Source organism: Paraburkholderia podalyriae, from assembly GCF_014397785.1.
Classification (GTDB): domain Bacteria; phylum Pseudomonadota; class Gammaproteobacteria; order Burkholderiales; family Burkholderiaceae; genus Paraburkholderia; species Paraburkholderia podalyriae.
In genome coordinates this window covers 1-48,692 of the sequence record NZ_VZQQ01000047.1, presented here as the reverse complement: position 1 = coordinate 48,692, position 48,692 = coordinate 1, and the positions used below count along the sequence as shown (strand labels likewise).

Sequence of the window (48,692 nt, the reverse complement as noted above, 5' to 3'; positions counted from 1 at the left end):
CGTTGTCGATCACGATGATCGTGTCGCCCGGCTCACCCTTGCCCACCAGCGTCGGCTGCGTGTCGTCCGTGCTCTCCCCATTGCCCACCGGACCCTGGATCGGACCCACGTGGTCAATGACTTCGCCCAGCGACGGCGTGTCCGGCACATCGGGCATCGTACCGAGCCTCACATGGGTAGTCGGGCTCGGCAGCGAGACGTGACCCTCCGCGTCGCTCACCGTATAGGAAATGTCGAACTCCGTCTCCAGGTTGACCAAGTCATTCGCCGGGATAAGCACCTTAATAACCCCCTGGAAACCGTCGATCAACGACACCTCGTGCTCGTAAGTCCTGCCGTTCCAGTCCAACGTGATCGTGTCGCCCACGGCCATGCCCGCATAGACCGGGATAAGCACCCACGTGCCGTTGCTGGCCTCCGCCGCGTCGATTACACCGTCTGCCATCTCCGGCACCTCAGGCGCCTTCAGGTCCGTCCACGGTTCCGGTACTTCCGGTACGTCGGCATCAGCATCAGCGTCCGCATCCGCGTCCGCATCCGCATCCGCATCCGCATCCGCATCGGCATCGGCGTCAGCGTCAGCGTCAGCGTCAGCGTCACCGTCGGCATCACCGTCGGCATCAGCGTCGGCATCCGCATCCGCATCCGCATCGGCATCGGCGTCAGCGTCAGCGTCGGCATCAGCGTCGGCATCAGCGTCGGCATCCGCATCGGCGTCCGCATCCGCATCGGCATCCGCATCCGCATCCGCATCCGCATCAGCGTCCGCATCCGCATCCGCGTCCGCATCCGCATCGGCATCCGCATCCGCGTCGGCATCCGCATCAGCATCAGCATCAGCATCCGCATCCGCATCCGCATCCGCATCCGCGTCAGCATCCGCATCCGCATCCGCATCAGCGTCAGCATCGGCATCGGCATCGGCATCGGCATCGGCATCAGCGTCAGCGTCAGCGTCAGCGTCAGCGTCAGCATCCGCATCCGCGTCGGCATCGGCATCCGCATCCGCATCCGCATCAGCATCGGCGTCCGCATCGGCATCAGCATCGGCGTCAGCATCGGCATCCGCATCGGCATCCGCATCGGCGTCCGCGTCCGCATCAGCGTCCGCATCGGCATCCGCATCCGCATCCGCATCCGCATCCGCATCGGCATCCGCATCCGCATCCGCATCCGCATCCGCATCCGCATCCGCATCGGCATCGCCGTCCGCATCCGCATCCGCATCCGCGTCGGCATCGGCATCGGCATCAGCGTCCGCGTCAGCATCGGCGTCCGCATCCGCATCCGCATCGGCATCCGCATCCGCATCCGCATCCGCATCCGCGTCAGCATCGGCATCGGCGTCGGCGTCGGCATCCGCATCCGCATCCGCATCCGCATCGGCATCGGCATCGCCGTCCGCATCCGCATCGGCATCCGCATCCGCATCGGCATCCGCATCAGCGTCAGCGTCAGCATCCGCATCAGCGTCAGCGTCAGCATCGGCGTCCGCATCGGCATCGGCATCCGCATCGGCATCCGCATCCGCATCCGCATCCGCATCCGCATCCGCATCCGCATCCGCATCCGCATCCGCATCCGCATCCGCATCCGCATCAGCATCAGCATCCGCATCCGCATCCGCATCGGCGTCAGCATCGGCATCCGCATCAGCGTCCGCATCCGCATCGGCGTCGGCGTCCGCATCCGCATCCGCATCGGCATCGGCATCGCCGTCCGCATCCGCATCGGCATCCGCATCCGCATCGGCATCCGCATCGGCATCCGCATCAGCGTCAGCGTCAGCATCCGCATCAGCGTCAGCGTCAGCGTCAGCATCGGCGTCCGCATCGGCATCGGCATCCGCATCGGCATCCGCATCCGCATCCGCATCCGCATCCGCATCCGCATCAGCGTCAGCATCGGCGTCGGCGTCGGCATCCGCATCCGCATCCGCATCCGCATCGGCATCGGCATCGGCATCGGCATCGGCATCGGCATCGGCATCGGCATCCGCGTCGGCGTCCGCATCCGCATCCGCATCGGCATCGGCATCGGCATCCGCATCCGCATCCGCATCCGCATCCGCATCCGCATCAGCGTCGGCATCGGCGTCCGCATCCGCGTCAGCGTCAGCGTCAGCGTCAGCATCGGCATCCGCATCCGCATCCGCATCCGCATCAGCGTCGGCATCGGCGTCCGCATCCGCATCCGCGTCAGCGTCAGCGTCAGCGTCAGCATCGGCGTCCGCGTCGGCATCGGCATCGGCATCGGCATCGGCATCAGCGTCAGCGTCAGCGTCAGCATCCGCATCGGCATCGGCATCCGCATCCGCATCCGCATCCGCATCGGCGTCCGCGTCCGCATCAGCGTCCGCATCGGCATCGGCATCCGCATCCGCATCCGCGTCGGCATCGGCATCGGCATCAGCGTCCGCGTCAGCATCGGCGTCCGCATCGGCATCGGCATCGGCGTCGGCGTCCGCATCAGCGTCCGCATCGGCATCGGCATCGGCGTCGGCGTCGGCGTCGGCGTCGGCGTCCGCATCAGCATCAGCATCCGCGTCGGCGTCCGCATCCGCATCCGCATCCGCATCCGCATCCGCATCGGCATCAGCATCCGCATCCGCATCCGCATCCGCATCCGCGTCCGCGTCGGCGTCGGCGTCGGCGTCCGCATCCGCATCCGCATCAGCGTCCGCGTCAGCATCGGCGTCCGCATCAGCATCAGCATCCGCATCCGCATCCGCATCCGCGTCAGCGTCAGCGTCAGCGTCAGCATCAGCATCCGCGTCGGCATCCGCATCGGCGTCCGCATCGGCATCGGCATCGGCGTCCGCATCCGCGTCAGCGTCAGCGTCCGCATCGGCATCCGCATCGGCATCCGCATCGGCATCCGCATCGGCGTCCGCGTCCGCATCGGCATCGGCATCGGCATCCGCGTCAGCATCCGCATCCGCATCCGCATCCGCATCCGCATCAGCATCGGCGTCCGCATCGGCATCGGCATCGGCATCCGCATCCGCGTCAGCATCGGCATCGGCATCGGCGTCCGCATCGGCGTCCGCATCGGCATCGGCATCGGCATCGGCATCCGCATCCGCATCGGCGTCCGCATCGGCGTCCGCATCGGCATCGGCATCGGCGTCCGCATCAGCATCAGCGTCCGCATCGGCGTCCGCATCGGCATCGGCATCGGCATCGGCATCAGCATCAGCATCAGCATCAGCATCCGCGTCCGCGTCCGCGTCCGCATCCGCGTCCGCATCCGCATCCGCATCCGCATCCGCATCTTCTTGCTCACCCGGGGGCGTCTGCGCATCCTCAACTGGATTTACGCCCCCTGAGCCGCCACTCTTACCGCCGCTGGCGGCAGCAATCCCTGCACCCAGCGCTGCAAGCGCACCCAGACCCAAAAAGCCGAGACCGGCAACGCCCATACCAGGCGCGGCTACGACATTTGGGCTAAACCCGTTCAGTTGCTGCGCGCCCAGCACCAGAGGCGAGTCGGTGCCGTCCACAAGGAAAGCGGCCTCATGGTCATTCTCGCCGTCTGCAGCGATATATTCGTGATACGCCCCGTCTTCGCCCAAGCCGATCAGTTCGCCTTCATTGCCGTAAAAGTCTTCGATGATCAGTTGCGGTTGGTCGAGTTCCGTCCCTTCCAGGCTGATTAGAAGTTTCTTGCCGGAACGGCGTACGGTAATGTTTTGAGGAGCATGGCCAGTATCGTTGTGGGCCAGAATGAACTTGCCACCCTTGATGGCGTGGATATGAATGGGTGCGCCTTGCGCGGAATCGCGCAATTCGACCGTCTGCTTGATCGTGCCGCCGTCAATGACGGCCAGCTTCACTGAACTCGTACTCACAGTAATATTCCTTTATTTCAGAGTGGGCGCGCTGGCCCAACTGGCCAGCAAATGGATGGGAAATCGTGACCCGGTTGCCGCCGGATTCATCTACGTTCATTTTTGATAAGTGCGCCGGAAAACAAAACTGGACCGATCCGTTTTCCATTAGGACTGGAACGAAAACGATGTTTGGTTGGGAAATCAGGCAGGGCAATCACCCGAGGTGGCTGTTAAGGAATGTCCGGGAAAACTCCGGCGCTGAGATCCCGGTGAACTATCCCGGGAGTACAAGAGTCAGTCGCGGGGAAACTTGACTTCCCCCCCCCCCCGAAATCTCGCCTAGGACCTCCTGAGAAGTACGCCCGGCTTGATCCGCATTGCCGATACTTTCCGCGGTCGGCGCTGTGCGAGGTCCTGTCAGCGAGGGCGAATTCAACCGGTCGATGCAATAGTTCGCTCGAACCGTTCGGCTGGCGTTTCGTAGTTCAGTGTCTTCTTCGGACGTTCATTGATCTTGTCGTCGAAGCCCGTGAAGCGTCGGTCCTATTTGGGAATCAGCAGCGGTTCGAAGCTGCCATCCCGTTCGCGCAGCACCTCGATGCAGATCGGGCTTATAGCAGGCCGCCCTATTGTCGAATGCCAGATGAGACCGTCGAAGACATCAGCTTTCTCGCGCACGGCCTGGTCCATGGAGAGACTGATCTACACCGCAGGTTTCAAGATTCCTGCCTTGATGAGTTCGAAGACGCACCTCGCCCGGCGCAGTTCCGCCAATCCGTCCGCAATGGCGGCCACCTCCCGCGGGCACGCGTCGGGTAACCGTTGTGACGACGACACACCGCGCGCCATTTCTCGGCCGATCGGCTAGCGCGGCGCGCCGCCGGTGCGCCAGAGCCGCGAGCAATCGCTTACACTGAGACCGCTCTGCGCAGCGTTGCGCTTTCGCGATCGGGGGCCCGCCACCTCGCGCCGCTCATCGGAAAGCGCGCTGCCCCTCGCGCCGTCGCGCGGCTCACGCGACGCCTCGGAACCAGCAACAGAACGGACTGGACACGCCATCGATGAAAACGCCAGTGGACCGATTTCTCGCACCTGACGCATTGGACGTAGCCCGCCTCACCGCCGACGCCTACGGCAACCACGCCCTCGACGAGTTGCTCGCCGGCCGCATCACGCGCCGCGAACTGCTGCGATACGCAAGCGTGATCGGTCTTTCGCTCGCGGGCGGCAGCTTGCTCGGTGCGCCGCGTGCGAGGGCGCAAGGTGCGCCCGCCACGTCGAACCAGACGATCCGTGTCGCGCATCTGACGCCGGCGGGCGCCGTCGATCCGCTGACGGTCACCGACGCCGCGAGTCTCGCGCTGCTGAACCAGACCGGCGAGTTCCTGATCGACGACGACGGCGAGAAGCTGATGCTGAAGCCCGCGCTCGCGCTGTCGTGGAAGCCGAACGACAAGGGCGACGTGTGGACCTTCAAGTTGCGCCCCAACGTGAAATTCCACGACGGCCAGAGCTTCGGCGCGAAAGACGTCGTCGCCACCTTCAACCGTCTTGCCGATCCCGCGAGCGGCTCCGCCGCGCTGTCGGTGTTAAAGGGCGTACTGTCGAAAGGCGGCGCGAAGGTCGTCGACGAACATACGGTGGAGTTTCATCTCGACGCGCCGACCGGCAATTTCCCGTACTACGTTTCCTCGGACAATTACAACGCGGTGATCCTCCCCGCCAACTTCGCGGGCAACTACGAAAAGAGTTTCATCGGCACCGGCCCGTTCAAATTCGAAAAGTACCAGCCGAAGGCCGGCGCATCGTTCGTGCGCAATCCCGACTACTGGGGCGAGAAAGCGTTACCGCAACGCGTACAGTTTTCGTTCTATGCCGACGAACAGGCGCAACTGCTCGCGTTGCAAGGCCACCAGGCCGACGTGATGGGCACATTCACCGTGCAGGGCGGCGCGGCCATCCTGAACAATCCGGACTACAAGGCGGTCGGCGTCAAGTCGAGCGCGCATCGGCAGATTCATATGCGCAATGACAGTCCGCTCTTCAAGGACAAGCGCGTGCGTCAGGCGCTCGCGTTGTCGCTCGATCGCGACGTGATCGTGCGCGGCCTCTTCAAGGGCCGAGCGCAACTCGGCAACGACAGCCCGTTCGCGCCGGTGTTTCCATCGTCGGATGCGGGCGTGCCGCAACGCCGGATCGACGTCGCGAAGGCGAAGCAGCTGCTTGCGCAGGCCGGCGTGCCGAACGGTTTCGACGTCACGCTGACCACCGAAAAATACATGGAGATCCCCGACCTCGCAGTCGTCGTGCAGAACGCCGCGAAGGCGATCGGCGTGCGCATCAACCTGAAGGTCGAGACTCAATCGCTGTACTACGGCGCGGGCACGCCGGGCAAATCCGACTGGCTCGACTCGCCGCTCGGCATTACCGACTACGGCCATCGCGGCGTGCCTAACGTGTTCCTCAACGCGACGCTGACGAGCAACGGCACATGGAACGCCGCGCACTTCAAGAATCCGCAGTACGATCAACTGGTCGCGCAGTTCGTCGCGGCGATCGATCTCGCCACGCAGAAGAAAATCTCCGGACAGATTCAGACGCTGCTGCTCGACGAAACGCCGTTCATCATCCCGTTCTTCTACGATCAACTGATCGCGATGCGCAAGGGCGTAAACGGCGTGCGCTTCACCGCGCTCGCGCAACTGTATTTCGATCGCGCGACGCTGAGCGCGTAAGCAGCGCGCCGTCCGCCTCACTTCCGCAGGAGAACTCACGATGTCGGCTCCGGCGCCCTCTCCCGCCTCGAAGGCATCGCGTTTGCCGCGCGCGACGAACAGCAACGCGGGCCGCGTCGCGCGCTTTCTCGCGACGCGCGTCGGCCTCTCGCTGATCACGCTATGGCTGCTGTCGCTGATCGTGTTCGCGGGCGGTCAGCTGCTGCCCGGCGATATCGGCCGCGCGGTGCTCGGGCCGCTCGCCGATGCGCGCGCGGTCGCCGCGCTCGATCATCAGCTTGGCGCCGACCGGCCGCTGCTCACGCAGTACATCGACTGGATCACGCATTTCGTGCGCGGCAATATGGGGTTGTCGTACGCATACCGTGAACCGGTCGGGCCGTTCATCACCGATGCGCTCGCGCATTCGGCGAAGCTCGGCCTGCTCGCGTTCATCGTCGTCGTGCCGCTCGGCATCGCGGGCGGCGTGTGGTCGGCGATGCATGCGGGACGCTGGCTCGATCGCACGATCAGCATTGCCGGCTTGTCGGCGACCGTGGTGCCGGAGTTCGTATCGTCGATCGTGCTGATCCTCGTGTTCGGCGTGTGGCTGCGCTGGCTGCCGATCGAGGCCTCATATCCGGCCGATGCGGGCGTGCTCGAACAGCTGCGGCACCTGGTACTGCCGGTGCTGCCGCTCGTCTTCGTATTCTTCGGCTACATCGCGCGGATGGCGCGCGCGGGCACCGTCGACGCGCTCGACGCCGACTACACGCGCACCGCGATCCTCAAAGGCCTGCCGCGCCACGTCGTGATCTGGCGGCACGTGCTGCGCAATGCGCTGCTGCCGACGATCACCGTCGCCGCCACCCAACTCGGCTACATGATCGGCGGACTCGTGGTGGTCGAGACGCTGTTCCACTACCAGGGCATCGGCTCGCTGATCTACAACGCCGCCAAGGCGAAAGACTTTCCGATGCTCGAAGCGGGCGTGCTGACGATCGGCGTCGTCTACACGCTCGCGAATCTGGTCGCCGATGCGCTGCACGTGCTGCTCAATCCGCGGCTGCGCGTGAGGACCGCCGAATGAATACGACCATGCCGCCGGCTTCATCGACGCCACCAGGCTCGCCCGCGCCAGGCGCACCAGGCCCCGCGCCGCGCGCGGCCGCCGAACCGCGCTTCCCGCGTCTGCTGCTACTGCTACGTTCGCCGACCTTCATCGTGGGCGCGCTGATCGTCGCGTGGTGGATCGTCTGCGCGATCGCAGGGCCGTGGTTCGTGCATCTCGATCCGTACGCGTCCGATCCGCTCAATTCGCTGACGCCACCCGATCTCACGCACTGGTTCGGCACCGATCAGCTCGGCCGTGACGTGTTCTCACGCGTGATCGTCGGCGCGCGCGACATTCTGACGATCGCGCCGCTCGCGACGCTGCTCGGCACCGCGGCGGGCACCGCGCTCGGCCTGCTGGTCGGCTATTTCGACGGTTGGGTCGACGACGTGATCGGCCGCGTGATCGACGCGGTGCTCGCGCTGCCGCTCGTGATCATCGCGCTGCTCGCGCTCGCGGCGGTCGGTGCGTCGAACTTCACGGTGATTCTCGTGATCGGCATTACGTTCACGCCGATCACCGCGCGCACCGTGCGCGCCGCCGTGTTCGCCGAGCGCCATCTCGACTACGTGGCCGCCGCCCAACTGCGCGGCGAGCGCGCGCCGTACATCATGTTCGCGGAGATCCTGCCGAACGTGCTGCCGCCGATCGTCGTCGAGGCGACCGTGCGGCTCGGCTACGCGATTTTCGCGGTCGCGACGCTGTCGTTTCTCGGCTTCGGCATCCAGCCGCCGTCGGCCGACTGGGGGCTCGCGCTGTCCGAGTCGTACACGCTGATGGCTGGCGGCGCGTGGTGGACCGTCGTGTTCGCGGCGGGCGCGATCGCGTCGCTGGTAGTCGGCGTCAATCTGATCGCCGACGGCGTGCAGGGGGTACTCGACCGATGAACGGACCGCCGCCCTCCTCGTTCGCCGCGTTCGACGTGTCGAAGAGCGATCGCACCGATGCGCTGACCGTGGTCGGCCTGACGGTCACCTACCGGATCCGCGGACGCGATCGCGAAGTGCTGCAGGACGTGTCGTTTCGCGTGCGGCGCGGCGAGGCTTATGGACTCGTCGGCGAATCGGGTTGCGGCAAGTCGACCGTGGCGATGGCGACGCTGCGCTATCTGCCGCGCAATGGCAAGGTGAAAGCCGGCAAGATCGTGATCGCCGGTGAGGACGTGCAGAAGCTCGGCGCCGATGCGCTACGCGGCATGCGTGCGACGACCGTGTCGATGGTCTATCAGGACCCAGGGCGCGCGCTCAATCCATCGTTGACGATAGCGCGTCAGGTTTCCGAAGCCTTCGAGGCGGCCGGCGTCGCACGCGGCGAAGCGCTGCGGCGCACGCTCGACATGTTGAAGCGCGTGCGCATCGCGGCGCCCGAGCGCGTGATGGACAGCTATCCTCATCAATTGTCGGGCGGCATGCAGCAGCGCGTCGTGATCGCGATGGCACTCGCGTCGAACCCCGCGCTACTGATACTCGACGAACCGACCACCGGGCTCGACGCGACCGTCGAAGCCGAAGTGCTCGACCTCGTCGCGCAGTTGCGCGAGGAGCTCGGCACCGCCGTACTGTTCATCAGCCACAATCTCGCGGTGATCGGGCGCATGTGCGAACGCGTCGGCGTGCTGTACGCGGGCAAGCTGGTCGAGGAAGGCGCGACGCAGGATGTGTTCGCACGGCCGCGTCATCCGTACACGGTCGGACTGCTGCGCTGCCTGCCAACGGCCGGGCGCAGCAAGGACCGCGAGCGGCTCGATACGATCGCGGGCGGCCTGCCGCTGCCGGGCTCGGTCACGCAAGGCTGCATCTACGCAGAGCGCTGCCGTCTCGCCGACGAGCGCTGCCGCCGCGACGCGCCGCCGCCCTATCGGCTCGGCGCCGCGCACGGCGATCAGATGGCGCGCTGCCATTATCACGAGCGCGCGATCGAACTGCCGCGCGCAGCATCGAGCGCGGCGCCGGTGCTGGTCGCATCCTCCGATGCACCGCCGCGCGCGCCCTCGTCGCCAGTCCTGCGGGCGCGCAACCTGTCGAAAACATTCCACGTATCCGGCGCCCCGCTGCGCGCGGTCGACGACGTGTCGCTCGAACTCGCGAGCGGCGAAACGCTCGGCCTCGTCGGCGAATCGGGCAGCGGCAAGACGACGCTCGCGCGGCTGATGCTCGGCCTGCTCGCACCCGATGCCGGCAGCGCGCTCGAACTCGACGGCGCGCCGCTCGCCGCACGCGTCACACGACGCAGCGACGAGCAGCTGAAGTCGCTGCAGATCGTGTTCCAGAATCCGGACTCGGCGCTCAATCGCGCGCATTCGGTCAAGCGGCTGATCGGCCGTGCGCTCGCGCGCTTCACCGCGCTGCGCGGGCCGGAGATCGACGCACGGCTTGCGACGCTGACGGACGCCGTGCGGCTGCCCGCGCGCTATCTCGACGCGCACTCGCGCCAGCTTTCGGGTGGACTCAAGCAGCGCGTCGCGATTGCGCGCGCGTTCGCCGGCGAACCGCGCGTCGTCGTGTGCGACGAGCCGACTTCATCGCTCGACGTGTCGGTGCAGGCCGCGATCCTGAACCTGCTCGCCGACTTGCAGCGCGAGCGCGGCGTCAGCTACGTGTTCATCTCGCACGATCTGCACGTGGTGCGCTATGTGTCGGATCGCATCGCGGTGCTCTATCTCGGCCGGCTGCTCGAAATCGGCCCGGCGGCGGCCGTGTTCGATGGGCCGCAGCATCCCTATACCGAGGCGCTGCTGTCCGCGCTGCCGACGCTGCCGGGTGACGGCGCGTCCGGCGAGCCGCGGCAACGTACGCGTATCCGTCTCACGGGCGAGCTGCCGGGGCCGGGCGCGATGCCAGTTGGCTGCGTGTTTCACACGCGATGTCCGCGCAAGCTCGGCGCGATCTGTGAGCAGCAGGACCCGCCTTTCGCCGATGCGGGCGGCGCCGCGAACTCGCCTTCCGCGCACCGGATTCGCTGCCATATTCCGGTCGCCACACTGCGCGAGCTGCAGAGCGAGCCGCGCGACGACAACGCCGGCAGCCCGACGAACGGCGGCCACGCCGACGACGCGTCGCGAAACGCCAGCTAGCGTCGCCTCGAGCCTCGTCTACTTCGCAGGATGCGGCGTCACGCGTCACACCGCCCCACTTAACGAATCCCGCGCCGAAACCCGCTTTCGCGTCCGCGCGTTTCATCGCCGCAACGTTTTCAGGCGGTTTTGCGGCGTGGCCGCCGCGCATCCCGATACCGCCCGCGTCGCTTCAAGGCTTTGCGGCGCGTGGCATGGATATCGCTATTGAGTGGCCAGAGATTCGAAGCCAAACCGGGCGCGCAACACCGCGCACATCCGCACGACGAGCGCCCTCACGCGATGGCGCGACATCGGCGATCAGCGCGGCAGCGACGCACGGACAACTTCGACAGAACGGACTCGGGGCGCGACGAACCCGCGGGCAGACAGGTCGGCCGCTGCCGGAGCAGTTATCAAGGCGGCAGCGAGTGCCGTCCTTCGCTCGGGGAGAAGCGCGATGAAGACCGGAAAATTCAATCAGTTCTACTGTGCAATGATGCGCGGCACGGTGATCCTTGCGGGAGTGTCGGCGCTGACGGGCGAGATCGCGCACGCGGCATCGACGGACAAAATCCCGCGCTGGATGGTGCTCGCCGACGCGTTGCGAGCGCAACCTGGCGACTCCTCGCCGTTGCTGCTCCCGCAGAACGACGGCGCGGCGACCGGCGCCGGGGCCGGCACCGCGACGGCCGCCGACGATGCGGCCGCGGTGTTCGCACCGGCCGGCTGCGGCGGGCTCGACGCTCCGGGCTGTGGCCGGCTAGGTGGTGGCAATGGCGGTGGCGGTGGCGGCGCGGCGGGGTCGAGCGATAGCGGTGCTGGCGCAAGCGGCAACCGCCGGGGCGGCGGGTTCAGGGAGCGGGAACGGTAGTGGTACTGGTACTGGTAGTGGTTCGGGTGGGGGCGGTAAGGGAAATAGCGGTGGAGGCAGCAGTGGCGGTGGAAGCAGCGGCGGCCGCGGGAGCGGCGGCTGCGGTTGCGGAGGCTCCAGCGGCGGCCCGAGCGGTGGATTTGGCGGTGGTTTCGGAAGCGCGAATGGCAGTTCGAACGGCGGTGGCTTCGGTGGTGGCTTCGGTGGCGGCTTCGGCGGAGGCTTCGGCGGCGGTCACGGAGGCAAGGGTGGCGGCAGCGGCGGCAGTGGCAACGGCGGCGGGAATGGGCACTAGGCGTCGCCCGTTTTCCTCGGTAGGGGGTCCCCGCGCCCTACCCGCCGGCGACATGTCCCGGCATACTGTCCGCTATCCGCTGGCAACGGCGGTGACGTCCCGATCCCCCGGTCGGGCGTCACCGCCCGAGGCCGGTCGGAGCGGCCCGCCTGCCATCGGCGCGCGCTGACGGAATGGCCCGGAGAGCGCGCGAACCGCGCCGTGAGCGGCGGGAACACAACCTCCATTGCGTGCGAGTGTTATGGAACCAATCCGAGACGACCGCCTCATATCAAATTCATCGTTCGATATGAGGGCCCACAACATGCATCGAAGCGTCCCCCCCTTCGCGACCCGTACGGCAGCCGCCGTGCTGATGGTTGCCGCCTTGGGCCTCGCATCGCTCGCCCATGCGCAAACACCCGCGCAGCCGATGGCGCAAACCCTGTCCCAAGCGGCGCCACCAGTCGACCCGAGCTTCTCCGCCTACTCGCTCGTGCAGAGCTGCAAACAGCGCCACGACAACGTCGCGCAAGGGCAATGCGTCGGCGCGATCCGCGGCATCATCCACGGCTATCAGTACGGCGTGCTGTTCCTCGCCCAACGCTCAACCCTGCCCGCCAACGAAACGCAGCGCGTGTCGCTGTGTCTGCGCGACGTGCCGGTGTCGTCGATCGTCGACGACTTCCTCGCCGATGCCGCCCAGGTACCGGACGACGCACTCCAGCACACCCCCGCCGAAGTCGCCGTGCTCGGCTCCGTGCATCAGCACCACTCCTGCACCTGAGCGCCGCGTCAGCGCGAGCGGCGTCATCGACGCCCGCCGCGCTCCCGGCTTCGCTCGCCGCCGCTGCGCAACGGGCGGCGCTCGCGCCAACGCTTACAACATCTCCAGCACACGCTTGCCGCGCGGCGGCTTGAAGTACGCGTCGAGCGCGGCGAGTTCGCCGGCCTCCAGCACCAGTTGCGACGCATGATGGTTGTCCCGCACATGCTCGACGCGCGCCGCCTTCGGAATCACGCACACATTGGGCTTGCCCAGCGCCCACGCGAGCGCCACCTGAAACACCGAGACGCCGCGCGCGTCGGCGATGTCGTCGAGCGGCGAGCGTTTCGGCAGGCGCGCATGATCGACCGGGCTGTACGCCATCGCCGGCATGCCGCGCGCGGCGAGCCACGGCAGCAGATCGAACTCCGGCCCGCGCCGCGCCACGTTGTACAGAATCTGATTGGTCGCGCACGCGTCGCCATCCGGCGTCGCGACGAGTTCTTCCATGTCGTCCGTATCGAAGTTGCTCACGCCCCAGTGGCGGATCTTGCCCGCGCGCCGCAGCGCCTCGAAGCCGTCGACGGTCTCCGCGAGCGGCACCGAGCCGCGCCAGTGCAGCAGGTACAGATCGAGCCGGTCCGTCTTCAGACGCTTCAGGCTCTGCTCGCACGCGGCGATCACGCCGCGCCGGCTGGCGTTGTGCGGATACACCTTGCTGACCAGAAATACCTTGTCGCGCAAACCGGCGAGCGCTTCGCCGAGCAGCGACTCGGTCGCGCCGTCGCCGTACATTTCGGCGGTATCGATCAGCGTCATGCCGAGTTCGATGCCGCAGCGCAGCGCATCGATTTCCGCCGCGCGTTGCGCCCGCTTCTCGCCCATCTCCCACGTGCCCTGCCCCAGCGCCGGAATGCGTTCGCCGTCAGGCAGGCTCACGCTCGCGATATTGCTCGTCATGCTGACTCCTCGAAAGTGGGTCGATGCAGATGCGGTGCGATCGCACGCCGCCTCACCACGCAACGCCTGCTACGAAAAACACAGTGACGAGTTTAGCGGCTTGGCGGCCTCACAGCGGCGCGCCAGGCAAAAGCCCGCTATAACGGGACGCGCCGATGTTCTAAAATTGCCGCTTGCCCATCTTGCGTGAGCCCCATGACCTCTGCCTCGGAAGACCGCTGGCGCGACCTGCGCCCGGACCCGGAAAACGACACGCCGCTCTATCTTCAACTTGCCCGCAAGCTCGGCAGCGCGATCCACGAAAACCGCTGGAACGCCGGCGAGGCGCTACCCTCTGAACGCGTGCTGTCGGAGGCGCTCGGCGTGTCGCGCATCACGTCGCGCAAGGCGATCGCGCTGCTCGTCGAGCAGGGCTTGATTCGCCGCACTCAGGGCGCGGGCAGCTTCATCACGCCGCGCTATGAAGATCCGTTGTCGCGTCTGTCGAGCTTCAGCGAAATGCTGCGGCGGCGCGGCTTCACGCCGAGTTCGAAGTGGCTGTCGCGCGAAATCTCGCCGGCCAATCGCGACGAGGTGATCCAGTTGGGGCTGTCGCCGGCCGCCGCGGTCACCCGGCTGCGGCGGCTGCGGCTCGCCGACGGCATCGTGATGGCGGTCGAGAACTCGACGTTTCCGGCCGCGGTGATTCCCGATCCGCAGGCGATCGGCGATTCGCTGTACACGTATCTGGAGAATCGCGGACTGACCATCGTGCGCGCGTTGCAGCACTTCCGCGCGGTGAATGCGAGCGACGAGATCGCGCAGCAGATGAGCATCTCGCCGAACGAGGCGTTGCTGTTGATCACGCGCGTGGGTTACACCGCGGATCAGCGGGCGATCGAGTTGACCGATACGTACTGCCGCAACGATTACTACGACTTCGTGGCGGAGTTGAGGAAATAGGCTGCCGCTCGACGGGCAACTAGTCGGGGCGCGCTGCAATCATCAGATCCATCGGGCATCGTGCGCACCGATGCGCGCCGGCGGCAGCGCATAAAACGCGGGCGTCTGTTCCAGTTCCTCCGCGGGCTGCACGCCGAGCACCCGCCCGAATTCCGATTGCACGCTCGCGACGCAATCACGCACATCGTCGAGCGACACTTCGCGCGCCTGCTGCCCGTCGGCCAGCAACCCGAACGACTGCAGCCAGCGCCCGGTCTGCGCAAGCGACACCTTCACATGCCAACTGCCGCCCTCGCGAGAGCGACGCGCAAGCGCGACCATCGCCCCGAACGCGGCCAGATAGCCGGTCGCATGATCGAGTGCCTGACACGGCAGATGCCGCGGCTCGGCCGAACCCGCCGCCGCGCGCTCGGCCCACGCGATGCCGCTCGCCGACTGCACCAGACTATCGAAGCCGCGTCGCCGCGCCCACGGTCCCGTGTGCCCGTACGCGCACACCGACACATACACGATGCCAGGCCGCAGCCGCGCAAGTTCGTCCGGTCCGAAGCCGCGCGCCGCTAGCGCGCCTGGACGATACGCCTGCAGGAACACGTCGGCATCACGCGCGAGTCCGCGCAACGTGTCGCAGCCGGCCGCGTCGCGCAGATCGACGAGTGCCGAACGCTTGCCGCGGCCATTGTCGATCACGAGCGGCGCGATGTTCGGTAGATGGGGCCCGTTGATCGTCAACACGTCCGCGCCGTGATGCGCGAGCGCGCGGCCGGCCACCGGTCCCGCGATGATCCGCGTCAGATCCAGCACCCGCACGCCTGCGAGCGGGCGGTCGTTGCCGGTGTCAGCGTCAGCGTGGCGCGGTGGCTCGGCGGGCGTGTCACCGATGCGCTCGATCTCGAACAGCGGCAAGCGCGCGACCGCTTGGGCCTGCTCGAGCGCGGCCCATTCATCGGGCGCGCGAATCAATGCGGCGCACAGGCCCGCGTCCGCCAGCGCGCGGTCGAGCGTCGCGCCGTCCCAGCCGCGAATCGCGGCCGCCACCGACTCCCGCCCATTGTCACAGCCAAGCACCTCGAGCACGCCCTTCAGGTGATGCGCGAAATTCGTATGCAACTGGATCCAGCGGCCGTCGCCCGTTTCGTAGAAGCCGGTGACCGGATCGCGTAGCGCGGGCGGCGCCCCATCGTCGATCCGCAGATAGCGTTCGCTGCGAAACGCGGCCAGCGCGCGGCGCATCTGCACCGACACCTGTTGCCCGCGTCCGTTGCGCAAGCGCCAGTATTCGGCGGCGGCGAGGCCCGTCGCGGCGATGGTCGACGACGCGAGGGTGCCGACGCGGTAGACCGACGGCAAGCCCGGGTCCGCGCCGGCGAGCGACACGCCGTGCAGCGCGACCGGATCGCAGCCGGCCAGAGTCCAGATGTGCTTGAGGGCGAGTTCGGGCGTCATGGCATCGGGCGCGTTGGCCGCGCTGAGTGGAAGCAGGTGTATCGAGTCTAAAATTGCGGATTGCCGCAATCAATCTTGATTATGATCATCAACATATATTGATTTCTTCGGTTATCGCACGCTTTCATGCCAGCCCCGATTTATTTGAGCGCCGCCGAAGCGGCCGCAACCCTCGGCGTCAGCTTGCCGACGCTGTATGCGTACGTGAGCCGCGGCATGCTCGGCTCGTCGCCAGATGCGCAAGGCAGGCATCGGCTCTACGATGCCGCCGAGGTGCGCCGCCTCGCGCGGCGCAAGGCGGACGGCAAGCGCGCGGGCAAGGTCGCGCAGAAGGTGCTCGACTGGGGCGTGCCGGTGCTCGAATCGTCGATCACGCTGGTCGCAGACGGCCGCCTGATGTATCGCGGGCACGATGCGATCGAACTCGCGCGCAGTGCGTCGATCGAAGACGTCGCGGCGCTGCTGTGGGAATGCAGCGCGCGGCGCATCGCCGCTGCGCCCGCCGTCCCGCTCGCTCCCGCGCAATGGGCCGCATGGCTGAAGCTATGGCGTGACAGCACCCCGCTCGATCGCGCGCTCGTGCTGTTGCCGGCCGCCGCCGCGCAGATGCCGCGTGTGTGGGCGCTCGGCCGCGATGCGCAGCTCGACACCGCGTGCGCCGTGATGCGGCTGCTTGCCGCCGCCATGCTGCCGGCGGCGCCGTCGAACGAACCGTTGCATCGGCAGATCGCGACGGCCTGGCGGGTGCGCAGCCGGCCGCAAAGCGGGCTGCTGCGCGCGGCGCTGGTCGCGTGCGCCGATCACGAGCTGAACGCGTCGACGTTCACGGTCCGCTGCATCACATCGACGGGCACGCATCTGTTCGGCGCGGTCGCGGGCGGGCTTGCGGCGCTCTGCGGGCCGCGTCACGGCGGCGAAACCATCCGGATCGCCGCGCTGCTCGATGATGCATCGCGCTCGCCGGAGCTGGACCGCTATCTGGCGAACCGCCTCGCGCGCCACGAGCACGGCGCGCAAGGTCCGGCGCTGTCAGGCTTCGGTCATCCGCTTTATCCCGACGGCGATCCGCGCGCGCGGCTGTTGCTGACGATGCTCGCCGACTGCGCGCCGGCCCGCTCACCGCTCGACGAGGTGCTGCAGCTCGCGCGAGCGGTGCGCGACACGACGGGCGCGGAGCCGACCGTGGATTTCGCGCTTGCGGCAATCGAGCGCGTGCTCGGCTTGCCGACCGGCGCCGCGTTCACGCTGTTCGCGCTCGGGCGGGTGGTCGGCTGGATCGCGCATGCGATGGAGCAGACGCGCGATGGCCGGTTGATCCGGCCGCGCGCGCGGTATATCGGGGAGTACGAGGCGGGAGGGGCTGCGTAGGGGCTCGACGGAGCCGCGTCAGCGCTGCAGAGCGGCGGCTCGCCGTTCGCCGTGCGTCAGACCGCGCCTGGCCGACGCGCCAGCCACCCCGGCATCGGCCAGCCGAATAGCAGCGTCGGCAAGTTGCGTTCCGAGCCGCTCGCCAGCGCGAAACGCGCGCCAGCCTGCCCCGCGCTGACCCATGCAACAGACCCACGCGCCAACTCGATTGACTCTCCCGCCGCCAGCCAGTGATCCTCATGGTGGCCCTCGACGGTCAGCCAGACATTGCCGCTGACCACCTTGAAAATCGCCGGACGCGCGATCCGCCAGGCTGTAACGGGCTCGCCATGTTCCAGTTCGAAAACTCGCATTTCTCGCATCGCCGTTCTCCTCGAAGAGCTTCTGTTGTACCGATTATTGACGTGCGATGATCGGATACCCATGCACAGTTCCGAACAGTTTCGTCGGAACTGTTCAGTCAAAAAACCGAACAGTTGGCATGGCCAGCGCGACGCAAGTTCAAACATTCGCGTTAGGCGGCCGGCGCAGGAAGGCAAGCGTATGAAACTCGAAATCGAGCTCGATAGGGACAACGGCGTGCCGCTGACCGAGCAGATCGTCGCGGGCGTCTCGGCGTGGATCCGCTCGCGCAATGCGCATCCTGGCTCGAAGCTGCCGTCGATCCGCCAGTTCGCCACAGACTTCGGCGTAAGCCGCTTTCCGGTGATCGAGGCGTACGACCGGCTGGTGTCGCTCGGCTATGTCGACTCGCGCCACGGCTCGGGCTTCTACGTCGCCGATCGTCAGCCGACAGACGTGCGCTGCCAAGGCACATCGGACCCGCGCCGCGCCGATGTCGAGTCGGACCACTTGATGCAGCAATTCAGCTATCCGGGGGAGACGCTGAACCTCAGCTCAGGCTTCATTCCCGAAAGCTGGCGCGACATCGATGGCATCGCACAGGCGATCCGCCACGTGTCGCGAACCGATCCGGCGAGCATGGTCGAGTACGCGACGCCGCTTGGCAACCCAGTCTTGCGGGAGCAGTTGCGCGGCCGCATCGGCCAGTTGGGCATCCAGGCAGACGCGTCGCAGATTCTGATCACCAACGGCGCGAGCCAGGCGTTCGATCTGCTGCTGCGCTACATGCTCAAGCCAGGCGACACGATCTTTGTCGAGGACCCGGGTTACTACAACCTGTACGGGCTGCTGCGACTGCACGGCATGAAGCTGATCGGCATTCCACGCACCGGCAATGGTCCTGACCTCGACGCGATGCAGACGCAACTGAAGCTGCACCGGCCCAGATTGCTGCTCATCAACACCGTATTTCACAATCCGACCGGCACCACGGTCGCACCGCAGGTCGCGTTCCGTTTGTTGCAAATGGCGCGTGAGCATGGCTTCCAGATTATCGAGGACGATATCTACGCGGATTTTCAGACCGAGATCACCGATCGCCTCGCCACCCTCGACCAACTCGAACAAGTGATCTACATCGGCGGATTGTCGAAGACGCTGTCGTCGTCGTTACGGATCGGCTGCGTGGTAGCGAATCACGCGATCATCAAGGATCTGGTCGACATCAAGATGCTGACGAGCATCGGCTGCTCGCGTTTTGCCGAAGCGGTGGCGGTGTCGATGCTGGAGCGCGGCGCATATCGCAAATATCTGGAACGACTGCGCCGGCAGATGCGCGGCGCGCTCGGCTCGACCGTCCAAACCCTCGAAGATGCCGGCTGGGAGATTTTCGAAGAGCCAGCAGGCGGCAAGTTCGTGTGGGCGCGCGTGCCTCATGTCGCTGACGCTGAGCGGTTGGTTGAATGCGCCGTGCCGCTCGGTGTGACGGTGCTGCCTGGGCAACACTTCAGGCCGAATCGGGAGGCGAGCCCGTGGATCAGGATTCACGTAGCCTTTGCTAACGAGCCGCGGGCGCAGGCGTTTTTTCATGCGGCGGCGCAGTTGCCGCCTGATGCGTGAACACGGCGCGGAGCTTGGCCGTGACGCAGCACTTGCAGGTACGCAACACGCCGCCGCGCGCTGCGCCGGGCTGCGCTTTTCCCTAGAATAGCGAGTCCCCGCCCGACCGGGCGCGCCCAGCCGCTTTTCATGTCCACGCCGCCGACTCCGCCCGCCCTCGCTCCCGACATTCCCTCGAGCCCTTCGCCCCGCTCGCTGACCGTGATGCTGTGGCTGGTCGCCACCGGCTTCTTCATGCAGACGCTCGATTCGACGATCGTCAACACCGCGCTCCCGGCGATGGCAACAAGCCTCGGCGAGCTGCCGCTGCGCATGCAATCGGTGGTGATCGCCTATTCGCTGACGATGGCGGTGATGATCCCCGTGTCCGGCTGGCTCGCCGACAAACTCGGCACGCGGCGGGTGTTCTTCAGTGCGATCCTCGTGTTCGCGGTGGGCTCGTTGCTGTGTGCGAACGCGCATACGTTGAATCAACTGGTGCTGTTCCGCATTCTGCAAGGCGTGGGCGGTGCGATGTTGCTGCCGGTCGGGCGGCTCGCGGTGCTGCGTACCTTTCCGGCGGAGCGCTATCTGCCGGCGTTGTCGTTCGTGGCGATTCCGGGTCTGATCGGACCGTTGATTGGACCGACGCTCGGCGGCTGGCTCGTCAAGATCGCGTCGTGGCACTGGATCTTTCTGATCAACGTGCCGGTAGGCATCGTGGGCTGCATTGCGACGTTTATCTTCATGCCGGACAGCCGCAACGAACACACGGGCAAATTCGACCTTGGCGGCTACCTGCTGCTGGTGGTCGGCATGGTGGCGATTTCGTTCGCGCTCGACGGCCGCACCGAGTTCGGCATTCAACATGCGACGGTGCTGGTGCTGCTGATTCTGAGCCTGGCGTGCTTCGTTGCCTATGGTCTGCACGCGGTGCGCGAGCCCGCGCCGATCTTCCCGCTCGATCTGTTCAAGATCCACACGTTTAGCGTCGGTCTGCTCGGCAATCTGTTTGCGCGGATCGGCAGCGGCTCGATGCCCTACCTGATACCCCTGCTGTTGCAGGTGAGCCTCGGCTACAGCGCATTCGAAGCCGGCCTGATGATGCTGCCGGTAGCGGCCGCGGGAATGGCGACGAAGCGTCTCGTGACGACGCTGATTCTGAAGTACAGCTACCGACGCGTGCTGATGGCGAACACGATTCTCGTCGGCCTGATGATGGCGAGTTTTGCGCTCACGAGCACGAATCAGCCGCTGTGGCTGCGACTCGTGCAACTGGCGATCTTCGGCGGCGTGAACTCGATGCAGTTCACCGCGATGAACACGTTGACGTTGAAGGACCTCGGCACTGGCGGCGCGAGCAGCGGCAACAGCCTGTTTTCGCTCGTGCAGATGCTCTCGATGAGTCTTGGCGTGACCGTGGCCGGCGCGTTGCTGACGACCTTTACCGGCATCATGCAACGCGTGACCGGAGCCAATTCGCTGCCCGCGTTTCATGCGACGTTCCTGTGTGTCGGCGTCATTACCGCCTGCTCGTCATGGATCTTTGCGCAGTTGTCGCCGGACATCCGCACGCCCGCGAAAAAGACCGATCCTTCGGAGCGAACCTGAAGGCCGCACGAACCAGGGCGACGCATCCTCGCGCACTCGCGAACAGACATCTGGATATGGCTTTGAGCGCGCCGCGCGCAGTGCACTTGAACAGCGCCGCCGACCGGCAACAGGGCGCGCCCCGCACCAGCGAAGTGCGTGTCGCCGTCTTCGTCCCGCGGCGCGCGCGCAATGGTTTCCTCGAGGCATTGCCAGTGGAGGCTCAAGCTGTGTTCGTACATGCGCATAATTCTTGCTCACCTATCCTGTAAACTCTTGGTCTGCGCGTGCGAACTCCTGCAGAGCCCGACAAGCGCCGCCATTTCCACACGACTGACATGATGAGCATGATCGAACTCGATCCTCCCGGCTTCCAGCCCCCACGCCCGATGACCGGCGATGAAGGCTCCCGGCGTACCGTTCTGTACGGCGGCTACACCATTTTCAGCGTGTTTCAGCCGGTCTTCTCGGTATCGCACCGACGAGCAATCGGGTATCACGCGTCGCTGCGGGTCCATGACGAGCATGAGACGCAAGTGCCCTCGCATGAAGTCTTTACGCAGGCCGCGCGACGCGGCGACCTGCTGGAACTCGGACGGCTGGCCGAATCGCTGCACCTCGGCAATTTCAACGCGTTCGACAGCCACGACGAATGGCTCTTCCTCAGCCTGCATCCGGCCGCACTGATGGACACCAGCTACGGTGACGCGCTGCTTGCCAGCCTGAAGACGCTTGGCCTGCCGCCGCAACGCGTGGTGCTCGAAGTATCCGAACAGGCCGGCGGCGAGACCACGCGCTTCGCCGAAATCGTCGATTCGCTGCGCAAGTCAGGTTTCCTGATCGCGCTCGACGGCTTTGGCGCCAAGCATTCGAACATCGACCGCGTGTGGAATCTGCGGCCGGACATCGTCACTCTGGACCGCTGCATCCTCGCGCAAGCGAGTGAACACTCGCACATCGAGCGCGTTCTGCCGGGCCTCGTCTCTCTGCTGCACGAGTCCGGGCAACTGGTGCTGATGGGCGGGCTGAGCACGGAACGCGATGCGCTGATCGCGCTCGAATGCAATGTCGACTTTGTCCAGGGCGCCTTTTTCGCGGGCCCGAGCGTCGACCCCGTCAAGCCGCAAGTCGCAGCGCGCCTGATGGATTCGCTCTCCGCCTCGCTGCGCGAACGCGTTGCCGCTCGAGAGAAAGCACAGTCCGCGCGGCTCGCACCCTATGTTGCCGCGCTCGAGGCAGCCGCCGCGCATTTGATTGCCGGGGAATCAATCACACAGGCGAGCGCAGCCCTGCTCGCGCTGGGAGAAACGGCGCGCTGCTTTGTCCTGGACGGTTCGGGCCGGCAGATCGGCGACAACGTGCTGCCGCCGGGCCGCACCTCGCAACGCGCAAAGCGCTTCAGCCCCCTGCTGCATTCCGAAGGCGCGAGTTGGGAGCGCCGCCCGTACTTCATTCAGGCGATGCGTCAACCGGGGCGCGTAAATTTGACGCCGCCGTATCTGTCGATCAACGAAGCCCATCTGTGCGTCACTGCGTCGATTGCCGCGCACACGCCGCATGGTACGCAGGTGCTATGCGTCGACATCAACTGGGAAGTCGCGGCTCACCGTAACTGATGCCCTCGGATGGTCCTTGATCCGGACAAGCAGTTCCTTGACCGCATCACGGCCCAACATCTGGTTAGCCGCCTGCAAATGCGTGGCGCTGGTGAGGATGCGCAGGGAGACGATTCTCGCCGAAAGTTCTGTTGTGCCATCCGTCACCACGTCGATTAACCCGACGATGTCGCCGTCGCAGAACAACGCGATACACACAGCACCCGCCATCGACACCACCTCGGCATGGCTCGCCTGTTGTGCGAGCGATGTGATCGCGGCCATCCACTTCGGAACTGAAACCGATTCGCAGGCGCGCTGTGCTTCGGTGTTGGGTGTTGGACCGTGTGCATGCAGCGCCGGCTTGACCGCGGGGAACTGCGTGGGCGGAACGTACAAAGGTAGGTCGCTGATCAGTTGCGGCGCGTCGGTGAAAAGCTGCAGCAGGCCCACCCGGTCTTGGGCTTCGAGCGCCGCGCGCAAACGCTCGACGATTCGCCCATGCACCGCTGGATCTGGCCGCTCCAACGGCGCGCCGGCACGTTTCAGACGCTCCTTGGCGCGGTGAACCATTTGCCGGCAAGCGGCCGGTTTGCGCTCGAGAATCGACGCAATTTCCGCATAATCGCACTCGAACGCTTCATGCAGGACGAACGCCGCACGTTCGTCTGGCTTCAAATGTTCGAGCAGCAGCATCACGCCATATGACATATCCGCCGCGCGCAATGCCAACTCCTCCGCAGATGGCGCGACCTCGTCGAGCCACGGCTCCGGCAGCCAGCCGCTAGCCTGCGACGCTCGCTCGCGCTGCGCGTGCCGCAGACGGTCGATCGCCGTGCGCGTGGTTAGCGTGGTCAGCCACGCGACCGGTGTTTGCACCGCCTGCGTATCGGCCAGATGCCATTTGAGCCAGACGTCCTGCACCACGTCTTCGGCTTCCGCGCGACTGCCGAGCATCCGGTATGCGAGCGCCAGCAGACGGGCGCGCGCGGCCTCGAAACTGGATGCCTTGTCGATTCCCTGCTCCGTCATGCGTAGACCTCCCGATGGTGCATAGTGAAAAAGCAGTTGCGTACCGGCAGCATGATTCAGGTACTCGCCATGTCCGGTATTCCTGAGCTTGACGCATGGGCAGCTGGTGATGTGACAGCGCGGCGCAAAAAATTTGCTGTCACAACGACGGCCGCTGCTTCGTCAAATGAGCAATAACCGGCGCACGTCCATTCTGAACGAGGAATCCATGCCTTCCAGTTACCCCTCTGTCTCAAGCCTGGGCCTTGTGCCCACGGTGATCGAACAATCCGGCCGGGGCGAGCGCGCCTATGACATCTACTCCCGCCTCCTGCGCGAGCGCATCGTCTTCCTTGTCGGGCCCGTGAACGAGCAGTCAGCCAGTCTGATCGTCGCGCAACTGCTGTTTCTCGAATCGGAGAACCCCGACAAGGATATTTCTTTATACATCAACTCGCCCGGCGGCTCGGTATATGACGGCCTTGCAATTTATGACACCATGCAGTTCATCAAGCCAGAGGTCTCGACCTTGTGCACGGGGTTTGCCGCGAGCATGGGCACCTTCCTGCTCACCGCGGGTCAACGTGGCAAACGGTATGCGCTGCCCAATGCGCGCATCATGATTCACCAGCCGTCCGGCGGCGGTCAGGGCACCGCGGCGGACATCGAGATCCAGGCGAAGGAGGTGCTGTATGTGCGAGCGCGTCTCAATTCGATGATGGCTGAGCGCACCGGACGCAGCATCGAAGAGATCGCGCGCGACACCGACCGCGACAACTTCATGTCGGCGCTCGAAGCGAGGGAATACGGATTGATCGATGACGTGCTGGAAGCCCGCGCGACGTGGAATAACGCAGGTCGTCGCGACACCATGTAACGGGACTGACATGGAGCCGCTTGCCGGACCGCCGGTTGGGCTGCCGGTCGGACTGCTTGCTGCAAATCTCCACCTGCCGACCGGTGCGAGCGCGCCACAAAAGCTGCTCACCTTCGCTGGAATCGCTATCATGTCGCGATTCGTCGCGTTCGACGATCGCTTCAATGGAGATACACATGGCGTCATCCAACGAAAACGTCAGCATGGCGCTTTTTTGCGACTTCGAAAATGTCGCGCTCGGCGTGCGCGACGCGAAGTACGACAAGTTCGACATCAAGTTGGTGCTCGAACGCCTGCTGCTAAAGGGCAGCATCGTCGTCAAGAAAGCATATTGCGACTGGGATCGCTACAAGAGTTTCAAAGGGGCAATGCACGAGGCTAATTTCGAGCTGATCGAAATTCCGCACGTGCGCCAATCGGGCAAAAATTCCGCCGACATCCGGCTCGTCGTCGATGCGCTCGATCTCTGTTACACGAAGTCGCACGTCAATACATTCGTCATTATCAGTGGTGATTCGGATTTCTCGCCGCTCGTATCGAAGCTGCGCGAAAACGCCAAACAGGTAATTGGCGTCGGTGTGCAACAGTCCACGTCGGATCTGCTGATTGCGAATTGCGACGAATTCTTCTTTTATGACGACCTCGTCCGCGAAAGTCAGCGCGCAGTCGCGAGGCGCGAATCGTCGCGCCAGCAGCAAAGCGCCCAGCAGGCCGCCAAACGTACGCCTGATGAAGAGAAGACCCCGCCCAAAGAGGATCTCGAGAAGCGCCGCAGCAAGGCCGTTGAAATTGCGGTGCAGACGTTCGACGCGCTCGCTTCCGAACGTGGCGACAGCGGCAAGATCTGGGCGTCGGTGCTGAAGAACGCGATCAAACGGCGCAAACCGGATTTCAACGAGACGTACTACGGTTTTCGCGCTTTCGGCAATCTGCTGGAAGAAGCGCAAGCGCGCGGGCTGCTCGAATTCGGCCGCGACGAGAAGTCAGGCGCGTACGTTTATCGAAGCGCAACTATGAACGTCGCGAGTGAAACTGCAAGCGAAACCGTCGGCGAATCCGTGACGGAGTCTGCTGAAACGGGGTCGGCTGGAGCGGTATCGGCTGAACAGTCAGCCGAACATTCGTATGAAGCGCAGGCCGCGCACGCGGCCGCTTCTGAGTCGGGTGGCAAGCACAAGTCGCGGCGCAAGGACCGCAACAATCGCAAGGCGAGCCGGAGTCAGCAGGAGGATGCGCATGGCAGGAGCAGTCGCCACGAAACGGCTGACGAAGAACCCGCGGCGACCACACCGACGCCCACCGAACACGCGGAACACGCCGAACAGATCCACCGGCAACAACCGCATGAACACGCGCGGCTCCCGCACGAATTCGCCACTGAACAGGTAGCAGAAGTAGATACAGCCGCTGAACAAGTCGTCTCCAGCCACGAAGCCGATCAGTCCATCGACGGCGACCAACCCGCGCAACGTCAAAGCGCCAAAAAGCGAACATCGCGCAAAACGGCCGCGAGGAAAGTGAAGAAAAGTGCGCCGCGTACGATCGATGAAGTACCTGAGATCGCAGCGCCGGCCGAGGCCCCTGCTCCGGCAGTCAGTTCGGAAGAAGCGCCTCAGGCCGCCAGCAAGACCGCCCGTAAAACGGCGTCTCGCAGCCGTCGTCCGCGCAAAGCGGCGTCAACGGACAACCCGACGTGAACGGCGACGCAGTTTGACGATCGTCGTTAGACGCTACCGGCCAGCCGACAATGCAAGATAAGCAAGTTCGGCCTGCCGCCGGTCAGTAAGCCGGATAAGGCGCATACATAACCGGCGGAGGCGGCGCGTAATAGGGACGGGGCGCGAGATACACCGGCTGCGTCGAATAGTAAGGCTGCGGCTGAGCGATCGTCTCGCCCTTCGAGGTCATACACTGGGCGTAGGCGGTGTCATAGCGGGCCTGCATGCTGGCGGCCGAGTACTGGGCGCCGTTCGCGCCGTTCGCGCCGCCGATCAGCAGGCCGCCGCCCGCGCCGATCGCTGCGCCCGCGCCGGCGTCGCCCGCCGCCGCACCGAGCAGCGCGCCAATCGCCGCACCGCCGAGCGTGCCGAGCGCCGCGCTGTTCACGCTATTCGTGGTGGCCGCCTGCGCCGCGCCGGACGGATTCGTCGATTGGTTCGCGTAATCGCGGCACGCGTAGTCGTTCTGCTGGAACTGGCTCAGAGGCTCGCCGCTATGCGGCATCGCGACCACGCTTGGGCCGCTCGGCGGCGCCACTGCGCAACCGCCCAACGCGAGTGCGGTGACGGCCGCGGGAATCGCCAGGTTGAGCGTTTTATTGCTGGAAATCATGGTAGTGCACTTCGGAGGATTGGAATTCAAACGTTAGGCTAATCGCAAAATTCCGTGGTTACGGCTTCGTTACAGAAAGTTTTTTGCGCGGCCGGCTTGCCTCGCGCCGGCTGTGCGTCGACGCAGTGACCGGCTACGTTATATCAGGGAATACTTGTAAATCAGCTACCAATCAACTGACAAGGCGCGCGGCCTACACTCGCGTCAAACGATCCCGCCGCGTCAGCTTGCGTCGCCTGCAGCGCGCCCGTGTTCGCGCAATCGACTCCGGCTGCGCCGAGCGTCGTAGTCCAGCACCGCAGGTAACGCACCTTCGCGTCCGCTCCACCGCAGTTACCAACGGTGACAAAACTTCTTTCACAAGCGCGCAGGAAGGGCACCCCCGTTGGTAAGCGAGCGCAGGCACCCATCCCTCGCCTTCCAATTGCCTCAAAAAAGAGAAAGCCCTCGCATTGGAGGGCTTTCATCTTTCGCTACTCTCTTCAATCGCGACTGCAGCCGGTCACGACATCCGTCGGCAAGCGGTAACCGGCAATTGTGCCGCGACAATAAAGTTTGGAACGTTCGGCAATAAAGTCTGGAAAAGCAAAAGCATCATGTTGTCGCAGACGGGCGGCAAATCGTCAGACTACTATACCAAATTTGGTATCGGAATCGCTTCACTCATATCCAGTTGCATACGACCTCGTGTTATTAGGGCATTGAGACTGGGTTGAAATCGTCATGAAAGCACATTTCTTGACTTTATTGTTCGTCGACGCCGGCAGCAGTGGTTGGGTAACTACGCTCATCTCGAGCGCAAAAAAAGCGTTGGCGCGATCAAAAGGTTTTCGATCTATCGTTCGCCGCTCTAGCACCCTTGAACTGTGAACCTTGTCAAGTTCTGCGCCTCATCGTCGCTAGTCGACCCACTACGGACATAGAGCCCGGCGTCACCTGTACGGCCGCTTTCAGCGTACAACAGTCATCCCTTTATCTGCAGCGGCCGGCGAGTCCTCGGCCATACCTGCCATTCGCGCTCTCCCGGAAGCAGCTTTTTGGAATGACCGCTCCCGAGCAAAGCGACTCGGCGCTATCGACCCCGTTGCCTCCTCTCGTGTTCCGCGTAAGCGGTCGTTCGCGAAGTTCGCACAGCGGCCAAGAGCTGCCGACCGGTAAGCGCACGGGCAACCCCCGTCTTGAGTTGGCATTGAAGGTCTTGGGAGTACCCGGGAACAGGTGTTGGATATCCGCCCCTTCCGGAAGCCAGGTAAGTTGACGTCGCAAAACGGCCCAGCCCCACGAGCGCATTCCATGATCAGCTATCTATTGACTTCGAGCCGCCCGATTTCCTGATGGGCCACGCTGGTCACCATGGTCATGGCGGCTTTCTGGATTTTGACGCCCTCTGGGTTAGCGACGAGAGTGGCGATCCGTTGAATTGCAACGCCGAGCAAAATGTCTAACTCGGGCCCCCACGGGGAAATGTGAACGAGATGTCCACCGACGATCTCGTCCCCGCCGCCGTCCTGGATGATGCCGAACAGGATCTGCGCGACCTGCCCATAAATGCCGGACGGCACCTCCACCTGCGGATGAGGCGGCACGATATCCATCCAGAGTTCCTGAATGCCCGTCCGGGTGTCTGTCCAGAGCGGATAGAACCCATTGGTGCTCGCGTCGAGGCCAAAGTATTCGCCGATGAACGACGCGATTGGATCCACGAGCGAGACGGGTGCGTCGATGGTCGGGTCCCAGGGACGGTCAGTCACGGTAAAGCGATTGAACGACACCCCGCCGTCAAACGATTGGGCCATGATCACGTCAATAAGATAGGTACTCGCCTTTGGCCCGAACTCATAAAAGGCGCATCCGATGACGCCCTTCGGATTAGCAATGATCTGCGGGTGGAAGTGTTGCTGGTTCGCGGCGAGCGCACCGGTAAGGAGTGGCCGTCCGGAGGGAGGGGTGTCCCAGCCGGCGCCACCATTCGTGGACAGCGCGTAGTAGATGCGGGAGACACCTTCGCGGTAATCGGCCCACGCGACGAGCACGGTCTGTCCCGACACACAGGCCGTAGGCAGGGTAAATACCCGAAAGGTCCCTCCGGGCAGGACCGGCCAGCCATGAGGTTTCCAGGGCGGTAGCGATGACTCGAGTGTCGTGATGCCAGTGGCCGGCGACGCTACCGGATGGAAACTATTGCCACCGTCCGAGGACACCATCATCTTGATTTCACTTCCTGCGGTCCAGGCGATGTAGATGGTTCCGTCGGCAGCTACGTTGATCTCAGGCGAGAAGGGGGTGTCACTGGCGAGGATACTGCCTGCTGGATCAGTTCCGATCCCAATCCAGGTGATTCCATGATCCAGCGTGCGCGCGAAGCGCAGGCTCACGCCATCGTCCCAGGCAGCGTAGACGCGGCCGTGAAAAGCGCTACTTCCGGCATCGCCGGCAACCCATGGCTTTTCGTCCTCGGCGCTCGCATGGATGAGGCTCGGCGCGCTCCAGGTTTGTCCCCCGTCGAAAGACCTGTAGACGGCGATCCCCACGTAGTCAATCGCGGGCGGATTCCTTATCGCGGCGCACACGAGGAAGATGTTGCCGCTATCGTCCCACGCAAGCGCCGGGTCGGAAACGCCAGTCCAGTCGGGCGTTGCCAGATTCGCGGAATCGTGCCATGTGATGCCGGCGTCGGTGGAATAGACCGTCGCCGAGGTGAAATCATAGGCGGCGATGTCTTTGCACTTCCTCGACGCCGCAACCAACTGCAGCGGATTGTTGGGGTTGATGGCGAGACTGCTTTCGCTTCTCGCGTCGTTCGGACTGGCACCGCGAGTCACCTGGATGTTGGCCATCTCCGTCGCTCCCTATCCTTTTCGTGCGCGCCTGCGCACGGATCCGCACTGCTCGCGCCTGCGCAAACGGGCCGACTCGATCGCGCCCGTCAGATCTGAAGCGCACCGCCACCGACGCAACGCGATCCACCGCCGTCGATACGGTGGATCGCGCACGCCGCTCACGCTGACGCACAGCTGCGCACGTCTATCCGAGGTAGTCTTGCATCGTGCGAAAATGCGGACGCAGACCCGCAGCCGTCGCCACGATATAAGTCAGCACGTTGGTGAACTCTCGCACCGCGCGCTGGTCGCCTATCCTTTGCCTTCAAGACGCTTTACTTCCTGTTGAGCTACGTGCGCCACCATGGCCATGGCTGCTCTCTGAATGCCGATACCCCCGGGGCTGGCGACAAGCGTGGCGATCCGCTGGATCGCGACACCCAGCAGAATATCCAGTTCGGGTCCCCAGGGCGGAATATGTACGATATGCCCGCCCACGATCTCGTCGCCACCGCCGTCCTGAATGATGCCGTCCAAAATCTGGGCGACTTGCCCATACAGGCCGGGCGGAATCTTGAGCAGTGCACGGGCCCGCACGATGTCGGTCCAGAGTTCCTGGATACCAGTCCGCGTGTCCGTCCAGAGCGGATAGAATCCCCGCGTGCTGGCGTCCAGCCCGAAGTAGTCACCAATGAAGGTGACGTTGGAATCTCCATGGGACCACGGTGCGTCGATGGCCGGATCCCATGGCTGGTCCGTCACGGTGGCACGATCGAACGAGATCCCGCCATCAACCGACTGGGCGATCATGACATCGATGAGTGGCGTCGACGGCTTGGGGCCGAACTCGTAGAAGGCGCACCCGATCACGCCGTTGGGATCAATGACGATCTGCGGGTGAAAGTGCTGCAAACCCGAGGGTAGCGGTCCTGCCAGCAACGGCTTTCCCGAGAGACCGGTGGGCCAGCTGGCGCCACCGTCAGACGACACTGCGCAGTAGATACGGGACACGCCTTCGCGGAAGTCGGCCCATGCCACGGCGACCGTGCTCCCGAAGACGCTGGCCGATGGGATCGTCAGCACGCGAAAGTTTCCGCCCGGAAACACCGGCCACCCATGAGGGGCCGGCAATCCGGCATTGAGCGTCGTCGCGCCCGCGGCCGGCGACACGGCGGGCGTAAAACTGTCGCCCCCGTCCGTCGACACGATCATCTTGATCTCGCTTCCCGCGATCCAGACGATATAGATGTCACCGTTGGCCGCGACTCTTATGTCCGGTGAAAACGAATCATTGACGAGCACCGTCCCCGCGGGTGTCGCGCCAGGTCCCGCACCGATCCAGGTTACACCATGGTCCGTGGTGCGTGCGAACCGCATGTCGGATCCGTCGTCCCAGACTGCATAGACGCGGCCGTGAAACGGACTCGACGGATTCGTGTCTCCTGCCGCCCACTGCTTGTCATCGCCAGCGCTGTTGTGGATCGGCAGCGGAGCGCTCCAGGTCTGTCCGCCATCCGATGACTGGTAGATCACGATCCCGACGGTGTCGAAGGTCGGCGGATTGTTGCCCGACAGACCGACCAGATAGACGTTTCCCACATCGTCCCAGGCAAGCGCAGGGTCGGTGAGCAGCGTAAAACCGGATAGCGTCAAGGCGGCCGAATCATGCCATGAGATGCCACCGTCCGTGGAGTATTCGGTGGCCAGAATGAAGTCGTAATTGTGAATGTCCCCGAACTTCTTGGACCCCGCTACGATCTGCTTCGGGTTATTGGCGTTGACTGCGATATTGCTTTCGCTTCTCGCGTTATTCACGCTCGTATCGTGCGTGACCTGGATATTCGACATGATGCCCCCTTATCGATTATTCGAAAGGTCGAGTGATCGCCCGGCGCGAAACCTTCATTCATGGGGTGGTCACGAAGACACGACCAGCAGAATGAACAAAGCCCCAGGCGGTAACAGCTGGCCGATGGAGCCCGACAGCCCAGCTCGGAAAAGGCGCCTCGCAAAATCACGTGTAAACAAAACCGTGCAGGCAGGACGATTTTGTAAAGTGCGTGCAGTAAAAGCTGGAGTCCGATGGTGCGCGGCGTCATCGCCCTTTTTTGCGCGTCGAAGAATCACGTTGTTTCCGTTCGTGGTTCGCGTCCTCATCGTGGCCGCGAACGAGCTCCAGGATGGCGCTGCCGGTGGTGACATGGCTGTCATTGCGCTGGAAGATCGTCAGCCTTGTCGGCGCGTCGAGATCGAATTCCTTCGGAAGCTTCAGCGACAGCTTCATGCGAAGCGTCTGCCCTGGCGCAACCGTAAAGCCGACTCCAGCCACTCGATGGGTCAGGTTCCAGTGCTTGCCAGAAAACTCGGCCCCGTGCATGTGATTCTCGGTCGGTAAAGGCTGTTTCTCCCCTTTCCTCGGGGGCAGGACGGCGAGCTTCATGGGAACATCGGCCAGCCTGTGGCCCTTGTGGACGATGACCTCGATGAGCGTCGCGTGACTGTACGGGCTGCCGATGATGAAGGGCAACTCGATCAGGCTGTCGGCGGCCGCGAAGACATGGGCGTATGACAGGTTGCGCTGACAGACGTTGTTGTCGCCCCAGAAGTAGCTGCCGTAATCGCACGTACCGGGGGCGACCGACACCGGCGCGCCATCGGTACCGCCTGCTGAGTCGTTATTGTTGCCGCGCGCCTCTGCCAGGAGGCATGGGTGCCAGGTGCCCTCTTGAGGAATCTGTGCGGCAGGCCAGCGAATGGGTCCGAAGATACGGGTGGCGCCCACCGCCAGATTCATCGACGCACTCTCGCCGAGGTACAGGTGTCTCTGCTGGACCGCCGCCGTCTGCCAGTCGCCCGGATACCAATCCTGCGGATAACGAAACTCCAGCCCGGGCAACGCATCAAGCGCGGGATAGTTGCCTACTGTCACGGCGAGCGTGACGTTCTCCGCGGGATTGGGTCCGAGGTTGGTGATCTTGCCGTAGATGAAATGATCAGTCACGCCGTCGCGCAGCAGATCCTGATCGACCCAGATGGCGTTGCCGTCCTGCTGCCGGCGTACGATCAGATCCGGCGCCTCCCAGTGGTTGCCGGGTGACGGTACCGTTCCTGTGTCGCTCGCGGAGTCGCGGATGTAGACGTTCGCGGGCCGGGCCGCGACGCGTGCCGTGAACATTTCCTGGGTTCCGGTGCGAGTGTCCATCCACAATGGGAAGAAGCCGAGCTGGCTCGCGGCCAGACCGAAGTAATCGCCAATGAAGGTTACGTTGGGATCTCCGTGGGCCCAGACAGCATCCACTGTAGGGTCCCATGGCATCTCGGTGACCGTGGCCCGATCCACGAAGGTCGCCGCGTTGTCGGCCGACGCTGTCAGGACAACGTCGATCAGCGGCGTCGTGCCTCCTCCCTTTGGCCCGAAGAGATAGAAAGCGCACCCGACGTCGCCCTGCAGCGTGCAGGCGAGCTGAGGCTGGAACTCGTGTTGATCCGGGGCAGAGACGGCGCCTGCGCTCATCAGCGGCATGCCGGAACCGCTGCCCGCCTGCCAGACGGCGCCACCCGTGGTAGAGCGCGCATAGTAGATGCGGGCGACCGCCTGTCGATAGTCGGGCCAGGTAACAACCAGGTCGGTCGCGTTGACGCCGACACAGACCGTCGAGACCGTCGGCGTCCGGAACGTGCCACCGGGCAGTTGCCCGGGCAAGGCCGTGATCCCGCTCGCGACCGTGGCCGGGTTCGAGAACGAATCCCCGCCATCAGTGGATTTGACGAACTGGAGGTCGGCACCGGCTATGAAGAAAATGTAGACGCTACTGTCTGCGGCCACGACCACCTGCGGCGCGAACGAGGCCGGAGCAAGTGACGTTCCGACCGGGTTCGCTCCGGTCCCGCGCCAACTGGTGCCGTAGTCGATCGTGCGCCCGAAGAGCATGCCACCCGGGCCGTCCCAGGCGGCGTAGATGCGGCCATGATAGGGGCTGCCGGGATTGGTATCGCCCGCGGCCGACTGCTTGTCATCGCCGAGCGCCGAATGAATGAGGTTCGGAGCGGACCAGGTCAAACCGCCGTCCGTAGACTTATAGACGGCGATCGCGATCGGATTGGCGCCTTGAAAAGGAAGGGCGACGAGATAGGCGCCGCCAACATCGTCGAAGGCGACCGTGGGATCCGAAACTCCGTCCCAGCCCGCGAGGAGCCCGAGGGGTGCAGCCTCCTGCCACGATCGGCCCGCGTCGAATGTCGAATACGCGGCGAGCGAGAACGCATAGGTGTGCGGGTCGGTGAATCGTTTGGACGACCCGACCATGTGGTACGGGTTCGTCGGATCGACTTGTATTGTCGATTCGCTTCGGTCATTGCTGGGGCTGGCATCGCAGGTGACGCGGATGTTGTATCTTGGTCCAAGAATGAGCGGGAGCATCGCTTCTCCTAGGTAACGCTATTGGCGGTAACCTCTCTATTTTCTTATCCACCTCGGGAAATAGTTTTGCATCCGTGGTCGACACTCGGAGACGGATTGGACTACGAATCCCCGTTGTTGTTAGATCTAAGACGAACTGACCCGGCTAGAATCGCAGTCGACCACCTCAAATTTTTCGATGACCCGGGCGACCCTGATAGGGGAGCGTTGGTCGGTAGGCATCACGCATGGTGCGGGCGTACTCGCGTACCATCTACAGCGTCTCGCGCCGACGCGCCCATTCCCTGTATCGGCGTGGTCGTCTGCTTACGAGAAAGTCCAATGGCTGAAACGATTCGATAGCGCCTGTTCGGAGTGCCCGGAACCGGCCATTCGCGTTAGGTCGAACTCGCTGAGGTACGAAGGACCGCAACACGCCCTGAGCCAGTCCGTCAAGTGGTTTCAGAGGAAAGCGCGGCGCTTCCTGGAAGCGTCGCGCGTTCGAGAAGTGGCGAGCCATGTGTTCTCAACGCGTTCAGATAGGCGCTCTCATCGTAGGGTTTTCCCGTCTGCCAGCAACGGTAGAGGATGCGTATCCATTTGAACGCCAGCGCCCGCACCGCGGCCTGGTATGAACTGCCCTTTGCGCGCTGCTGCCGATAGTAGAGTCCGGCCCAGAACGATTTGTTGATCGTCTGGCGATCCTTTCTCCGATCGTGCCATGCTCATGCAGTGCTTTGCCAAATGTCCGGCGCGACTGCGCACGCTCGATCACAAGTTCGAGCGCAAGATCGGCCGCGTCAATCGCGCGCATGCAGTGGCGATGCGCCCAGGTACCAGGCGCGGCTGAGCCGACTAAAAATCACTGTCCTCTTCCCCGAGCAGATTGGTCGCCGGTCCGCGAACATATGTCGGCTAAAACCGGTGCGTCACGCCCATGAGCACCAGCGTCTGCGACGCGTTGGGTTCGGTCACGGCGATACCGGGCCAGCTCGTCGTCGCGCCTCCATTGTTCTTCATATAGCCGGCCCGCATGTACACGAACGTGCGCTTCGAAAGGCTATGTTCCGCGCCCACTTCTATTCCGGGCGTGTTGTCGTGTGAACCGCGCACATTACGTTCAATTACGGCGATCTGGATGGCATCCTGCGACGTCGCCTGAATCGTCGCCCCCACCTCAACAATGCTGACGGAATGGACCGTACCAAGACGGGCCGCGAGTGAACCCTCTGCGGCGTCTTTGGGTTGCACGTACAGATAGGCGAACTGCAGGTTCACGATACCGAACCGGTAAGCCAATGCCCCCGTGTAGTGAGCCGTTCCAACCAGTTCCAGGCGGCCAGGAAGTCCGGGAAAGCTCAACTGTCCAGCATGCTGATACTGGTATCCGAAACCAGCAAACAGGCCATAGTTAGAATAGGTTGCCGATACATCGAGAAAATTCCCCGACGTGGACGGCAAAGGCTGCGTGACCGTAGCGGCGAACGCGTACATCGCGTTGAACGTGAAACCGCCCAGATTCGGCGATTGATAGTTGATCGAATTGCTGGTGCGTCCGGTGGTGTACTGCGTCGACAAGGTGTTTCGGTCAATTGCGAGGACGGCCGCGGCGAGCGGCGAAATCACTTCATTGATGCGAAATGGGTCGACGGGGTAGACGACCTTGAAGCTCGGTTGATACTGACGACCGAAGGTCAGCGAACCGAAGTCAGCGTGACTCAACCCGACCCACGCCTGACGATAGAAGAGCGCATTGCTGTCCGCGAAGAACGTCCCGTTGTTCACGTTGAAGCCGCTCTCGAGGGCGAATTCGGCCGTCAACCCGCGGCCGAGGTCCTCACTTCCCTTGAACCCCAAAAGGGACGCTGAGGAGCCGCCACTTCTTTCGGAAAACGAATGAGTCCCACCGTTGTTCAAATACTGACCAAAAACGTCGACCACCCCATACAACGTCACACTCGACTGCGCTACTGCATGGCCTGCGGCAAGAACCAACGTAGCACCGCAAATTCCCCGGCTGATCGCACGCATGCTGCCTCCTATCGGCGCTTGCTTCATCAATATCTCCTCGCTCCCAGTGATCGTCCTGACCAGGCATCTTCATGTCGATTACATGTTCGATGTGCCGACATATTCAGTACTACATATCTGTAAAATCGCCATCACACGCCAGCGCTTTATGGCCCGCATCGTCCCGACGATGGAATCCGTACCTGGCGGCCCATCTCCATGCAAGCAATCTGGTTAGTCCAATTCACACCTGCGCTTCATGTGCCCGAATGACGAGGAGCTCGGGCGCGCGTACCGCAGTTCGAAGGCGAGGCTGGGATCGCACCCACCCTGGGATGTGCCGAGAAGTCGCGCGGCCTCAGAGCGAAGAGCGACTTCTGGGATCGATCGAGAATGTGCGGTAAAAGGACTGGGCATCTTATGGCGCGGATCCAGTCCCCGTTTGGGCATGGACTCTTGAGCGCATCCGGTCACTTCTAGTAAATGTCCGGTATCCGCCTCTTGATTTTCGAGATGGTGTGGACCTTCACCTGATGAGCCCACGGTCCATCGATTGTCCGTTCAGACTGCGAAACGACCGCGCCAAAATCGAGCGAAAGGTTGGTGACAAGAACCTCATCCCCGCGGAATACGAGGTTATTCGACCAGAGAAAGCCTATGGGCGCCCCCTCGCGATCGATTCCGCCGAAATCGCCGAGCTTTGCAATCACTCGCCCCTGCGTCGGTTCGAGTACGAGAATCTCGTTGGACTGGTTGCACGCGGTCCAGATGTTATCGTGCTCGTCAATGATCAGGCCGTCAGGTCCGCCGCCGACGCGATTGACGAAGACCTCAGGCGTGCCAGGTTCAAGCGTCGACCCGGTCGCCGGTATCTTGACAATCGTGTCGTTCGCTGTGTTGGCGACGAACAACGCTGTCCGCTCGTTATTGAACGCCAAACCATTCGCGCCGATGCGCGGTGCTGGCCTTGCCGGACTGAGCAGTGGGCTTTTGACCCACGCGAATGCTTCGCCGCCGCCCGGTCCAGTTTTCCAGATGATGCCCTGGTGAGAGTCGGTCACGTACACGTTGCCCGCAGCGTCGAACGTCATCCCGTCGAGGCCGGGATTATTACCCGTGACCGTCATGAAAACGGATGCGGCACCCGTGTTGGGATCGACGACCCAGACCTTCGCGGCCTGGTAATCGACCACAAGCAACTCGCCGGTCTGCGGATGGAACCCAAGATCGAGCAATAGCCTGCTTGAGCCTTTGACCCGAACAGTCCGAAGGTGCTTGCCATGTGGGTCGAACACAATGAGCGTTCCCTCACTCGTCTCAGGTTTGTTCGCCGCCACTGTGGCGACGTAGACGTTCCCCTGACGGTCGATGGTGATCCCCTCGGGATGCGCCTCACCCGGCGGCAACGTGGCAAATTTCTCGACCTTGCCGCGCTCCCAGGCGTTCGTGGTGAGCGGCGTCGTGAGCAACACCAGCAACGTCAGCATCGGCAATATCAGGATGCTTTTGGCTATGTTCGTTCTCAATTTGCAGTCTCCAAAGTTGGGGGTAGCTGTAATGCGTCGGATTATTCAATCGTGTCTGCCCCCATTGAATCCACCAGCGGTCCCACCACCAGCACCAGCAACGCCGTCCGCCCGCGTCGCGCCGAGCCGAGCGTTGGGGCTGGCGAGCGGTTCAAACAGTCGCAGCAAGGCGCACCCTCACCGGTTGTAGAGGCCGGTCAGGGTGGCCGTAGCGAGCGTGTTCTGGTAGATCATGAAGCGCACCACCGCGTTGGGCGCGTTGGCCGGCAGCTCCAGCTTGGGCACACCCATCGCGTGCACGGTGAAGACATAGCGGTGCGTGGGCAAGCCCTTGGGCGGGCAGGGACCGCCGTAGCCGGTGGCGCCGTAGTCGTTGGTGGCCTGAGTGCCGCTGGCGCCCAGGTCGGTGGCGTCGGCGGAGCCTACGCCCGCGGCGAGCTGGGTGACGGACGAATCGATATCGAACAGGATCCAGTGCCAGAAGCCGCTGCCGGTGGGTGCGTCCGGGTCGTACAGCGTCAGCGCGAAGCTCCTGGTGCCTGCCGGCGCGCCGTGCCATTGCAGCGCGGGCGAACGGTTCTGGCCGGTCCCGTCGAAGCCATCGAACTCATGCACCAGTTGCAGCCGTTCCTGATCTTTGAATTCAGGCGATATTACTGTGAAGTTGCTCACGCCATTTCCTTTGATTTACTTGATTTGAGAACCAGGAAAGCTGCATCGCCTGGATGTGCTCCAGAACCGATGCACTTATTTGTCATCGCGCCGCTTCCTCTAGCTGCGCCACGGCAACCCCTCGCGCGACACGTTCCGTCGCGGACGATTATTCAATCGTGTCTGCCCCATTGATTCCGTTATGCGGACAGGTCCGCGATAACCCGGGCATAGGGGGCGCCCATTTCCGTCGCTGTCGGATTGCGGCGCAGCGTCAGGCCGCCATTGACCTGCAGGTTCTGTCCCGTCATGAAGCACACGTCGCTTGCCAACCACAGAGCCGCTTCGGCGACGTCATCCACAGTGCCAATACGTCCGAGCGGATAGCCGGCCTCGAAGGCCCGCACTATTTCGGGGATGTTCAGGGCGTCACCCGACATCGGCGTGCGAGTGATGCCAGGAGAGATCGAATTGGCGCGAATTCCGAGCTGGCCAAAGTCGTTGGCCACGCAGCGCACGACGTGGTCGGTGCCAGCCTTGGTGCCCATATAGGCGGCGTGGTTCTCAAGCATGATCGTCGCGGTCGCGGACGAGATCATGATGATCGAGCCTCCAGGCGTCGGATTTTGCCTCATGGCTTTCACGAGCGCCTGCATGAACTGAAAGGGCCCCTTGAACTGGAGATCCATCATCGCCTGCAGTTCTTCCTCACTCGTGTCTTCGAACGGCCGGAGAAGTCCCCAGCCGGTGGCGTTGATGCCGACATCGACGCGGCCGTAGCGCTCGCCCGCGAAGGCGACGAGGGCGTCGACGTCTTCCTTGCGCGTGAAATCGCAAAGCCGGCTGGCGCCTCCGATTTCGCTTGCCAGGTGATCCAACGGCTGCGCGCGTCGTCCAGCCACAACCACGCTGGCGCCTTCGCCGGCGAAGCGTCGGGCAATGCACTGCCCCATGTTGTCTTGGCCGGCGGCGCCGACGACGATTACGACCTTACCCGCAAACCTCTTCATGAAACTGACCTCCCGCAAGGTTCATTCTCATTTCGCAGTCTCCAGGCCCGGGTTTATCGACCGTTGCTGATTGATCTGGTTGGTGTCGTCGGACGTGTCGTTGCCACGCCCTGGAGGCGGTTTGTCTCGCGCTGCGCAGGTCAGTACGACTTCGGCAGCCCGAGCGCCTGCTCGGCGACGTAGCACAGCGCGAGCTCCTGCGTCACCGGTGCGAGCAGCGACAGCACGCTTTCGCGCAGGCCGCGCTCAACGTGGTACTCCTTCGCGTAGCCGTAGCCGCCGTGCGTGCGCACCGCACGCAACGACGTCTCGAAACCGGCCTCCGCCGCCAGGTACTTGGCCGCCGTGGCCTCGACACCGCAGGGCCTGCCGGCGTCGTAGAGCGCCGCCGCCTTCCACATCAGCAGTTCGGCCGATTGCAGGCGCATCCAGCATTCCGCCAGCGGATGCTGGATCGCCTGGTTCTTGCCGATCGGCCGGCCGAACACGACGCGTTCCCTGGCGTAGTCGGTTGCCCGCGCCAGCGCTGTCTCAGCGGCGCCGAGCGCGGCAGCCGCGACGAGGATGCGCTCCGGATTCAGGCCATGCAGCAGGTACCTGAAGCCCTGGCCTTCGTCGCCGATTCGATCCTCGACGGGGATCTCCAGCCCGTCGATGAACAGTTCGTTCGAGTCCACTGCCTTGCGCGCCATCTTCTCGATCTCGCTGATGCGCACGCGCGATCGATCGAGGTCTGTGTAGAACAGTGTGACGCCGTCCATCGGCCGCGCGCATGCCTCGATCGCCGTCGTGCGGGCCACCAGCAGGATCTTGTTGGCGTGCTGCGCGGTCGAGGTCCAGACCTTCTGGCCGTGGACGATGTAGCGGTCGCCCGCGCGGCGGGCGAAGGTTCTGACGCGTGTGGTGTCGGAACCGACGCTGGGCTCGGTCACGCCGAAGCAGGCGCGATCCGAACCGTCGATCAACGGCGGCAGCATGCGCCGCTTTTGCGCCTCGCTGCCGAACACGACCACTGGCTGCGGGCCGAACAGGTTCAGGTGTACCGACGACACCGCCGCCGAGCCGAGCTTGCCGATCGTGCGCATCACCATCGCAGCCGCCGAGATGCCGAGGCCGGCGCCGCCATGTTCCTTGGGCATGGTCACGCCGAACCACCCGCCGCGGGCAACGGCGTCGCAGAACTCGCTGGGCCAGCGCCCATCGCGGTCCCGCTCGAGCCAGTAATCGGCGCCGAAGTCGGCGCAGCGGGCCTCGACGGCGTCGCGGATTGCAAGCTGGTCGTCGGAGAAGTCAAAATTCATGCGGGGAGCTCCTGCAACATGCCTGCGGGGACGTCGACCGGCATGTCAAGCAGCATCTGCGCCATGCCCTTGCCGAGCGGGTCATTGCGCAGCGACGCCATGCCGCCGCCGCCCAGCGCCCGCTCGCAGACGAGGTTGATGGCATGGATGCCGGGCAGCTCGTAACGGTGGACCGGCCCCTGCACCAGATGGCGGAGGTACTCCGCGACGCGTTCTGGCGTCACCTGGTCTCTCAGCACCGGCAGCAGGGCCGGATGCCGCGCGATGAGGCCGATGTTGGAGGTGTCACCCTTGTCGCCGCTGCGTCCCAGCGCGATTCTCAGGAGCGGCACGGTCTCGCGTATGCCGGGGGGCAGCGCACCCTCGATGGGCGCCAGCGGTCCAGGCGCGACCTGCGGTTGCGGTGACGGCAGCGTCACGGTGAACGTCGTCTCGCCGAGCGTGACCGTCGGCGTCAACTGCGCCTTCGGAATGAGCCAAGCGAACTGCCGCAGCACCGGCGACACAGAGGGACGGCCACCGGCACCGGTCGTACCGGGTGACCAGGACGTGCCGGGTGCGGCTAACTCGCGGCTGAACATCTCTAGTGCGCGCCGGTCGGCATGCGTCACCGTCAGGCGCAACACGACTTCGCGCGTCGGCAACGGTCGCGCATGCGGCCCGTAAGCCGACTCCGTGCCGAGCAGCTCGATATGGGTGGCCAGGAAATCCGCGAACCCGCTCTCATGCAGCAGCCGGCGGCCGCGCTCGAGCAGCGCCTCGCCCGTGCGTTTGGCCTTCGCTGCGGCGTCGATCCCGACGATAGTGAGCTGCCCGGACAGCTTGAAGCCCGCCGGCGCGGTGGCGCTGACCTTGTAGGTGCCGGTTGGCGGGCGGCCGCGTGCGCCGGTCACGAGCACGCGATGCGGCCCGGCCTGCTCCATGCGCACCTGGCGGAAGTCGCAGATCACGTCCGGCAGCAGATAGTTGGCCGGATCGCCTATCTCGTACAGCAGTTGCTCCCCGACGGTTGCGGGCGTGACAAGGCCGCCGGTGTCCGCGGGCTTGGTGACCACAAAGCTGCCGTCTTCGCGGCACTCGACGATCGGATAGCCGATGTTCGCCCAGTCCGGCACGCTGGCCCAGTCGGTGTGCAGGCCGCCTGTCGCCTGGCAGCCGCATTCGATGATGTGGCCGGCCAGGCTGCCGGCGGCGAGCCGGTCGAAGTCGTCGGCCGCCCAGCCGAACTCGTGCGTCAGCACGCCGAGGGTGACGGCACTGTCGACGCAGCGGCCGGTGATGACGATGTCGGCGCCCGCGGCCAGGGCTCGCGCGATGGGCAGTGCGCCGAGATAGGCATTGGCCGTCACCAGCCGTTCAGGCATCGGTTCGCCGCTGGACATTTCGACCGTGCCGGCCGTTCGCATCGCGGCGGCGAGCGGGAGCACGTCGTCGCCTTCGACGATCGCGACCCGCACCGGTACGCCGAGTTCGTCGGCCAGCGCCCGCACCGCCGCGGCGCATCCCCTCGGATTCACGCCTCCGGCGTTGCTGACGATGCGGATGCCCTGCTCGACGGCTTGCTTCAGCACCGAGCGCAGCGCCACCGTGACGAAGTCGATGGCGTAGCCTTCCTCCGGCCGTTTCATGCGCGCGCCCGCGAGGATCGACATGGTGAGCTCGGCGAGATAGTCGAACACGAGGTAATCGATGGCGCCGCAGCGCACCAGCTGCAGCGGCCCGAGGCTGCTGTCGCCCCAGAAACCCGAGGCGCCGCCGATGCGCACAACCTTGCCCGGCGTCGCGGATGTCAGTTGCCCGTCCATTGCGGTTTCCTTTTTTCCTTGAATGCGGCCAGGCCCTCGCGCGCGTCCTGGGTCAGGGCCAGCAGGCCGATCTGCCCTTCGCCGAAGGCGATCGCCTCTTCGAAGGACATCGAGCGCATCGCCTTCATCGCATACATGCCGCGCCGCAGCGCCGTGGGTGAGTTGGCGAGCAGCCGCGACAGCAGGCGCTCGAGCGCAGCGTCGAGGTCGTCAGCCACCTCGTTCACCAGACCGATCTCGCGTGCCCGCGCCGCGTCGATGGGCTCGCCCGTCAGGCACAACTGCGCCAGGCAGCGCAGCGGCAACTGGGCCTGCAGCACGGCGAGCACCTGCATCGGGAACACGCCCACCTTCACCTCGGGCAGGCCGAAGCTCGCGTGCCGGGCCGTGATGGCGAGATCGCACATCGCGAGCAGGCCCATGCCGCCGGCCATGCAGGCGCCGTTGACCCGCGCGACGAGCGGCACGTTCAGCGTGCGGGCCGTGCGCAGCAGGTCGGCATAGGCGCTGGTCGGCGTGGCGTAGTCGAACGCGAAGGCATCCCCGCCCAGGTCGGCGCCGGCGCAGAACGCCTCGTCGCCCGCACCGGTGAGCACCACCGCGCGAATCGTCTTGTCAGACCTGGCGCGGTGCAGCGCTTCCTGCAACGTGCCGATCACTTCCGCGTTGAGCGCATTCCGGCGCTCCGGGCGGTCGATGGTGAGAATCAGCCGCCCGTCCTGCCGGCTGGCGTGCACGACCTCGCTCATGCTTCGACTCCCGTTGACTCGCTGCACACCGCCACTTGCGTCACGCCCGCCTGCACCATCTCGCGGATCTGCTGCGGCGAGTAGCCGGCCTCGGCCAGCACTTGTGCGCTGTGCTCACCCAGCAACGGCGGCGGGCGCAGCGGCGGCAGCGGGGTTTGCGGCCATTCGCTGGGCACCGCCATGGTTCGCAGCATGCCCTCAGTGGGATGCTCGAACTGCTGGAAGAACTTGATGTCCTGCAGGTGCGGATCGTCCATCAGCGACTCGAAGGTGTGCACCGGCAACACCGGGATGCCAAGCGGCTCCAGCAGCTCGCGCCATTGCTGCGTGGTCTGAGCTTTCAGCTTGTCGGCGAGGATCTCGTACAGCGCCTCGACATGCTGCGTGCGCGATTCGCCGTCGGCAAACCGCGGGTCGCTGTTGAACCGCTCGGCCTCGCCCACCACGCGCATGAAGGCCTGCCACTGTTCGTCGGTGTAGACGACGAGGCACACCAGGCCGTCCTGCGTGGCGTACGGCCGCCGCTGCGGGTTGAGCAGCCGCGGATAGCCGAAGCCGCCGCGCGGCGGGATGAACGTGTGGCCGTACAGATGATCGCCCAGCATCATCTGCGCGGTGGTCTCGAACATCGGCACGTCCACCGCCTGACCGCAGCCCGTGCGCTCGCGCGCCAGCAGGGCCGCGCAGATCACGCCGAACGCGTACAGGCCCGTGGCCCGGTCCGAGAGGTTGAGCGGGGCATAGCGCGGCACGTCGGAACCGGCCCGCACGCTGGCCTCGGGGATCGCGACGGCCGCCTGGATCAGGTCGTCGAAGGCGCGCGAGTCCGCATAGCGGCCGCGCTGGCTGAAGCCGAAGGTGCCGACGTAGACGATGCGCGGGTTCACCAGCCGCAGCGCCTCGTAATCCAGCCCGAGGCGCTGCATCGCCTGCGGCCGCACGTTGTAGACCAGTGCGTCGGCCGTCTGCGCCAGCTTCAGCAGCGCTTCCTTGCCGGCAGGGCGCTTCAGGTCCAGCATGACGCTGCGCTTGTTGCGGTTCAGGTTGAGGAACAGCGGGCCGGCGCCCGAGCGCCCGCCGGGTCCGACGGCGCGCAGCATGTCGCCGCCGGGCGGCTCCACCTTGATCACGTCGGCCCCCAGGTCGGCCAGCATCTGCGTGGCCGAAGGTCCCATGACGACTTCGGTGATGTCGATGATGCGCAGGCCGGCCAGCGGCCCACCCTGGTTCGAGTCGTTGTTCATTCTGTGCGTGCTCCTCTTTCCGGTCAGGAACCGGCTACGTCCGCGCCGTTGCCGCGGATATAGGGCACCGGTCCGATGTCGCGCGCTGCCGCGAGGGCCTCGATCGCGTACCGGATCGAAACCGCGTCATTGAGCGAGTGGAACGTGCCGTCATCGTTGAAGCTGACCTGCGCGCCTTCGATCCAGGCGATAGTGATGGTGTCCTCGGTGTTGTCCTCGGGGGTGTAGAAGGTGTGCACCGAGCCGCCCGGCTCGTACAGGTAGGAGCCTGCCGTCTGCCGCTGCTCGGGGTACTCGCGATACGCCCAGCAGCCCTGGATCGTCCACACCTGCGCCGTACCGGTGTGGTAGTGAATCGGCAGTGAGCAACCGGGTTCCAGGATGGCCATGAAGACCCACTCGCCGCGCTCCAGGTCAAGGCGCAGCGGCTTGATATGGATGCCCGGAAAGACATCCCTGATCAGCGGGATCTGCTCGATGTTGACGGTCAGGAGCTTGTCCTGTGGCAGAGCGGGCAGCGGCAGCGGGGCGCCGGTAGCTGTGGTGGGCTGCGCGAGCATTCTTGCGTTCATGAATTGTCTCCCGTTGTTACTGGATTTAAAGCAGTGGATGGAAGCCGCCCCTTGATAAGGAAGCCGGACGCAGGCTGCTCCGGCAAACAGCGCAGGGAGGCGGCGGCCCCGCGCGGAAGAAACAGGAAGTCGCCCGGGGCGAGACCGAAGTGCTGCCCATCGACACGTGCGTCGACCCGTCCGTGTTCGACGTAGAGAACCTGCTCGGCGTCAGGCTCCGCGGTGCAGACCGATGCGCTGCCGGCAGGCATGCGCAGCGCCGCAATGTCGACCCAGCGCGCGCCAGCGGTCTCGCGGTCGATGAGGGGAACCGTGCCGGTGGCGGCGTCGCCGGCGGCAAGCACGCGCACCTTGCCGTGAGCAGGCGCGGCGGCAGCGCCGTCGGGTTCCGTGATCGTGTGCGCCGGGTTCTCGCCATACGGCGGCGTATAGACGACCAGCACACGCCCGGGCTGGTCGCTGGTCACGCGAAACGAATGGAACACGCCTGCCGGCACGTAGGCCCAGGTCCCGGGCTCCATCGCTTCCACGCGGCCCTCCGCCCCCGACTCGCCGGTTCCCTCGATCATGTAGGCGCATTGCTCCAGGTGGGGATGCGCGTGCGGCCGCGCGCCGTGCGATTTCACGATCGTGCCGACCAGCACTTCGAGCGCCGTCGCGCCGACAGTCTCGGGGCCGATCACGCGCACGTTGGAGGTGCCGGTGTGGTTCGCCGGCGCGTAGGCGGCAAGATCGGCCGCCCTGACCATGATAGGTACGGGCTTCATTCTGCCTGGCTCCCTGCGGTCTTGACCGCCGGGACGGTGGCCTGCGCCGCCATGAAGCCGGAGGCGTTGGGACGGTTTTCCACGATGGCGGGCTGGCCCTTCCTGGCGGGCAGCGACTGGTCGAGCACGCGCCCCCTGCCGTCCGTTCCGCTTCCGACCGGAAAGGGAACGATGAACTTGATGGGCTCGGCCGGATAAGGGGCCGCCGCCATCGCTTGCGACGCGAGCACGGGGGCAGCCAGGAGGAAGAGAAGGTTCCGCATGCGCATTAAGCTCCAGTGAGGAATCAGCTTCGAGGAGTTAAACCTAAATGACTAATGTTAGTAGTTTAGGCATGCGCAAAGTGGCGTCAAGTGCGGGCTTACCCGACAGCCCGCCGCTGGGGCTCGGTGATCCCGGGCACGGTTTTCAGGGCGGACGCGGGGAGGTCGATCTCGGAGACGTAGCGGTCGCCCCGATACCAGGTCGCACCGGCGTACAGCACGTTGCCTTTGCCGTCAACCAGGCGTCGCGACATCTTCGCGACGGGCGAGGCAAACGGGATCTTCAGCATATCGCACAGAGGGAAATCCGCGGGTATCACGGTCACGCGTTGCCGCAAGCGTTTGCAGCGCGCGCCCAGTTTGTCGAGCACCGCGGCGAGCAGCTTCCGCTTCATGGCGATGTCCCTGGGCAGCGATTCGAAAACCGGCGTGGGCACATAGATTTCGGCGTAGCAGAAGGGCTCGCCGGAATAGGTGTGCAGTTTGCGGACGCACACGTATTCGCCAGCCGACCGGTCATCCGGCCCGAGCAGCTCCTGGGGCAGCAAGGTGCGGCGCCCGACTTCGAGTATCTCGAAGGCAAGCGGCTGCGGCGCGGCGAAGGGGTTGTTGATCACCTGTTCGAGGTCGCCCGTGGCGGCGGGCAGCGCTGCGACGTGGGTCCCAACGCCCCGCTGGCTGCGGAGCAGCCCTTCCTTGGAAAGCAGCTCGTATGCTTGCCGGACGGTGACGACGGCGACGCCCACGTCGTCCGCGAGCTGCGTGATCGGCGGCAACTGCGTGCCGAGCGGGTACTCGCCCTTCGCGATTCGGTGCCGCAGCAGGGACGCCAGTCGCTGATATTGTGCAACGCCGCGCTCGGCTGGCAGCTCTGGCCGCGCGGTCTCCATGTGTCGCTCATCCGCCATCATATAAATCCTAAATAACCAACATTCGAATTATATGTCAGCGGTGGGCGAGCAGAAGATCGCGTTCCTGGCACCCTCTTGGCCCCCCACCAGGTTCCTTTGCGGGCTTAGCGTGAACTGACAACGGCACCGAGATGTTCACGGTTGGCGTCGTGCGGTTGCCAGCGCAGTTGCAAACGCGGGTTTCGCCGCGAAACACAATTGGAAGCAGAAAAGAAAGACAAGAATTTTTATCTGGAAAAGATAACCAGCTCCGGTCACATCGGAGTTCGGTTTCCGCTATATTTTCGAGAACACTCAGCTTTCCCTTACATTTACAATCGGTCTGGAACGGCGTCGCAGTTGATCGTTAAACTACGACTTTAGGAGTTCATCGTGCTGCTGTTTCTCGATACCGAGTACACCGGCTTCGGGCAGCGGATTCCCCGGCTGATCAGCTTGGGGATTGTTGTCGAAGACGCTAGCCGCGAGCTTTATATTGAGTTCTCGGACACGTGGCAAATCGAAGATTGCTCAGACTTCGTCAAAAGGGAAGTTCTGCCATTGCTTGAGGGCTCGCCCCTTACGTTCGAACAAGGTCGCGTTCGCCTGCGGGAATGGTTTTTCAATGCTCCGCGTGCGGTCCGGATAGCGAGCGACTCGAGCACAGACTTTCGGTTCCTGCTGGAATTGCTGGGCCATCCTCTTCCGGAGAATCTGGCACCCACCTTTTTTGACTTGCGACCGTTAATCGACACTGCAGTCTATGACCGAACGGTGCAGAACTATTATGCGAAAGACAATCGTGTACATCACGCCCTTGTCGATGCCCGCGCGTACCGCCAAGGTTGGCTAGCTTGGATGGATGGACGCAAGGCCGGCTAGGCCGCCCAATCATAAGATGACGAGTTCACCGCTGGCGAGCTTCAACATATCAATTGCTTCGCTTTCAGCGGCTAGCACAGGATGCCACGACCTGAAAACGCATAGCGCCGCGCCAGACGTTGCAGTCCGCCGCCATCCCAACGGGCAACAATTTTGCCGGAATGCTAATCGGAACATCACTGATCGGATGAACGTACAATGATTCCCTTCGCTGTTGATGTTTGGGTCGGACTGAAATTAGCTCGCCGCGTCAATCTCGTCTCCGACGTGTTCCTGACCTTGACGGGCAGGAGCGCCAACGAATGTCCGCGGGCACACTTTTACTGTCCGAGTGCCCGCGTTGCACCCTCCCTTTCTCCTGCCAACGCCTTGGCGCTCTGACTGTGGCATCGCCGGCAACACCACCTGGAACCACTCAGAATCAAACTGACGACACCAGTCGCCCAGATCAGAATTTTTGTAGTGAAGCTGCTTCCGCGTTCGAACTCCTTGCTCCAGATAGCGCATGACCTTGGAGCGATTCAGCTCTCGAAGACCTTCGACGCCTCCCGAACCACAGGTCGCAGACCTCGTTGGCAGAACGAGGCGCGCGGCCGACGCTGTTACGCGGACTTGGGCCGATAAGACGAAAGGACATCCATTTAGGTTCTGGTTTCGATCACAACAGTTTGCGCGACCGAACGCAGTGGGGCTATGAGTTGCAATATAAACGGCGCACGGAAACTGATGGCTGCTCTATCGTCGCGGTGGTGACTGGGTGCAGTCGGCTACTATTCGACGGCCCTAGTCGGCGAGGGCACGCTGTCGATAGAGACAGAGAAGATCGCGTTCGGCGGCGAGGATACAGGCAGCAAGTTCGCCAAACAGATGGGCAGCGGAGAAAGCGCCTCAGCGCAGCTCGGAAAACCCCATTCGAACTTGTCGCGGGCCCGACGTCGGCAACGCTGACCGTAGCCGCCATTGGCGGGCGGTCGCGCCAGCGGCTGCTTTGGCCGAACGGACTAAACCGCTCGCGCGGTAGGGGGCTACGGCCCGACTCTGGCGGCGAATGGGAGGCGAGTGGCGCCGGTGCTTATGTTGGTGGTTGAGGCAATCCGCCTCGTCCTCCAGCAGGAGT

At 64.3% G+C, this 48,692-nt stretch carries 40 protein-coding genes and 2 pseudogenes; 18 read left to right on the top strand and 24 right to left on the bottom strand.

Annotated elements, in window-relative coordinates:
* The coding region (locus F6X42_RS32515; protein WP_187638108.1) for a hypothetical protein at positions 1 to 316 on the bottom strand (316 nt) is incomplete at its 3' end.
* 3 nt (positions 317 to 319) lie between these two features.
* Between F6X42_RS32515 and F6X42_RS45360 the strand changes: the two genes are divergently transcribed.
* The 3 genes from F6X42_RS45360 to F6X42_RS32500 all read left to right on the top strand — a co-directional run bounded on the left by F6X42_RS45360 (position 320) and on the right by F6X42_RS32500 (position 3,838).
* Complete coding sequence (locus F6X42_RS45360) at positions 320 to 3,328, top strand: hypothetical protein (protein ID WP_187638107.1); 3,009 nt, start codon at positions 320 to 322, stop codon at positions 3,326 to 3,328.
* Positions 3,329 to 3,517: 189 nt separating this feature from the next.
* Positions 3,518 to 3,658 carry a hypothetical protein gene (locus F6X42_RS32505; RefSeq protein WP_187638106.1) on the top strand — a complete coding sequence of 47 codons (141 nt, stop codon included), beginning with the start codon at positions 3,518 to 3,520 and terminating at the stop codon, positions 3,656 to 3,658.
* A gap of 42 nt (positions 3,659 to 3,700) precedes the next feature.
* On the top strand, positions 3,701 to 3,838 hold the full coding sequence (locus F6X42_RS32500; protein WP_187638105.1) for a hypothetical protein: 138 nt from the start codon (positions 3,701 to 3,703) through the stop codon (positions 3,836 to 3,838).
* Between the two features lie 537 nt (positions 3,839 to 4,375).
* On the opposite strand, the gene F6X42_RS32495 is transcribed toward F6X42_RS32500, so the two are convergent.
* Complete coding sequence (locus F6X42_RS32495) at positions 4,376 to 4,522, bottom strand: hypothetical protein (RefSeq protein ID WP_187638114.1); 147 nt, start codon at positions 4,520 to 4,522, stop codon at positions 4,376 to 4,378.
* 371 nt (positions 4,523 to 4,893) lie between these two features.
* On the opposite strand from F6X42_RS32495, the gene F6X42_RS32490 reads away from it, so the two are divergent.
* From F6X42_RS32490 to F6X42_RS32465, 6 genes are all read left to right on the top strand, one after another.
* The gene (locus tag F6X42_RS32490; RefSeq protein ID WP_187638104.1) at positions 4,894 to 6,567 is read left to right on the top strand and encodes an ABC transporter substrate-binding protein; all 1,674 of its coding nucleotides are present in this window, start codon (positions 4,894 to 4,896) and stop codon (positions 6,565 to 6,567) included.
* A 40-nt stretch (positions 6,568 to 6,607) separates the two neighbouring features.
* Complete coding sequence (locus F6X42_RS32485) at positions 6,608 to 7,636, top strand: ABC transporter permease (RefSeq protein ID WP_246530323.1); 1,029 nt, start codon at positions 6,608 to 6,610, stop codon at positions 7,634 to 7,636.
* Positions 7,633 to 8,547, top strand: a complete 915-nt coding sequence (locus tag F6X42_RS32480) for an ABC transporter permease (protein WP_246530322.1) — start codon at positions 7,633 to 7,635, stop codon at positions 8,545 to 8,547. Before F6X42_RS32485 ends, F6X42_RS32480 begins: the two co-directional genes overlap by 4 nt.
* Positions 8,544 to 10,733, top strand: a complete 2,190-nt coding sequence (locus F6X42_RS32475) for an ABC transporter ATP-binding protein (RefSeq protein ID WP_187638103.1) — start codon at positions 8,544 to 8,546, stop codon at positions 10,731 to 10,733. The genes F6X42_RS32480 and F6X42_RS32475 overlap by 4 nt, the downstream gene beginning before the upstream one ends.
* 439 nt (positions 10,734 to 11,172) lie before the next feature.
* Positions 11,173 to 11,586 (top strand): hypothetical protein, encoded by a 414-nt coding sequence (locus tag F6X42_RS44430; RefSeq protein ID WP_187638102.1) that lies wholly within the window; start codon positions 11,173 to 11,175, stop codon positions 11,584 to 11,586.
* 599 nt (positions 11,587 to 12,185) lie between these two features.
* A complete protein-coding gene (locus tag F6X42_RS32465) occupies positions 12,186 to 12,647 on the top strand; it encodes a Rap1a/Tai family immunity protein (RefSeq protein WP_187638101.1) in 462 nt (153 codons plus the stop codon).
* A 93-nt stretch (positions 12,648 to 12,740) separates the two neighbouring features.
* On the opposite strand, the gene F6X42_RS32460 is transcribed toward F6X42_RS32465, so the two are convergent.
* Positions 12,741 to 13,586 (bottom strand): aldo/keto reductase, encoded by an 846-nt coding sequence (locus tag F6X42_RS32460; protein WP_187638100.1) that lies wholly within the window; start codon positions 13,584 to 13,586, stop codon positions 12,741 to 12,743.
* A 195-nt stretch (positions 13,587 to 13,781) separates the two neighbouring features.
* Here F6X42_RS32460 and F6X42_RS32455 point away from each other — a divergent pair, with 195 nt between their 5' ends.
* Positions 13,782 to 14,528: a GntR family transcriptional regulator gene (locus F6X42_RS32455; RefSeq protein ID WP_187638099.1), complete on the top strand. Its 747-nt coding sequence runs from the start codon at positions 13,782 to 13,784 to the stop codon at positions 14,526 to 14,528.
* Positions 14,529 to 14,570: 42 nt separating this feature from the next.
* Here the strand turns inward: F6X42_RS32455 and F6X42_RS32450 are convergent, their stop codons facing one another.
* The gene (locus tag F6X42_RS32450; RefSeq protein ID WP_187638098.1) at positions 14,571 to 15,974 is read right to left on the bottom strand and encodes a CoA transferase; all 1,404 of its coding nucleotides are present in this window, start codon (positions 15,972 to 15,974) and stop codon (positions 14,571 to 14,573) included.
* A gap of 126 nt (positions 15,975 to 16,100) precedes the next feature.
* Between F6X42_RS32450 and F6X42_RS32445 the strand changes: the two genes are divergently transcribed.
* A complete protein-coding gene (locus F6X42_RS32445; RefSeq protein ID WP_187638097.1) occupies positions 16,101 to 17,342 on the top strand; it encodes a citrate/2-methylcitrate synthase in 1,242 nt (413 codons plus the stop codon).
* A 56-nt stretch (positions 17,343 to 17,398) separates the two neighbouring features.
* On the opposite strand, the gene F6X42_RS32440 is transcribed toward F6X42_RS32445, so the two are convergent.
* Complete coding sequence (locus F6X42_RS32440) at positions 17,399 to 17,704, bottom strand: DUF2917 domain-containing protein (protein ID WP_187638096.1); 306 nt, start codon at positions 17,702 to 17,704, stop codon at positions 17,399 to 17,401.
* A gap of 181 nt (positions 17,705 to 17,885) precedes the next feature.
* Between F6X42_RS32440 and F6X42_RS32435 the strand changes: the two genes are divergently transcribed.
* The 3 genes from F6X42_RS32435 (at position 17,886) to F6X42_RS32425 (ending at position 22,489) form a co-directional block, all read left to right on the top strand.
* The gene (locus F6X42_RS32435; RefSeq protein WP_187638095.1) at positions 17,886 to 19,304 is read left to right on the top strand and encodes an aminotransferase-like domain-containing protein; all 1,419 of its coding nucleotides are present in this window, start codon (positions 17,886 to 17,888) and stop codon (positions 19,302 to 19,304) included.
* A 129-nt stretch (positions 19,305 to 19,433) separates the two neighbouring features.
* The gene (mdtD, locus tag F6X42_RS32430; protein WP_187638094.1) at positions 19,434 to 20,894 is read left to right on the top strand and encodes a multidrug transporter subunit MdtD; all 1,461 of its coding nucleotides are present in this window, start codon (positions 19,434 to 19,436) and stop codon (positions 20,892 to 20,894) included.
* A gap of 320 nt (positions 20,895 to 21,214) precedes the next feature.
* Positions 21,215 to 22,489 (top strand): EAL domain-containing protein, encoded by a 1,275-nt coding sequence (locus tag F6X42_RS32425; RefSeq protein ID WP_187638093.1) that lies wholly within the window; start codon positions 21,215 to 21,217, stop codon positions 22,487 to 22,489.
* On the opposite strand, the gene F6X42_RS32420 is transcribed toward F6X42_RS32425, so the two are convergent.
* Positions 22,445 to 23,500: a sigma-70 family RNA polymerase sigma factor gene (locus tag F6X42_RS32420; RefSeq protein ID WP_187638092.1), complete on the bottom strand. Its 1,056-nt coding sequence runs from the start codon at positions 23,498 to 23,500 to the stop codon at positions 22,445 to 22,447. The genes F6X42_RS32425 and F6X42_RS32420 overlap by 45 nt on opposite strands.
* Positions 23,501 to 23,524: 24 nt before the next feature.
* Here F6X42_RS32420 and F6X42_RS32415 point away from each other — a divergent pair, with 24 nt between their 5' ends.
* From F6X42_RS32415 to F6X42_RS32405, 3 genes are all read left to right on the top strand, one after another.
* Positions 23,525 to 23,677: a hypothetical protein gene (locus F6X42_RS32415; RefSeq protein WP_187638091.1), complete on the top strand. Its 153-nt coding sequence runs from the start codon at positions 23,525 to 23,527 to the stop codon at positions 23,675 to 23,677.
* Positions 23,678 to 23,708: 31 nt separating this feature from the next.
* Entirely contained in the window at positions 23,709 to 24,356 is a 648-nt protein-coding gene (gene clpP, locus F6X42_RS32410) for an ATP-dependent Clp endopeptidase proteolytic subunit ClpP (RefSeq protein ID WP_187638111.1), read from the top strand.
* A 176-nt stretch (positions 24,357 to 24,532) separates the two neighbouring features.
* Positions 24,533 to 26,053, top strand: a complete 1,521-nt coding sequence (locus F6X42_RS32405) for an NYN domain-containing protein (RefSeq protein WP_187638090.1) — start codon at positions 24,533 to 24,535, stop codon at positions 26,051 to 26,053.
* A gap of 82 nt (positions 26,054 to 26,135) precedes the next feature.
* On the opposite strand, the gene F6X42_RS32400 is transcribed toward F6X42_RS32405, so the two are convergent.
* From F6X42_RS32400 to F6X42_RS32320, 18 genes and pseudogenes are all read right to left on the bottom strand, one after another.
* Positions 26,136 to 26,687 carry a glycine zipper family protein gene (locus F6X42_RS32400; RefSeq protein WP_187638089.1) on the bottom strand — a complete coding sequence of 184 codons (552 nt, stop codon included), beginning with the start codon at positions 26,685 to 26,687 and terminating at the stop codon, positions 26,136 to 26,138.
* A gap of 1,301 nt (positions 26,688 to 27,988) precedes the next feature.
* Positions 27,989 to 29,524, bottom strand: coding sequence for a sialidase family protein (locus F6X42_RS32395; RefSeq protein ID WP_187638088.1), 1,536 nt, complete (start codon positions 29,522 to 29,524; stop codon positions 27,989 to 27,991).
* A 294-nt stretch (positions 29,525 to 29,818) separates the two neighbouring features.
* A complete protein-coding gene (locus F6X42_RS32390) occupies positions 29,819 to 31,354 on the bottom strand; it encodes a sialidase family protein (RefSeq protein WP_187638087.1) in 1,536 nt (511 codons plus the stop codon).
* A 247-nt stretch (positions 31,355 to 31,601) separates the two neighbouring features.
* Entirely contained in the window at positions 31,602 to 33,926 is a 2,325-nt protein-coding gene (locus tag F6X42_RS44425; protein WP_246530321.1) for a sialidase family protein, read from the bottom strand.
* A gap of 431 nt (positions 33,927 to 34,357) precedes the next feature.
* A pseudogene (locus F6X42_RS44420) lies at positions 34,358 to 34,588 on the bottom strand (hypothetical protein); the annotation flags it as partial.
* Positions 34,589 to 34,647: 59 nt separating this feature from the next.
* Positions 34,648 to 34,719, bottom strand: a pseudogene (locus F6X42_RS46035) (hypothetical protein); the annotation flags it as partial.
* A gap of 101 nt (positions 34,720 to 34,820) precedes the next feature.
* Positions 34,821 to 35,936, bottom strand: a complete 1,116-nt coding sequence (locus tag F6X42_RS32375) for a porin (protein WP_187638110.1) — start codon at positions 35,934 to 35,936, stop codon at positions 34,821 to 34,823.
* 455 nt (positions 35,937 to 36,391) lie between these two features.
* Positions 36,392 to 37,402, bottom strand: coding sequence for an SMP-30/gluconolactonase/LRE family protein (locus F6X42_RS32370; RefSeq protein ID WP_187638085.1), 1,011 nt, complete (start codon positions 37,400 to 37,402; stop codon positions 36,392 to 36,394).
* 216 nt (positions 37,403 to 37,618) lie between these two features.
* On the bottom strand, positions 37,619 to 38,113 hold the full coding sequence (locus F6X42_RS32365) for a YbhB/YbcL family Raf kinase inhibitor-like protein (protein WP_187638084.1): 495 nt from the start codon (positions 38,111 to 38,113) through the stop codon (positions 37,619 to 37,621).
* Positions 38,114 to 38,292: 179 nt separating this feature from the next.
* A complete protein-coding gene (locus tag F6X42_RS32360) occupies positions 38,293 to 39,102 on the bottom strand; it encodes an SDR family NAD(P)-dependent oxidoreductase (protein WP_187638083.1) in 810 nt (269 codons plus the stop codon).
* Between the two features lie 140 nt (positions 39,103 to 39,242).
* The gene (locus F6X42_RS32355; protein ID WP_187638082.1) at positions 39,243 to 40,403 is read right to left on the bottom strand and encodes an acyl-CoA dehydrogenase family protein; all 1,161 of its coding nucleotides are present in this window, start codon (positions 40,401 to 40,403) and stop codon (positions 39,243 to 39,245) included.
* Positions 40,400 to 42,208: an acyclic terpene utilization AtuA family protein gene (locus tag F6X42_RS32350; RefSeq protein WP_187638081.1), complete on the bottom strand. Its 1,809-nt coding sequence runs from the start codon at positions 42,206 to 42,208 to the stop codon at positions 40,400 to 40,402. The genes F6X42_RS32355 and F6X42_RS32350 overlap by 4 nt, the downstream gene beginning before the upstream one ends.
* Positions 42,193 to 42,957, bottom strand: a complete 765-nt coding sequence (locus F6X42_RS32345; RefSeq protein WP_187638080.1) for an enoyl-CoA hydratase-related protein — start codon at positions 42,955 to 42,957, stop codon at positions 42,193 to 42,195. Before F6X42_RS32345 ends, F6X42_RS32350 begins: the two co-directional genes overlap by 16 nt.
* The gene (locus F6X42_RS32340) at positions 42,954 to 44,201 is read right to left on the bottom strand and encodes a CaiB/BaiF CoA transferase family protein (RefSeq protein ID WP_187638079.1); all 1,248 of its coding nucleotides are present in this window, start codon (positions 44,199 to 44,201) and stop codon (positions 42,954 to 42,956) included. The genes F6X42_RS32345 and F6X42_RS32340 overlap by 4 nt, the downstream gene beginning before the upstream one ends.
* A gap of 23 nt (positions 44,202 to 44,224) precedes the next feature.
* Complete coding sequence (locus F6X42_RS32335) at positions 44,225 to 44,773, bottom strand: 2,4'-dihydroxyacetophenone dioxygenase family protein (RefSeq protein ID WP_187638078.1); 549 nt, start codon at positions 44,771 to 44,773, stop codon at positions 44,225 to 44,227.
* On the bottom strand, positions 44,770 to 45,540 hold the full coding sequence (locus F6X42_RS32330) for a cupin domain-containing protein (protein WP_187638077.1): 771 nt from the start codon (positions 45,538 to 45,540) through the stop codon (positions 44,770 to 44,772). The genes F6X42_RS32335 and F6X42_RS32330 overlap by 4 nt, the downstream gene beginning before the upstream one ends.
* On the bottom strand, positions 45,537 to 45,803 hold the full coding sequence (locus F6X42_RS32325) for a type 2 periplasmic-binding domain-containing protein (protein ID WP_187638076.1): 267 nt from the start codon (positions 45,801 to 45,803) through the stop codon (positions 45,537 to 45,539). Before F6X42_RS32325 ends, F6X42_RS32330 begins: the two co-directional genes overlap by 4 nt.
* 98 nt (positions 45,804 to 45,901) lie before the next feature.
* On the bottom strand, positions 45,902 to 46,693 hold the full coding sequence (locus tag F6X42_RS32320) for a GntR family transcriptional regulator (RefSeq protein ID WP_246530320.1): 792 nt from the start codon (positions 46,691 to 46,693) through the stop codon (positions 45,902 to 45,904).
* Positions 46,694 to 47,086: 393 nt separating this feature from the next.
* Here F6X42_RS32320 and F6X42_RS32315 point away from each other — a divergent pair, with 393 nt between their 5' ends.
* Positions 47,087 to 47,575, top strand: coding sequence for a 3'-5' exonuclease family protein (locus tag F6X42_RS32315; RefSeq protein WP_187638075.1), 489 nt, complete (start codon positions 47,087 to 47,089; stop codon positions 47,573 to 47,575).
* Positions 47,576 to 48,692 lie beyond the last annotated feature (1,117 nt).

Bases quoted from the DNA above. Each gene is read 5' to 3' on its own strand.
- F6X42_RS32435 (WP_187638095.1), top strand. From the start codon at position 17,886: ATGAAACTCGAAATCGAGCTCGATAGGGACAACGGCGTGCCGCTGACC.
- F6X42_RS32395 (WP_187638088.1), bottom strand. From the start codon at position 29,524: ATGGCCAACATCCAGGTGACTCGCGGTGCCAGTCCGAACGACGCGAGA.
- F6X42_RS32370 (WP_187638085.1), bottom strand. From the start codon at position 37,402: ATGCTGACGTTGCTGGTGTTGCTCACGACGCCGCTCACCACGAACGCC.
- F6X42_RS32330 (WP_187638077.1), bottom strand. From the start codon at position 45,540: ATGAAGCCCGTACCTATCATGGTCAGGGCGGCCGATCTTGCCGCCTAC.
- F6X42_RS32355 (WP_187638082.1), bottom strand. From the start codon at position 40,403: ATGAATTTTGACTTCTCCGACGACCAGCTTGCAATCCGCGACGCCGTC.
- F6X42_RS32455 (WP_187638099.1), top strand. From the start codon at position 13,782: ATGACCTCTGCCTCGGAAGACCGCTGGCGCGACCTGCGCCCGGACCCG.
- F6X42_RS32420 (WP_187638092.1), bottom strand. From the start codon at position 23,500: ATGACGGAGCAGGGAATCGACAAGGCATCCAGTTTCGAGGCCGCGCGC.
- F6X42_RS32350 (WP_187638081.1), bottom strand. From the start codon at position 42,208: ATGGACGGGCAACTGACATCCGCGACGCCGGGCAAGGTTGTGCGCATC.
- F6X42_RS32390 (WP_187638087.1), bottom strand. From the start codon at position 31,354: ATGTCGAATATCCAGGTCACGCACGATACGAGCGTGAATAACGCGAGA.
- F6X42_RS32320 (WP_246530320.1), bottom strand. From the start codon at position 46,693: ATGGAGACCGCGCGGCCAGAGCTGCCAGCCGAGCGCGGCGTTGCACAA.
- F6X42_RS32340 (WP_187638079.1), bottom strand. From the start codon at position 44,201: ATGAACAACGACTCGAACCAGGGTGGGCCGCTGGCCGGCCTGCGCATC.
- F6X42_RS32450 (WP_187638098.1), bottom strand. From the start codon at position 15,974: ATGACGCCCGAACTCGCCCTCAAGCACATCTGGACTCTGGCCGGCTGC.
- F6X42_RS32495 (WP_187638114.1), bottom strand. From the start codon at position 4,522: ATGGACCAGGCCGTGCGCGAGAAAGCTGATGTCTTCGACGGTCTCATC.
- F6X42_RS32405 (WP_187638090.1), top strand. From the start codon at position 24,533: ATGGCGTCATCCAACGAAAACGTCAGCATGGCGCTTTTTTGCGACTTC.
- F6X42_RS32335 (WP_187638078.1), bottom strand. From the start codon at position 44,773: ATGAACGCAAGAATGCTCGCGCAGCCCACCACAGCTACCGGCGCCCCG.
- F6X42_RS32375 (WP_187638110.1), bottom strand. From the start codon at position 35,936: ATGCGTGCGATCAGCCGGGGAATTTGCGGTGCTACGTTGGTTCTTGCC.
- F6X42_RS32325 (WP_187638076.1), bottom strand. From the start codon at position 45,803: ATGCGGAACCTTCTCTTCCTCCTGGCTGCCCCCGTGCTCGCGTCGCAA.
- F6X42_RS32475 (WP_187638103.1), top strand. From the start codon at position 8,544: ATGAACGGACCGCCGCCCTCCTCGTTCGCCGCGTTCGACGTGTCGAAG.
- mdtD (WP_187638094.1), top strand. From the start codon at position 19,434: ATGTCCACGCCGCCGACTCCGCCCGCCCTCGCTCCCGACATTCCCTCG.
- F6X42_RS32505 (WP_187638106.1), top strand. From the start codon at position 3,518: ATGGTCATTCTCGCCGTCTGCAGCGATATATTCGTGATACGCCCCGTC.
- F6X42_RS44430 (WP_187638102.1), top strand. From the start codon at position 11,173: ATGAAGACCGGAAAATTCAATCAGTTCTACTGTGCAATGATGCGCGGC.
- F6X42_RS32360 (WP_187638083.1), bottom strand. From the start codon at position 39,102: ATGAAGAGGTTTGCGGGTAAGGTCGTAATCGTCGTCGGCGCCGCCGGC.
- F6X42_RS32500 (WP_187638105.1), top strand. From the start codon at position 3,701: ATGGCCAGTATCGTTGTGGGCCAGAATGAACTTGCCACCCTTGATGGC.
- F6X42_RS32345 (WP_187638080.1), bottom strand. From the start codon at position 42,957: ATGAGCGAGGTCGTGCACGCCAGCCGGCAGGACGGGCGGCTGATTCTC.
- F6X42_RS32460 (WP_187638100.1), bottom strand. From the start codon at position 13,586: ATGACGAGCAATATCGCGAGCGTGAGCCTGCCTGACGGCGAACGCATT.
- F6X42_RS32490 (WP_187638104.1), top strand. From the start codon at position 4,894: ATGAAAACGCCAGTGGACCGATTTCTCGCACCTGACGCATTGGACGTA.
- F6X42_RS32425 (WP_187638093.1), top strand. From the start codon at position 21,215: ATGAGCATGATCGAACTCGATCCTCCCGGCTTCCAGCCCCCACGCCCG.
- F6X42_RS32485 (WP_246530323.1), top strand. From the start codon at position 6,608: ATGTCGGCTCCGGCGCCCTCTCCCGCCTCGAAGGCATCGCGTTTGCCG.
- F6X42_RS32465 (WP_187638101.1), top strand. From the start codon at position 12,186: ATGCATCGAAGCGTCCCCCCCTTCGCGACCCGTACGGCAGCCGCCGTG.
- clpP (WP_187638111.1), top strand. From the start codon at position 23,709: ATGCCTTCCAGTTACCCCTCTGTCTCAAGCCTGGGCCTTGTGCCCACG.
- F6X42_RS44425 (WP_246530321.1), bottom strand. From the start codon at position 33,926: ATGCTCCCGCTCATTCTTGGACCAAGATACAACATCCGCGTCACCTGC.
- F6X42_RS32440 (WP_187638096.1), bottom strand. From the start codon at position 17,704: ATGCGAGAAATGCGAGTTTTCGAACTGGAACATGGCGAGCCCGTTACA.
- F6X42_RS32480 (WP_246530322.1), top strand. From the start codon at position 7,633: ATGAATACGACCATGCCGCCGGCTTCATCGACGCCACCAGGCTCGCCC.
- F6X42_RS32445 (WP_187638097.1), top strand. From the start codon at position 16,101: ATGCCAGCCCCGATTTATTTGAGCGCCGCCGAAGCGGCCGCAACCCTC.
- F6X42_RS32400 (WP_187638089.1), bottom strand. From the start codon at position 26,687: ATGATTTCCAGCAATAAAACGCTCAACCTGGCGATTCCCGCGGCCGTC.